This window comes from Agromyces sp. NPDC029043, from assembly GCF_055564615.1.
On the sequence record NZ_JBVHVX010000008.1, the window covers coordinates 121720 to 177378 of the forward strand.

Below are 55659 nucleotides of genomic sequence, written 5' to 3' on the forward strand. Positions count from 1 at the left end.
GGGAGACGGCCTGCCCGATACGCTCGGCGAGGCCGTCCGACTCGATCCGGTAGTCGACGAAGTCGTTGTCGCTCGCGTAGACGCCGATCGGGAGCGTGATCGCCTGGAAGAACGAGAACAGGGGCCGGAACTGGTGCTCGATGATCAGCGCATGACGATCGCTGCCGCCGGTGGCCGCAAGGAGCACGGGGGTGTCGATGAGCGAGTACTGGCCGACGAAGTCGAACACGTGCTTGAACAGGCCAGTGAACGAGGCGCGGTAGACGGGGCTCGCGACGATGAGGAGCGTCGCCGACTCGATGCGGCGTACGGCCGCCTCCGCCGCGGGGCTCAGCTCGTCGCGGCGGAGCGCACCGGCGAACTCGCGTCCGATGTCGGACAGTTCGATGAGATGGGTCTCGATCTCGAGGTTGTGCCCGCTCCCCGCACGGAGTTCCCTCGCGAATCCATCGAGGATCTCACGGGCGAGCACGGTGGTCTTCGAGGGCGAGTGCAGGCTTCCCGACACGGCGACGATGGAGATGACGTTCGACATGCGGCGACGCTAGACCGCATCCGCGCGAGCGGCCGCGGCGGCCGGTCGCGCGGGGTAAGGCGCGCAACCGTTCTTCACACAGGCGCCGGATCAGTGCCCCTGGATGACCGCGCATGACCTCGAGTTGCATCGCGTGGCGACGCGGAGCCCGCATGTGACGCGCTGCCTCGCGATGGCACTCGCCTCCGCCTAGCGTCGATCGCGGAGGTGGCCGCATGACCAGACTCATCATCGGCGCGATGGTCCGCACGATCGGAGCGCATCCGTCCGGATGGCGGTATCCGGGCGCGCATCGAGACCCGCGGGAGGAAGCCGTCGTCCTGCGGCGGACCGCGCAGCTCGCGGAGGCCGCGCGGCTCGACTACCTGTTCTTCGGCGATCGCCGCGCGGAGCTCCCGGGACTCGGCTACCTGGAGCCGCACCTCGTCGCGCGCGTCGACTCCCTCAGTGCCGTGAGCTACCTCGCGGGCACCACGCAGCGGCTCGGACTGGTCGCAACCGCGAACACCGACCACGCCGATCCCTACGCCATCGCACGCCACACGGCCGCCGCCGACCTGCTGACCGGCGGACGCGCCGGAATCAACCTCGTCGTCGAGTCCGAGGCGCACGTCGACTTCCGCGACCGCGCCACCGACTCCGTGATCGCCGCGCGCTACGCGCGCGCCGACGAGTTCGAGACCGTCCTCCGTCGGCTGTGGGACTCGCTCGACGACGACGCGATCACGGCGGATGCCGCGTCGGGCGAGTTCGTCGACCCGACGAGGGTCCACGGTCCCGACTTCCATGGCGCGCATCTCACCGCGACCCGGCCGCTCGACGTCATCCGGCCGGTGCAGGGCCACCTCCCGGTCTTCCACTCCGGGTCATCGCCGCGGTCACGCCTCTTCGCGGCGCTGAACGCCGACGTCGCGCTGGTCGCGGTCCGCGAGCGGCGGCAGGCGGCGGCGCTTCGCGAGGAGCTCCGCTCGCTCGCGTTCGTGTCCGGACGCGACGATCGCACGCTGCGCGTGGTCGCGCCCGTGCTCCCCATCGTGGGCGAGACGACGGAGCACGCCCAGCGCATCGCGGATGAGCTGAGCGCCCTGGTGCGGGTCGCCGAGGACTGGCCGGATGGTCCTCCTGCCGGATTCCCTGCGAACCGGTCCCTCGATGCGCTCGCCCGCCTCGTGGGCATGCCGCTCGACGGCCATGCCCCCGACGATGCGGTGACCCTGCAGCTGGCGTCGCGGTTCACCACCGCCGGCCAGGAACTGGTCGAGCTCGTCGCCCGCCGGACCGGGCGGGTCGCCGGGGGTGAGGAGCCGGCGACCTTGCGGCACCTGATTGCTGCCGCCTCGATCGACCTGCTGACGTTCGTCGGCACCGGAGACCAGATCGCGTCCGAGTTCGCCGCGTGGGCGGACGTGGGCGCAGTCGACGGCTTCAACGTGCTCTCGGCGACCAACCCGTCGCAGTTCGAGGCGTTCACGCGATCGGTCGTGCCCGAGCTGCAGCGGCTCGGCGTCTTCCCGACGGAGTACGAGGGCGAGACGCTCCGCGACCACCTCGGGCTCGCCCGCCCGGAGAACGTGCACCGGTCGATGGGAGACCCGCGCTTCCCGCCGGTCTATCAGCGTGGGGCGGTGTCGGTGCACGGTCGCTGACCGGCTCCGACATACTGAACCCCCCAGTCGCCCGGGATTGATGCTGCGGCGCCATCGCCCGCGGCACCATGGGGGCACGGTGCACCGCGGCTCCGGAATGCGCCGCTGCGCCAGGCGTTGGAGCACTGTATGAAGCGCATCGGTTTCCTCTCGTTCGGCCACTGGTCGAACTCGCCCGGCTCGCAGACGCGATCGGCGTCCGACGTGCTGCTGCAGTCGATCGACCTGGCGGTCGCGGCCGAGGAGGTCGGCGCCGACGGCGCCTACTTCCGCGTGCACCACTACGCGAACCAGCTCGCCAGCCCGTTCCCCCTCCTCGCGGCGGCGGGTGCGAAGACGAGTCGCATCGAACTCGGCACGGGCGTGATCGACATGCGCTACGAGAACCCGATGTACATGGCCGAGGATGCCGGCGCCGCCGACCTCATCGCCGGCGGCCGCCTGCAGTTGGGCGTCTCGCGCGGGTCGCCCGAGTCCGTCATCGACGGCTACCGCTACTTCGGCTACGAGGCGCCCGAGGGTTCGACCATGGCCGATGTCGCCCGCAACAACACCACGGTCTTCCTGAAGGTCATCGACGGCGCCCGGTTCGCCGAGCCGAATCCACGTCCGATGTTCCCGAACCCGCACCCGGGGCCGCTCGGCATCCAGCCGCAGTCGCCGGGCCTGCGCGACCGCATCTGGTGGGGCGCCGGCTCCGACGCGACCGCCGTCTGGGCTGCCGAGCAGGGCATGAACCTCATGAGCTCGACGCTCAAAGAGGACGAGTCGGGCGAGCCGTTCCACGTGCAGCAGCGCAAGCAGATCGAGGCGTTCCGCGCGGCCTGGGCCGAGGCAGGGCACGAGCGCGAGCCGCGGGTCTCGGTGAGCCGGTCGATCTTCGCCATCGTGAACGACATGGACCGCCGGTACTTCGTCGGCGGCGGCGACCGGTCCGACCAATTCGGCGTGATCGACGACTACCGCGCCGTCTTCGGCCGCAGTTACGCGGCCGAGCCCGACGCCCTGATCGAGCAGTTGCGCGAAGACGAGGCGATCGCGGCCGCCGATACCCTGCTGCTCACCGTGCCCAACCAGTTGGGCGTCGACTACAACGCGCACGTCCTCGAGTCGATCCTGACGCACGTCGCGCCGGCGCTCGGGTGGCGGTAGCGAGGGCCGAACCGCTCGACGCGGTGCGCGGCGCCCGCCCTGCCTAGTGGCGGATGTGCACCAGTTGCACTCCCCCGTCCGCGATCGCCGAGCGGATGGCGCTGCCGAGCTCCGCACGGTCGGTGATGGATCGGCCGGTCGCCCCGAAGGCGTCCGCGAGCGCCGCCCAGTCGGGCTGCACCAGCTCGACTCCGATGGGGCGGATGCCGCGGTCGACCTCGTTCTGCCGGATCTCGGCGTATCCGCCGTTGTCGACGCAGACGATGGTCAGGTCCAGTCGCTGCTCGACGGCCGTGACGAGCTCGTTGACGGCGAACATGAGTGCGCCGTCGCCGAGCACGGCCACCACGGGCCGCTCCGCCTGCGCGACGCGCGCGCCGATCGCGGCCGGGAGGCCGTAGCCGAGCGTGGCGTACGTCGGGGTGTAGAGGAGCGAGTGCGGGCGCGCGCATTCGAGCACGTTCGCCAACGCCAGGTAGATGATCTGCGACGAGTCTCCCGCGACGATCACGTCGTCGGGCAGTGCCTCCGCGATCCGCTCGGCGAGCGCGACGGTGTCGGGTGCGGTCGAGCGGAGCTCGTCGGCGATCGCCTGACGGGCCGTCGCGAGATCCGGCGAAGGTCGGTCCGAGGCCGGCAGCGCGGCGGCCAGCTCGGCGGCCACGGCACCGCAGTCGCCCACGATCCCGACGGTCGCCTCGAGGTTCTTGTCCAGCTGCCCCGACGAGCGGTCCACCCGGATGACGCGACCGCCGGCGCGGAGCGACGGCGCCCACAACTCGGCTTCACCGAGCTTCGAGCCGAGCACGAGGAGCACGTCGGCCGCTTCGGCGACGGCGCGAGCCGCCGCCAGCCGCAGGTTCGAGCCCAGCGCGAGCGGATGGCGCTCATCGACGGTTCCCTTGCCGTTGAGCGTGGTCAGGACCGGCGCGCCGAGCCGTTCCGCGAGTGCGGTGACCTCGGCGGTCGCACGCGTCGCGCCACCACCCGCGATGACGACCGGCGATGACGCGGAGGCGAGCAGGTCGACCGCCCGCCGGACGAGCCCGCCATCGCCACCATCGGGCGCGGGCGCCGGACGAGCCATCCGTGCTTCCGCCGGCACCTCGGCCGGCGACTCCAGCACATCGAGCGGGATCTCGATGTGCACGGGGCGCGGCCGGCCGGTGCGGAACAACTGGAACGCGTCGTGGACCGCATCCACGGCCTCGGCGGCCGTCGTCACCCGACGCGACCACTCCGCGATCGCCGCGACCATGGCGGAGGCGTCCTTCGTCTCGTGCAGCGTGCCGACGTCGCGGAACTCCGCGCCGAGCGCGACGCCCGGCGAGAGCACGATGAGCGGCCGCGATTCGCAGAAGGCGGTGCCGATGGCGCTCATCGCGTTCTGCAGCCCCGGCCCCGACGTCGTGATGACGACGCCCGGCAGGCCGGTCTGCTGGGCCCAGCCGTCGGCGCCGTAGCCGGCGCCCTGCTCGTGCCGGTTGGTCACCGCGCGGATGCCGAGATCGGCGAGCGGACGGTACAGCTCGAGGTTGTGCGTGCCCGGGATGCCGAAGATCGTCGTCACGCCGTAGGCGCGGATGGTCTCGAGCACGGCCCTGCCGGCGGTGTCGGCGTACGGAGCGGCGAGGTCGACCGGAGTCTCCGTCATCGTCATGGTCATCCTTTCGTCAGGCCGCGCGGTGGCGCGGTTCCCCGCCGACCCACGTCTCGAGCACGGTGATCTCGGCGATCCGTTCCGGCTCGGCGACGAGCGGGTCGTCGGCGAGCACCGCGAAGTCCGCGTACTTGCCGACCTCGAGCGAGCCGAGGTCGTCCTCGCGCCCGAGCGAGACCGCACCCTCGTAGGTGTGCGCGCGCAGCGCCGCCTCGGCCGGGATCCGCAGGTCGTCGGATCCGAGCCGGCGGCCGCGCCGCGTGACCCGGGTGACCGCGGTCTGGATCGCCTCGAGCGGGATCGGGTCGGCGACCGGAGCGTCCGACGAGATCGTGATCGGCACGCCGGCCGCGGCGAACTCGCCGAGTGGGTTGAACCGCTCGCCCGGGGTGCCGATGGCGTCCTCGACGCCCTCGCCCCAGTTGTAGTAGTGCTGCGGCTGGTTCACCGGGCGGATGCCGGCCGCCGCCATCCGCTGGATCTGCTCTGGTGTCGGCAGCCCGCAGTGCTCGATGCGGTGCCGCGCGTCGTCGTCGGGGCGCTCGGCGAGCGCCGCCTCGATCGCCGACACGACCATCTCGATCGCGGTCGGCGACTGGGCGTGCGTCGCGGTCTGCAGGCCGGCGATGTGCGCCTTTCGGATGAGCTCGGCGTACTCGGCGGGCTCGTGGTACAGCTGTCCTGTGCGGCACGGGTCGCCGACGTATCCGTCCGGGAAGTACGCGGTCCAGCCGCCCAGGGTGCCGTCGGCGTAGAGCTTGATGCCCGCGAAGCTCAGGTGCGCGTTCCCGAATTGGCCGACGAGCCCCATGTCGAGCGCGTCGTCGAGCAGGTGCGAGAGCAGGTACATCGAGACGCGCAGCTCGAGCCGTCCGGCCTCGGCCAGCCGCAGGTACATGTCGAACTCCCGGCGCGACACCTGGGCGTCGCCGATGGTCGTGACCCCGCCCGCGAGGAAGCGCTGGGTCGCGACATCCAGCTGCCGCAGGTGCTCGTCGGGCTCGTCGGCGAGGTGGAAGTTCGGCCCGTGGTGGCCGACCTTCACGCCGTGTACTCCGGTCAGGATGTTGCAGGCGGCATCCGACAACTCGCCCGTGAGCTCGCCGTCGGCGTCGCGGAAGAACTCGCCGCCGTCGGGGTTCGGGGTGTCGCGGTCGACGCCGTTGGTCTCGAGCGTGTACGAGTTCACCACGCCGCCGTGCCCCGACGCGTTCATGAGGTAGACCTGGCGATCCGTCGCCACCTCGTCGAGCTCGAAGCGGGTCGGATGGCGCTGCTCGGCGAGGTTGCGGTGCTCGTAGCCGTAGCCGCGCACCGGTCGTCCGTCGGGCAGCTCGGCGGCCGCGGCCTTCAGCAGCGCGATGATCTCAGGAATGCTCCCCGCCTTCGCCGGCCCGCAGTCGACCCACGTCATCATCTGCCCGTACATCAGCGGATGCGCGTGCGGGTCGATGAATCCGGGAACGACGACCGCGTCGCCGAGGTCGGTGCGCTCGGGCACCAGCCCGGCGGCCTGGGCCGCGGCCTCGCAGTCGGCCGTGGAGCCGATCGCGAGGATGCGTCCGCGGTCGAGGAGCATCGCGGTGGCCACGGTCGACGCCGGGTCGACGGTGTGGATGGCGCGGGCGGTCACGAGGCGCGGCGCGGCCTGGACCGGCCGGTCGAAGGCGGTGAGCTTCCTCATGCCGTGCGGTTCGCCGTCGTGTCGGTGCGGGCGTTGAACGAGGCCGTGACCGGCGCCTCATCCGAGTGCTGCGGCGCCAGCTTCGTGCAGATGCCGGCGAGGATGGCCATGCCGGTGAACATGGCGATGACCGACCAGATGCTGCCCGTCCAGGCGATGAGCTGCGTGGCGAACCACGGCGAGAAGCCGGCCCAGATCGCCGCGCCGACGCCGTACGAGAGCGCAATGGAGGTGTAGCGCGCCTGCGGCCGGAACATCTGGGCGAGGATCGCGGCGATCGGCGCGTAGGTCGCGCTCATCGCGATGCGCACCAGCGAGGCAAGCAGGAAGATCAGCGGCTCGATTCGGCCCGGCAGCACCAGCATGAATGGGATGAACGTGAGGACCGAGGTGATCAGCCCGATGTACATGACGTTCTTGCGGCCCCACTTGTCGCCGAGCCAGGCGACCGGCAGCGTCACCACGAACTCGACGAACGAGGCGATCGTCATCGCGTCGAGGATGACCTGCTCGCTGATGGAGATCGGCTCGCCGGTGGCGTAGGCGGTGGCGAACGTGGTCGCGAGGTAGTAGCCGCCGGTCGAGATCGGGAGCAGGCCGATGCCGAGGAGGATCGGCTTCCAGTTGTTGCGGAGCGCGAACGCGAGCGGCATCGACTGCTTGCGACCCTCGACCTTCTGCTCGAACACCGGCGTCTCCTCGACCCGGTAGCGGACCCAGAGGCCGACGCCGATCAGCACGATCGAGAGCAGGAACGGGATGCGCCATCCGCCGTTGATGATGAAATCGTCGCCGAAGCGGGTCATGATCGCGAACACGCCCGACGCGAGCAGCGCGCCTGCCGGGTTGCCCAGCTGGGTGAAGCCGCCGTAGAAGGTCTTCGACTTCTCGGGCGCGTGCTCGACGCTCATGAGCACCGCGCCGCCCCACTCCCCGCCGACCGCGAGGCCCTGGAGGGCGCGGAGCAGGATCAGGAGGATGGGTGCGGCGAGGCCGATCGTCTCGTACGTCGGGAGCAGGCCGACCAGGACCGTGGCGATGCCCATGAGCAGGAGGGTGATCACGAGCGAGACCCGGCGGCCGAGCTTGTCGCCGATGTGGCCGAAGAGGATGCCGCCGAAGGGGCGCACGACGAAGGCGACGGCGAACGTCGCGAACGCAGCCGCCGTCTCGGCGAGGGGGTCGCCGCTCGGGAAGAACAGGGGGCCGAAGACGAGTGCCGCCGCGGTGGCGTAGACGTAGAAGTCGTACCACTCGATGGTGGTGCCGACGAAGGCCGCGAACCCGGCACGCCTGGCCGATCTGTGCGATGTGGTCATGACCGCTCCTTTGCGGATGGATGCTCCTGGGTGGCCGCCGACGAGCCGACGACGCGTGAAGGCTATGGCTCCGATGGGGCGGCGGCAACTGCGGAACTCCAGCGGAGGGCGCCATCCGCTGGTGTTCTGTCTCGGCCGTGGCGCATTTCGGCGCTTGGTGCTGACTCGCAGCCCACCTAGGCTGGTGATATGTCACGGGGCTTGTGCGTTCGAAGGAATCTCGGCGAATCGGGCCGAGCGTGGTGAACTTCGACGCCGATCTCATTCGCGCGCTGCAGGATGACGGTCGCGCGAGCATCCACGATCTCGCGGTGCGGCTCGGGCACTCGCGAGCCGCCGTTTCGTCGCGCCTTCGGATGATGGTGAAGGATGGCACGGTTCGGGTCCTCGCGGCGGTCGATCCCGCGTTCCTGGGGCAGAACGTGCTCGCTCATGTGTCCATCCGCACGGATGGCACGACCGAGCCGGTCGCCGAGCACCTCCGCGGCGTCCCCGAGACCGTGCTCGTCTCCGCGGTCGGCGGCGTCCACGACCTCGTCACCGAGATCCGGCTCGGCACCATGCCGGCGCTCCACGCGCTGCTCGCCGAGATCCGCGCGCTGCCCGGCGTCGCCGACATCAATACCCTCATCTACTCCAAGGTGATCAAGGGCTTCTTCGTCTCCGAGTACCGCGGTGGCGTCAGGATCGACGGCATCGACGCCGAGCTCATCGAGCACCTGCAGCGCGACGGTCGCGCGAGCTTCCGGGCGTTGGGCGAAGCGGTGCGGCTCTCGCCGTCCGCGGTCGCGACGCGCGTCGAGCGGCTCATCTCGGGCGGCGTCATCAAGATCAGCGCCGTCGAGGCGCGCGGACTGGCGCAGCGGCAGCTCTCGCTCGGCGTCGGGCTGAACCTGTCCGGCAACGACGACGCGGTCATCGAGGCGATCCGCGGATGGCGCGGCATCGACTTCGCGGCCCGCACGCTGGGGCGGTTCGACCTCGTGATGACGCTCGTCGAGCCATCCCCCGGCGCCCTGTACGAGGCGCTCGAGCGGATCCGCGCCCTGCCTGGGGTGAGCCACACCGAGGCGTGGTTCCATCTCGCGGTGCTGAAGGAGGACTACACCCGGACGCTTCGCGCGGCCGAGGTGATCACCGCGGGGCAGGCGTGAGGTCGGCGGCTTAGGCTGTCGCCGTGACCCATCCTCTGGACGACGGGCCGTTCTACCACGGCACGAAAGCCGACCTGCAGGTCGGCGATCTGCTCACGGCGGGGTTCCGCTCGAACTACCGGCCCGAGATCGTGATGAACCACATCTACTTCACCGCGATGCGCGACGGCGCCGGCCTCGCCGCGGAACTCGCGGCCGGCGACGCGCCGCCGCGCGTCTACCTCGTCGAGCCGACCGGGCCCTTCGAAGACGACCCGAACGTGACCGACAAGAAGTTCCCGGGCAACCCCACTCGCTCGTACCGCAGCAGCGCTCCACTCAGGGTCCTGGGCGAGGTCGCCGATTGGACGCGGCTGACGTCCGAAGCGCTGCAGGAATGGCGGGACCGGATCGCCGCGATCAACGCCGAGCGGGGCGAGATCATCAACTGACGTGGCCCGACCCGGGATCGAGGCACGAGATCGCTCAGCAGTCCCCAGGGCCAGCTCGCTCCTGGTGGGCGAGCCGGCCCCGGAGGCAGCGACGACGTCAGGGCGTCGCGCTGCGCTCGGCTGCGGCGACGATGACGTCGGCGACCGCCTCGGCCTGGCTGATGAACAGCGCGTGGCTGCCCGGGACGTTGGTGATGTCGGCGCCGATGCGCGAGGCCATGTGCTGCAGCATGGCCTGGTCGAATGCCTTGTCCTCGGTCGCGATGACGGCCCAGCTCGGCTTGTCCCGCCAGGCGGCCACGCTCACCGGGGTTCCGAACACGCCCATGTCGATGGGCACCTGGCTGTCGGCGAGGAAGGCCGCGTCGGCGTCGTTGAGGTCTGCGGCGAATCCGGCGTGGAAGGCGTCGCGGTCGAGGTAGCCGTACCCGTCGTCGCCGACGTCGATGACGAACTCGGGCGTGGGCGCGAACCCCTCGTACTGCTGAGCGGTGGTCTCGCCGGCGTCGGGCGCCAGCGCGGACACGTACACCAGTCCGGCGACGTTGGGATGGACGCCCGCCTCGGTGATGACGGTGCCGCCCCACGAATGGGCGACGAGGATCGTCGGCCCGTCCTGGAGGTCGAGCACTCGCTTCGTGGCGGCCACGTCGGCCTCGAGCGAGGTGAGGGGATTCTGCACGATCGAGACCCGATAGCCGCGCGCGGTCAGCAGGTCGTACACGCGGCGCCATCCGGATCCATCCGCGAACGCCCCGTGCACGAGGACGATGTTGGTGATGTCGTGTGCGGTGTTCATGTCTCTTCCTTCCTTCGCGGCCGATCGGCCGGGTGGGTTGCGATCAGTTTGTGTAACACCGGCGATGTGCAATATATTGCATTTCGGTGGACGCGACAATGACATGCCGGTCGAGTTGCATCCGTGAGCTTGAGTGTGGGCAATATATTGCATGCCGATTCCCAGGACTGTCCCCGGTGTCGACCGGTCGCTGCTGCGCGACGACGTGTACCGGCGGCTCCGCGACGCGATCGTCGACGGCACGTTCCTGCCCGGGGAGCAACTGAAGGATGCCGACCTGGCGGAGTGGCTCGGCGTCAGCCGAACCCCGGTTCGCGAAGCACTCCTTCGTCTCGGCGCGAGCGGACTCGTGGTCGCCGTGCCCGGACGATCGACGACGGTGAGCACCATCGACCCGAAGGCCGTCAAGGACGCTCGCGACGTGGTCGCCGCCATGCACGTCCTGGTCGCCCGAGAGATGGCGGGCAACCTGTCCGACGCCGAGGTGGCGCGCATGCGCGAAGCGAACGACCGGTTCGCGCGGGCGCTGAGCGCCGGCGACACCGCCGCTGCGCTCGACGCCGACGAGGAGCTGCACGCGATCCCGGTCGCCATTCTCGGGAACCGCGCCATCGAGTCGGTGCTCGACCAGTTCGGCCCGGTCGTGCGTCGAGCGGAACGCGACCGCTTCGCAACGGACGGGCGGGCAGCGGTCGAACGGCATGAACGGCTGATCCAGCTCCTCGAGAGCGGCGACGCCGAGCGGGCATCGGAGCTCACCTTCGAGATCTGGCACAGCCTGCCGGCAGAGGGCACCACTCCCTCGGAGTGACGACCCGCGCAGCATCAGATCAGGTCGGCGGCGCCTTGCCCACATCTGACTACGCGGACCGCACCGCGCCCTCGATCAGCTCACGAATCTTGGGGACGAGCTCCTCGACCGGCCCCTCGACGGGCAGCCCCGGCGCGACGGCTTTGATCGGCAAGACGGCGACGGCGGATGGCGCGGCCTCGAGCGCTGAGCGCCATCCGCTGATCTGCTCGGCCGAGGCAACGTACACGATTCGCCCGAGCCCGACCCATGCGTGCGCCGCCGAGCACATCGGGCAGTGCTCCCCCGAGGTGTACACCGTCGCCGCCGCCCGTTCGTCGGCGGTCAGGTTCGCCGCCGCCCAGCGCGCGATCTCGAACTCCGGATGTCGCGTGGCATCCCCCGCCGTCGCCTCGCGGTTGCGGTCCTCGAACCGCACGGTGCCGGCCGCGTCGACGAGCACCGACCCGAACGGACCGTCGCCGGCGTCGAGCGCTTCACGCGCGAGCTCGACGGCCCGGCGCAGATGGACGAGGTCGGCCTCGGAGAGCGTCATGCGTCCAAGCTAGGCGCGTGCCCCCGCCGATGGCACCCGTCCATAGGATGTCCCGGTGCCTCTCTTCGACCACATCGGCATCACCTTCGATGATCTCCCCCGTTCGATCGCCCAGTTCGACCCGGTGATGCAGGCGCTCGGCTGCACCCGGCAGGACGCCGACAGCAGCGTGTCCTGGTCCCTCGGCGAGGAGGAACTGATCCTGTTCCCCGCCCGCGAACCGGGCAGCGGACCGCACCGCCACGGCCGGGTCGGATGGCAGCACCTCGCCTTCCCCGTCGCCTCGCGCGCCGAAGTCGACCGCCTCCACCAGATCGCGACGGATGCCGGACAGCGGTGAGCGGGCCGAAGCTGTTCCCGCGCTTCAACGACCGCTACTATGCCGCGTTCGTCGAGGACGCCAACGGCATCCGCCTCGAGTTCATGCACAACCCGCCTCGCGAGCCGGCCGCGACTGAATCGCGATAACGAACCACCCTGGACCCGGCGATGCCGTCGCAATCCGCTGCGAGGAGGTGCCGTCGGAGAGCGTCGCGCAGAGGGACGTCCGCTAGTCCTGCGAGTCTCGAGCCAAGAGGCTCCGCACCCGTTCTTCATGGTCGTCGAGGTCGTGCTGAGCGACCGCCAGACTCTGGTCGATCCACTCTTCCGACACGGTCGCGGTCTTCTCCTGGGAAGCCGTGAGGTCGGGCTCGTTGACGCTCGTCACACCCAGCCAGACCGGCAGCGCCTGTGTGTCGAGAATGATGCTGAGCAGCTTGAGCTCGATCTCGAGTGCCTTCCGGACGTCGGGGGAAATCGCGTCCCACTCGATCCGGCGGCTCGCGTCCTGCCCGGATGTCGGGGCGAACGGAGGTGCCTCTGTGTAGCGGGAATGGATGGTGCGCCCGAGCAGTTCGGCGCGCTGGATGATGGCTTGCTGGGCGTCGTTCCACCTCTCCGCGCGTGGCAGGGCGTCCTGCATGTCCTCCAGCGCCTGCTGGGCGGCATCGAGTTTCTCGGCTTCTGCTTCGGCTTCCTTGCGGAGCTTGCGGCCCTTCCAGACGAGAACTCCACCGATGGCCAGAAGCGCGGGCAAGGCGACGATGCCGGCCAGGACCGCCGCGCTACCCGCTACGCCCACGCGCCCCGCGGCAAGTGAACCGCCTCCGAGCCAGGCGAGGGTCGTGCTGGAGGCAGCCGCGCCGGAGAGCGAGGCGATCGCGGTGCCGGTCGACGCAGTCCCGGCGGCCGCGAGGGCGACGAACACACCGGCCGCGGTTCCTGAACCCGGCCCAGCCTCGGCGCCCGCGGCCGCACTCCTCTCGGTCACCGTCTTCACGATGCTGACCTCCGTTCGTGTCCTGAGCCCTCTGATCTCGCCCTCGAGGGATCCCGCCGTCCCGTCGGTCGGCTCGGCATCGAGGGTATCGAGCAGCAGTTGCCAGTCGACCCTCGCGGCGGTCTCGAGGAACGGCAGCGCGAATGCATTGCGCGCTCGCTCGAGCGTGCGCTCGGAGTTGCGGATCTGGAAGGTGACGCGTTCGGTGAGCAGGTTCGACGATGCGATGATCTGGGCTCGCCGGGCCTCGTTCTCGAGGTGGATCGGTCCAGCCATGGCTCGTGCGAAGGCGCCGGGGCGTGAGAGCAGTACGAGCGCTCGCTCCGTCTCCTCCTCGAGCTCTGCCTCGGTGTGTCCGAGCGCGTCCAGGAGACGTTGGCGGTACCGACCGGTCGGGTCGGTCTTGCCGGACTCGATGCGGGAGATCGCGACGGCTGCGCTCTTCGGGCTCTCGTCGCTTCCATATCCCGCGATCCGCCCCAGGTCCTGCTGGCCCTTGCCGTTGGCGCGTCGCCACTCGCGTCCCCACGCCTTGAGGACGGATGCCTGCGCCGTCAGGCGGGGCGTAAGAGCTGCGCGCTCGGTTGCCACTATTGACGCCCCCTAACTTGATGCCTATAGTCGGGCTAATACGGGGCTAACTTAGCTCCGCGTACGCCCACTATATAGGGAGATCATCATGACTATGAGCGCACTGCCGACGTGGTCGGAGCGGTCGGAGCAGGACACGCCTTCGTCCGGGACGGGCCCGAGCGAGCCTCGATACGACGCCCGCCCTCGCAACAGCAGCCCCTGGCTGATGCTGTTTCCCCTCGGAGCTGCGGCGGCGGTCTCGGCCGCTGTCCTGCTGCGGCGACCGGCCCTGCGCAAGGCCTGCGGCGAGGTCGTGCGGGATCCCGAGGTGCGTGATGTCTGCAAGGATGCCGGCGAGCGGGCCTACCGCGTGATCGCTGCATCGTGGCGTCGGCATGGCGGCCCGGAGGGACTGGCCGACACCTTCCTGCGCTGACTTCGCCGAGAACGGTGTCCGCCTCGAGTTCATCACAACCCGCCGCGCCGGCCGACGGCTGAAGACGACGGTCGCGTCATGCCGCGATCTTGCAGCTGATCAGAGGTGCACGATCTCCATGTCATCCCAGGCTGCCGCGAGGTACTCGGCAGCCAATCTGCGGTGGCAATGGTCGGGTGTCGCTTCAGAACAGAGCAATACGGCGTTGTCGAACTCCCGGGGCTGCAGTGACGTTTCGACGCTTCGCCCGCGGAGCAGTTCAAGGTATGCCTCCTGGTACCTTTCCCAGGACCACTTGCCCGTCTTGTACGCAGTCAAGAACTGGGCACTGGGGGCCAGCCGAAGCTCGTGGCGGTAGGACATGTCACAGAGCTCTCGCACGAAGAACTCCAGGTCGTTGCGCTTCGAGAACCCTGCGAGCTGCGAGACATTGTTCAGCCGCGTATCTACAAGTACCGTCGCGCCACTGCGACGAAGCAGGCCGAAGAACTGACTGGCGGGCTTCTTCGTGAACCCGATCGTGTACAGCCTCACGATGCGACGACACGTTCTTGCTGGGCGTAGATCGGTGACCAGTCTCTTCCGCCTAGAAGTCCCAGTCCTCGTCCTCCGTCACGACCGCCTTCCCGATCACGTACGACGAGCCCGACCCTGAGAAGAAGTCGTGGTTCTCGTCGGCGTTCGGCGAGAGGGCCGCGAGGATCGCAGGGTTCACGTCGGTGACGGTCTTCGGGAACATCGGTTCGTAGCCGAGGTTCATGAGGGCCTTGTTGGCGTTGTAGTGGAGGAACTTCTTGACGTCTTCGGTGAGGCCGACGCCGTCGTAGAGGTCCTGCGTGTACTGCACCTCGTTGTCGTAGAGCTCGTAGAGCAGCGAGAACGTGTAGTCCTTGATCTCGTCGCGGGTCGCGTCATCCACCCGCTCGAGGCCCTTCTGGAACTTGTAGCCGATGTAGTACCCGTGCACGGCCTCGTCGCGAATGATGAGGCGGATCAGGTCGGCCGTGTTCGTCAGCTTCGCCCGCGACGACCAGTGCATCGGGAGGTAGAAGCCCGAGTAGAACAGGAACGACTCGAGCAGCGTCGAAGCCACCTTGCGCTTCAGCGGGGAGTCGCCCTGGTAGTACTCCATGACGATCGCGGCCTTCTTCTGAAGGTTCTCGTTCTCGACCGACCAGCGGAACGCCTCGTCGATGTCCTTCGTGGAGCACAGCGTCGAGAAGATCGAGGAGTAGCTCTTCGCGTGCACCGACTCCATGAACGCGATGTTGGTGTACACCGCCTCTTCATGAGGGGTCAGCGAGTCGGGGATCAGCGACACCGCGCCGACCGTGCCCTGGATGGTGTCGAGCAGCGTCAGGCCCGTGAACACGCGCATCGTGAGCTGCTGCTCCTCGGCGGTGAGCGTGTTCCACGACTGGATGTCGTTCGACAGCGGCACCTTCTCGGGCAGCCAGAAGTTGTTCACGAGACGGTTCCAGACCTCGAGATCCTTGTCGTCCTGGATGCGGTTCCAGTTGATCGCGTTGACGTGGTCGACCAGCTTGACCTTGCCCTGGTGGGCGGGGTCGTTCGTGGCCGAGTTGACCGGGTCGGTGAGGGTCATGTCAGTTCCTTCTGAAACGGATGGCTCGAAGCGGATGTCGATACTGAGGATTACTCACTACAGCGTGCAGCTGACGCACATGTCGAGCTCCGTGCCCTCGAGCGCGAGCTGGCGGAGCCGGATGTAGTAGATGGTCTTGATGCCCTTCTTCCACGCATAGATCTGCGCCTTGTTGATGTCGCGCGTCGTCGCGGTGTCCTTGAAGAAGAGGGTGAGCGAGAGACCCTGGTCGACGTGCTGCGTCGCCGCGGCGTAGGTGTCGATGACCTTCTCGTAACCGATCTCGTACGCGTCCTGGTAGTACTCGAGGTTGTCGTTCGTCATGAACGCCGCCGGGTAGTAGACGCGACCGAGCTTGCCTTCCTTGCGGATCTCGATCTTCGACGCGATCGGGTGGATCGACGCGGTCGAGTTGTTGATGTACGAGATCGAGCCGGTCGGCGGCACCGCCTGCAGGTTCTGGTTGTAGATGCCGTGCTCCTGGATGGAGGCCTTCAGCTCCTGCCAGTCGTGTTGCGTCGGGATGTGCACCCCGGCGTCGGCGAAGAGCTCGATCACCTTCGGGGTCTGCGGCACCCACGCGACATCCGTGTACTTGTCGAAGAACTCACCCGACGCGTACTTCGAGTCCCAGAACCCGTCGAACACCTCGCCGCGCTCGATCGCGATCTTGTTCGACGCCTTCAGCGCGTGGAACAGCACCGTGTAGAAGTAGATGTTCGTGAAGTCGACGCCCTCGTCGCTGCCGTAGAAGATACGCTCGCGGGCGAGGTAGCCGTGCAGGTTCATCTGGCCGAGGCCGATGGCGTGCGACTTGTCGTTGCCGTCTTCGATCGAGCGCACCGACGCGATGTGCGACATGTTCGACACCGCGGTCAGGCCCCGGATGGCGGTCTCGACCGTCTTGCCGAAGTCGGGCGAGTCCATCGTCAGCGCGATGTTCAGCGAACCCAGGTTGCAGGAGATGTCCTTGCCGATCTGGTTGTAGCTGAGGTCTTCGTTGTAGGTCGTCGGCGTGTTGACCTGCAGGATCTCGGAGCACAGGTTCGACATGTTGATCCGGCCCTTGATCGGGTTGGCCTTGTTCACCGTGTCTTCGAACACGATGTACGGGTAGCCCGACTCGAACTGGATCTCGGCGATCGTCTGGAAGAACTCGCGCGCGTTGATCTTCGTCTTCTTGATACGCGGGTCGTCGACCATCGCACGGTAGTTCTCGGTGATCGGCACGTCGCCGAATGGCTTGCCGTAGACGCGCTCGACGTCATACGGCGAGAACAGGTACATGTCCTCGTTGTTCTTCGCGAGCTCGAACGTGATGTCGGGGATGACGACACCGAGCGAGAGCGTCTTGATGCGGATCTTCTCGTCGGCGTTCTCGCGCTTGGTGTCGAGGAACCGCATGATGTCGGGGTGGTGCGCCGACAGGTACACCGCGCCGGCGCCCTGGCGCGCGCCGAGCTGGTTCGCGTACGAGAACGAGTCCTCGAGCAGCTTCATGACGGGGATGATGCCGCTCGACTGGTTCTCGATCTGCTTGATGGGCGCACCCGACTCGCGGATGTTGCTGAGCAGCAGGGCCACGCCGCCGCCGCGCTTCGACAGCTGCAGCGACGAGTTGATACCGCGGGAGATCGACTCCATGTTGTCTTCGATGCGGAGCAGGAAGCACGAGACGAGCTCGCCGCGCTGCGCCTTGCCCGTGTTGAGGAACGTCGGCGTGGCCGGCTGGAAGCGGCCGCCGATGATCTCCTCGACCAGGTCGATCGCGAGCTGCTCGTCGCCCTGCGCGAGGCCGAGCGCGGTCATCACCACGCGGTCCTCGAAGCGCTCGAGGTACCGCTTGCCGTCGAACGTCTTCAGCGTGTAGCTCGTGTAGTACTTGAACGCGCCGAGGAACGTCTCGAAGCGGAACTTCTTCGAGTACGCCAGGTCGTTGAGCTTCTGGATGAACTCGAACGAGTACTGCTCGAGCACCTCGGGCTCGTAGTACTCCTTCTCGACGAGGTAGTCGAGCCGCTCCTTCAGCGAGTGGAAGAAGACCGTGTTCTGGTTGACGTGCTGGAGGAAGTACTCGCGCGCGGCTTCCTTGTCCTTCTCGAACTGGATCTCGCCGTTCGGCCCGTACAGGTTCAGCATCGCGTTGAGGGCGTGGTAGTCCATGCCCGCGTTGCTGGTGCGCGGCGCGTCGATGAGCGCTACGCCACTGTCGTTGCCGGATGCTGCTGCGTTGACCAAAATGCGTCCAATCCCTCGTCGACGGCGCGAACGTCGTCGGGTGTTCCGAATACCTCGAAGCGATACAGGTGCGGCACGTGGCACTTCGCGGCGACGATGTCGCCGGCGAGGCCGTAGGCCGTACCGAAGTTGGTGTTGCCGGCGGCGATGACGCCGCGGATGAGTGCGCGATTGCGCGGGTCGTTCAGGAACCTGATGACCTGCTTCGGCACGGCGCCCTTGCCGTCGCCGCCGCCGTAGGTCGGCACCACGAGCACGTACGGCTCGTCGGCGACGAGCGGCGCATCGCTCGCGTGGAGCGGGATGCGCGCCGCCGGTCGCCCGAGCTTCTCGATGAAGCGCGCGGTGTTGCCCGACACGCTCGAGAAGTAGATGAGGTTCGTCATTGCTGCTCCAGGTTCCGCATCACGACCCCCCGGTCGCTGCTCCCGGGAGCGTTACGCCAGCCGGCTCGCCAGCTCGTCGATCTTGTCGGGGCGGAAGCCCGACCAGTGGTCTTCGTCGGTGATGACGACGGGGGCCTGCAGGTACCCGAGCTCCTTCACGGCAGCGAGCGCCTGCTCATCCTGCGAGAGGTCGAGCACCTCGTACTCGATGCCCTTGCTGTCGAGGGCCCGGTACGTCGCGTTGCACTGCACGCAGGAAGGCTTGGTGTAGACCGTGACCGTCATCTCGAAAACCCCTCTTCTCTGGCTCCTGAGGAGCCGTTCCCCCGGTGGTGCCTGGTGTACTTCGATACTACATCTAGTGTCTGAGTAAATGCACGACCACAAGATGCTGTAGTTACATTCGTGTAGTTTTCCACCGCGTTCTCCACCGTCCATCCCCAGCCCGAGACGGGCCTGACCGGCGGATTTCCGCGGTTCGGGTCGCAGTTCTCCACAGGCCCGCTCGTCCGAGCGGATTCCGCCTGTGGGGAGATGCCGGGCGTGTCGCGGCGTGTCGCGCCATCCCGACATGTGGGCCTCACGGCCCACCCGACCCCCACATGTGGTGTTGTCCGTTCCTCATGCTTCCACCAGCCACCGACATCGGGCCGCCGGATGCCACGGCGCGTCGTGCCACGAAGCGCCCCGCGCCATCCGCTCGACGCCGCAACCCCTGTCGGACGCCGGCCCGCCCCGGTAGCGTGGCCCGCGGAGCCGAACCGACGCAGTACCCGAACCTGCGAGGAGGACCGCATGTCCCACACCGTGATCTCGCGCGACGGCACGTCGATCGCCTACGACCGGGAGGGCAGCGGCCCGCCCGTGATCCTCGTGGGCGGCGCGTTCCAGTTCCGCGCGTTCGACCCGACGACGAGGCAGCTCGCGAAGCTGCTCGCCGCCCGCGGCTACTCGGTGATCAACTACGACCGGCGCGGCCGCGGCGAGAGCTCGCACGACGCGACCATGACGCTCGCCGACAACATCGCCGACCTGTGGGCCATCGTCAGCGAGCTCGAGCGAGTCGGCGACGCCGACGCCGGGGTCGCGTTGTTCGGCAACTCGTCGGGCGGCGCGATCGCGCTCGCCGGCGCGGCCGCCGGGCTCCCGGTGAACGCGCTCGTCGTCTTCGAGGTGCCGCTCGATCGCGAAGGCGGCAACGAAGGCGAGGAGTTCCTCGCCGGCCTGCGCGATCGCATCGCCGGCGACGACCCCGACGCGGTCGTCGAGTACTTCATGAAGGACATGCCGCCCGAATGGCTCGCGCAGTCCAAGTCGAGCCCGTCCTGGTCGCTCATGGTGCGCATCGGCCCGAGCCTCGAAGCCGACGCCGAGTCCATGGCATGGTCGCAGTCCGCGCCGCACCGCGAGCTGTTCGGCCGCGTCACGGCGCCCGCGCTCGTGCTCGTCGGCGAGGAGACGCTCGACGTGATGGGCCCCGCGGCCGATGCGATCGCCGCCGCGCTCCCGAACGGCGAGCGCCGCGCCATCCCGGCCGCCCAGCACCAGTGGCAGCCCGAGCAGATGGCCGAGACGATCGCGGAGTTCCTCGACCAGCACGTCGAGCGCTGAGACCGCCGCCGCCGGCCCTCGGCCGAGTGTCACCGTTCGGGCCGAACGCGGCCGTTCCCGCAGCAACACTCGCCGCGAACGGAAGCACTCGAACACGAGTGGGAGGGGCGCCGGCCGTCGGGGCCCGCAGCGCCCTGCACGCGTTCCCGACGATCGCATGAGAATCCCCGCCAGAGATCCGCCTGGGGCGGTATGCCGGGGATTCTCATGCATCCGCACCAGCCGGGCGAGCCGGCGCCCGAGCCTGCACGAAGTGCCGGTCGGGGCGAGCCGGCTCAGGAGGTGACGGCGGCGCGGTCGCGCGTCGGCGCGGCCGTGCTCGTGCGCACGACGAGGTCGGGCACGCGCGGTGCGGGCATCCGGTCGTCGTCGTTGAGCACGGCGAGCACGCCCGCCATGGCGTCGCGCCCGAGCGCGTCGAAGTCCTGCCGCAGGGTCGTCAGCGGCGGCGCGAAGAACGCCGCCTCGGGGATGTCGTCGAACCCCACGATGCTCACGTCGCCCGGCACCGACAGGCCGGCCTCGGCGAACGCGTGCATCACGCCGAGCGCCATCTGGTCGTTCGCGACGAACACGGCGGTCATCTCGGGGTCGGTCGCGAGCGTGCGCCCGTGCACGTACCCACTGCCGGGCGACCAGTCGCCGAGCAGCGGTTCGCGCGCCGCGAGGCCGTGCTCGCCGAGGGCGGCGCTCCACCCGCGCACGCGCTCCGCGCCGTCCATCGCGTTGGCGGGCCCGGCGACGTGACGGATGCCGCGGTGCCCGAGCCCGATGAGGTGCTCGACGGCGAGCCGCGCACCCGCGTACTGGTCGAGCCAGACCCGGTGCATCGAGCCGCGGTCCTCCGAGGCCACGGCGACCACCGGCACGCCGAGCTCGATGCCGTCGAGGGCGTCGAGCGCGGCCCGGTTCGCCGCGATGAGCACGATCGCCTCGACGTTCTGCCGCACGAGCAGCTCGGCCGTGGAGCGCATGCTCGCGGCATCCGTCTCGAGCATGCTCGCCGTGATGACGGCGTACCGCGCATCGCGTGCGGCTTCGTTGAAGTGCAGCGCCGTCGACGACGGCCCGTAGTCGGGCGCGCCGGTGACGATGAGCCCCAGCGTGCGGGTGCGCCGCGTCACGAGCGCTCGCGCCGCCGGCGACGGCACGTACCTCAGCTGCTTGATGGCCTGCTCGACCCGCGCCCGGGTCGCCGGGCGCACGTTCGGCAGGTCGTTGAGCACGCGCGACACCGTCTGGTGCGACACGCCGGCGAGCCGGGCCACGTCGAAGATCGTCGCCGCCCGGGTCCTGTCGTCGTGATCGCTCACTCGCTGCCTGGCTCCCTGCCCCGCGCCCCCGGCGCGCTCGTCATGTCGATTATCCCGCCCGGACCTGCCGGAACGGGGAGGGGCAAGGCCCGGCTCGACGCCGGGCCCTGCGCCATCCGCTGCGCGTCAACGCCGTCTGGCGGTGAGCACCTTCTGGAGGATGATGAACACCAGCAGCAGCGCGCCGATGAAGATCTTCGTCCACCACGACGAGAGCGTGCCCTCGAACGTGATGATCGTCTGGATCACGCCGAGCACGAGCACGCCGAGCACCGAGCCGAGCACGAACCCGTACCCACCGGTGAGCAGCGTGCCGCCGATGACGACCGCGGCGATCGCGTCGAGCTCGGTGCCGATGGCCGTGAGCGGGTAGCCCGAGAGCGTGTAGAACGTGAACAGCACGCCCGCCAGGCCCGAGCAGAAGCCCGAGATCACGTACACGAGCACCTTGGTGCGCGCGACCGGCAGGCCCATGAGCAGACCGGATGTCTCGCTGCCGCCGATCGCGTACACCGTGCGGCCGAAGCGCGTGCCGTGCAGCACCCACACGGCGAGCGCGACCACCACCAGCGCGATGATCACGCTCGGCGTGATCGACATGCCGCCGCCGAGCGGGATGCGCGAGACCGCGAGCTGCACGAACGTCGGGTCGGTGATCGAGATCGACGACTGGCTGATCACGTAGCAGAGGCCCCGCGCGAGGAACATCGCCGCCAACGTCGCGATGAACGGCTGCACCTTGAACACGTGGATCATGAGGCCGACGAGCAGGCCGAGCACGCTGGTGAGCACCAGGATCAGCGGGATCACCGCCCCCGGCGACCATCCGGTCTGCAGCAGGCTCGCCGCGATCATGCCCGACAGCGCGACGACCGCGCCGACCGACAGGTCGATGCCGCCCGTCAGGATCACGAACGTCATGCCGACCGCGAGCACGATGAGGTACGCGTTGTCGACGAGCAGGTTGAGGAACACCTGCCCCGAGAAGAATCCGCGGTAGCGGATGCCGCCGACGACGAACACCGCGACGAACAGGATGGCGGTGACCGTCACAGGCCCGTACTTGGGGCTCGTCAGGAGCGCGGCGGCGGAGCGGCCCGCGCGGGCGATCGGGCTGCCGCCGGATGGCGCGGGGCCGGTGCCCCGGCCTCGTCCGGCGGCCCCGCGGCCGGTGCCGCGGGTGGGGCGCGCCACGCGCCGGGAGCCGCCGCGCGAGGGGCGGTCGGGGGCGTCGAGCAGCTTGGTCATGATGCGGCGAGCCCCTTCCCGGCTCGGACGGCGAGGCGTCTGCGGAACCCGCTGAGCGCCTCGGCCGTGGTCGGCGACTGGAGAAGGCAGACGACGGTGACGACGGCCGCCTTGAACACCATGGTCGCGATCGGCGGGATGCCGACCGTGTAGACCGTGGTCACGAGGGTCTGGATGACGAGCGCCCCGACCAGCGTGCCGAGCAGCGTGTACCGGCCGCCGGCGAGCGACGTGCCGCCGATGACGACCGCGAGGATCGCGTCGAGCTCGATGAACAGGCCCGTGTTGTTGGCATCCGCCGCCGCGGTGTTGGCGGTGAGGATGAGGCCCGCGATAGCCGCGCAGAACGCGCTGAACGTGTAGACGGCGAACAGCAGCCCGCGGGCGCGCACGCCGGCCTGGCGGCTCGCTTCGGGGTTGATGCCGACCGACTCGATGAACATGCCGAGCGCGGTGCGGCGGGTGATGAGCGCCGCGGCGCCGAACACGACGGCCGCGATGATGGCCGCGATCGGGAACCCGAGCCAGAAGCCCGAGCCGAGCGCCTTGAACGGCGGGCTGTTCACGGTGATGATCTGGCCCTCGGTGATGAGCATCGCGACGCCGCGGCCCGCGGTCATGAGGATCAGCGTCGCGATGATCGGCTGGATGCCGAGCACGGCGACCAGGAACCCGTTCCACACGCCGAGCACCAGGGAGATGAGCAGCGCCACGGCGACGGCGACCGCGACGGTCGCCGGGCTCGCAGGCTCGGGCGACCCGAGGATGATCGAGCACGCGACCGCGCCCGAGATCGCGGCGACCGCGCCGACCGAGAGGTCGATGCCGCGGGTGGCGATGACCAGGGTCATCCCGACCGCGATGATGAGCGTCGGCGCACCGTTGCGGAGGATGTCGATGAGGCTGCCGAACAGGTGCCCCTCGCGGACGGTGATCGTGAAGAAGCCGGGGAACGCGATCAGGTTGATCGCGAACAGGACGAGCAGCATCACGACCGGCCAGAACAGCCGGCTGGCGACGATGCGGGCGAGCAGGGCGCTCATCGGGTGCCTCCTGCGGCAGGATCGGTGGGTTCGGGGGTGACGGATGTCACGGGGGTGCCGGATGTCGCGGGGATGCCGGCCGCGACGGCCGCGGGCGCTGCCGCACCTGATGTCGCCGTCGGGCCATCGGCCAGCTCATCGAGCGCCTCGTCGTCGGACGCGACCCGGCCGTCGGCGATGAGCGCCAGCAGCGAGTCGACCGTGAGGCCGTCGTTCTCGAGGTCCGCGACGACGTGCCGGTCGCGGAGCACCACGACGCGGTGGCTGAGCCGCAGCACCTCCTCGAGCTCGGCCGAGATGAACAGCACGCTCATGCCGTTCTCGGCGAGGTTGAAGACGAGCTTCTGGATCTCGGCCTTCGCCCCGATGTCGATGCCGCGCGTTGGCTCGTCGAGGATCAGCAGGCGGGGTGCGATCGCGAGCCACCGCGCGAGCAGCACCTTCTGCTGGTTGCCGCCCGAGAGGTTGCGCACGAGCGCGTCGGGGTTGCCGGGTCGGATGTTGAGGGCCTGGATGTAGGACTGCGCGAGCTCGTCCTGCTTCTTCTTCGGGATGGGTCGGAACCAGCCGCGATCGGCCTGCAGCGCGAGCACGATGTTGTCGCGCACCGTGAGGTCGCCGACGATGCCCTCGTCGCGCCGGTTCTCGCTCGAGAACGCGATGCGCTTGGAGATCGCCTGGCGCGGCGTGCGCAGCTTCACGGTCTCGCCGCGGATGGTCAGCTCGCCCGTGTCGGCCCGGTCGATGCCGCCGAGCAGGCGCGCGAACTCCGTCCGGCCGGAGCCGAGCAGGCCCGCCAGGCCCACGACCTCGCCGGCCGCGATCGGGAGGTCGGCGGGATTGATCGCGCCGCGACGCCCGAGCCCCTCGGCCGAGACGAAGGTCGCGGCATCCGATTCGTCGACCACCGCCGTGTGGACGCGCTGCTCGAGCTCGTCGAGCGCGGTGAACTCCTTGCCGATCATCTTCTGCACGAGGTCGATGCGCAGCAGCTCGTCGACGAGGTACTCGCCCACCAGCTTGCCGTTGCGCAGCACCGTGAGGCGGTCGCAGATCTCGTACACCTGGTCGAGGAAATGCGAGACGAACAGGATGGCGACGCCCTGGTCCTTGAGCGAGCGGATGACGCGGAACAGCTCGGCGACCTCGTCGGTGTCGAGCGACGAGGTCGGCTCGTCGAGGATCAGGACCTTCGCGTTCACGTCGATCGCGCGCGCGATAGCCACGAGCTGCTGCACCGCGAGCGAATGGTCGCCGAGGAGCGAGCCCGGGTCGATCTCGAGGCCGAGCCCCGCGAGGATCGCGCGCGAGCGTGGGCGCATCTCGCGCCAGTCGACCGAGCCGAACCGCCGGGGCTCGCGCCCGAGCAGGATGTTCTCGGCGACCGACAGGTTCGGCAGGAGGTTCACCTCCTGGTACACGGTCGCGATGCCCGCGGCCTGGGCCTGGGCCGGGCCGCTGAACGAGACCTGCTCGCCCGCCAGCGTGATCGTGCCGGAGTCGATGCCATAGACGCCCGTGAGCGCCTTGATGAGCGTCGACTTCCCGGCGCCGTTCTCGCCCATGAGCGAGTGCACCTCGCCCGGGAACATGCGGAAGTCGACGCCGTCGAGCGCCTTGACGCCCGGGAAGGTGATCGAGATGTCGCGCATCTCGACGACCGGCGCCGGCGTGGCTGGTGCCTGGGTCACGTGTCTCTCCATCGAGGTGTGGTGGCGGCATCCGCTCGTGCGTTGCCGTGGGTCGAGAGGAGGGGAACGGCGGGTGCGCGCTTGGACGCCGCGCACCCGGCGGGTCCGAGGGGCGGATGCCGCGACATCCGCCCCTCGGGCTCAGTACTGCCGGTCGGGCAGAGCCTCGATGGCCTGCTCCTGGTTGAAGGTCGTCTCCTCGGTGATGATGCGCTTCTCGACCTCGCCACCGTCGTTGAGGGTCGTGATGATCTCGACCAGCTGCTTGCCGAGCAGCGGCGAGCACTCCACGATGAAGTTGATCTTGCCGTCGGCGAGCGCCTGCATGCCGTCCTTGACCGCGTCGACCGTGACGATCTTGATGTCCTCGCCGGGCTTCAGGCCCGCCGCCTCGATCGCCTCGATCGCGCCCAGGCCCATGTCGTCGTTGTGGGCGTAGACGAGGTCGATGTCGGGGTTCGACTTCAGCAGCGCCTCCATGACCTGCTTGCCGCCGGCGCGGGTGAAGTCGCCGGTCTGGCTCGCCACGACCTGCAGATTCGAGTTCTGGCGGATGACGTCGGCGAAGCCCTCGGCACGGTCGATCGCCGGTGCGGCGCCCGTCGTGCCCTCGAGCTGCACGATGTCGACCGGCTCGGTCGCGTCCTTGTACTCGTCGAGCACCCAGAGGCCGGCCTTCTTGCCCTCCTCGATGAAGTCGGAGCCGAGGAAGCTCACGTAGAGCGACTCGTCCTGCGAGTCGACGGCGCGGTCGGTGAGCACCACGGGGATGCCGGCGGCCTTGGCCTCGTTGAGCACCGCGTCCCATCCGGTCTCGACGACCGGCGAGAAGGCGATGTAGTCGACGTCCTGCTGGATGTACGAGCGGATCGCCTTGATCTGGTTCTCCTGCTTCTGCTGGGCGTCGGAGAACTTGAGCTCGATGCCGGCCTCCTCGAAGGCGGCCTGGATGTCCTTCGTGTTGGCCGTGCGCCAACCCGACTCGGCGCCGACCTGGGCGAACCCGACGACGAGTTCGTCGAGCGGCTTGGGGCCTTCCGCGGCAGCGTCGCCGCCGCCGCTTGCACAACCGGCCAGGGCTACGAGCATCGCGCCGGCGGCGGCGATGCCGATGAGCTTCTTCATCAGCTGGAACCTCCTTGTTCACGTGCCGGCGGCGGGCTGCTGCGGAGTCTCGGTGCGCCGGGCGGCCAGTCCGTTCGGGCCGCATCGTGATGTTAGCGCTCACAAGTGAGCGCTCACAAGAGTGAATTTCGCAAGAGATCGATCGCGCACCCGCGCGGCCCGGGAATCCGCCGCCGCCGCCCGTTCGACGGCCGATCAAGAGCGCAGGCGGATGCCGGTCCGCACTCGCCCGCCCAGGAATGTGAGCGCTCATGTTCGCCGACGCCGCCACTGGCGCTCGACCCACCCCCGAGCCGCGAGATGCCGGTTCCGCCGGGATCGCGGCGTGGGCTCCCGGCGGAAGCGGCAACTCGATCCAGGGCGGAGCGCGTCGGACGGTTCATCCGTGCGTCATGGGGATGCGGCAGGATGCTCGACATGACCGAGCCGTTCCACCTCGTCGTCGGTGCCGGACCCGTTGGCACCGCGCTCGCGCTGCGGCTGGCGCACGGCGGCACGCGCGTGCGCGTCGTCACGCGTTCGGGCGGCGGCCCGAGCCATCCGCTCGTCGAACGGGTCGCGCTCGACGCGAGCGACCCCGCGCGCCTGGCCGACGCCGCCGGCGGGGCCGTCGTCGTCTACAACTGCGCGAACCCCGGCGCGTACCCGCGGTGGGAACGCGTCTGGCCGCCGCTCGCCGCGTCGATCCTCCGGGCCGCCGAGGCATCGGGCGCCGTGCTCGTGACGATGAGCAACCTGTACGGCTACGGACCGGTCGACGGCCCGATGCGGCGCGACACCCCTCTTCGGCCGACCGATCACAAGGGAGCGCTGCGCGCTCGCATGTGGGAGGATGCGCTCGCCGCGCACGAGGCCGGACGCGTTCGCGCGACCGAGGCGCGCGCATCGGACTACCTCGGTCCGACCGTGCCGACCTCGAACGGCCTGCTTCCGATGTACGCCGCGAAGACGCTCGCGGGGCGCCGGGCGACGGTGTTCGGCGACGCCGACGCGCCCCACAGCTGGACCGCGGTCGACGACGTCGCCGCGACCCTCGAGGCGCTCGGGCGCGATCAGCGCGCCTGGGGCTCGGCGTGGCTCGTCCCGTCGAACCCGCCCGTGAGCGTGCGCGACGTGCTGCGCGCCCTCGGCGAGCGCGCCGGCACGGGCCGACCCCGGCTGCGACGGATGCCGCGCTGGGTGCTCGCCGCCGGAGGCACCGTCGTGCCGATCATGCGTGAGGTCACCGGCGTGCTGTACCAGTTCGAGCGGCCGTTCGTGGTCGACGCGACCGAGACGACGGACGCGTTCGGCGTGACGCCGACCGACTGGGGTGCGCTGCTCGACGCGACCGCGCCGGCGTGGCACGAGCGCGCGACACGGCCCGCAGCCGCGGAGCGGTCATGACTTCGCGGACTTCGCGGCGGCCTTCGCGGCCTGCTTGGTCGCGCGCACCTTGGCGAGCGACTCGGGGTCGGTGATGTCGGCGACGGAGGCGAAGCATCCGTCGTCGCCGTAGTGACCGGCGGCCTCGCGCCATCCGGCCGCCTGTAGGCCCATCTGCTTGCCGAGCAGGGCGAGGAAGATCTTCGCCTTCTGGTCGCCGAAGCCCGGCAGGGCCTTGAGGCGACGCAGCACCTCGGGGCCGTCGGGATCGCCCTGCGTCCAGATCGCGGCGGCGTCGCTGTTCCAGTCGTCGCGCACCGCATTGGCGAGCGCCTGGACACGCCCGGCCATCGACCCCGGGTAGCGGTGCACCGCCGGCGTTTCCTTGAAGACGTCGACGAGATGGTCGGGGTCGACCGCGGCGATGGTCTCGGGCTTGATCGAGCCGATGCGGTCGCGGATCTTCAGCGGCCCCGCGAACGCGGTCTCCATCGCGACCTGCTGGTCGAGCAGCATGCCGACGAGCAGGGCGAAGGCATCCTCGCTCAGGAGCTGGTCGGCGGCAGCATCCCCCGTGATGTTGAGCGTGGTCATGCGGTCCATCCTTCCACCGACGCGGATGTCGCGTCGGGCGTAGCGTGTCGCTGTGCGCGCAACGGGCATTCCGGACAGGAACTGACCGCAAGCCGCGCGACGCTGGTCGCAGAAGTCACCGATGCCGGGCACGACGCCCGGCCCGAACCGGAGGACCCACCATGGACTGGAAGATCGAGCTCATCCACGTGCCCGTCAGCGACGTCGACCGCGCGAAGGCGTTCTACGTCGACAAGCTCGGCTTCAACGCCGACCACGACCAGCGCGTGAGCGACGACCTGCGGTTCGTGCAGCTCACCCCGCCCGGGTCGGCCTGCTCGATCGCGATCGGCGAGGGCCTGGGCGCCACGCTCGAGCCGGGGTCGCTCGATGTCATCCAGGTCGTGATCCCCGACGCCGACGCCGCGCTCGCCGAGCTCCGCGCGAAGGGCGTCGAGTGCGACGGCGTCGACGAGCAGGCGTGGGGTCGATTCATCACGCTCCGCGATCCCGACGGCAACCGCTGGACGCTGCAGCAGCTGCCCGACTACTCGGCCGCCTGAGACGCGGGCGGCACTCGGACCGAATGCATGAGGATCCGGGAGATGCGGCCCTCCACCGGCCCATCCCCCGGATCCTCATGCATTCGGGCCGACCCCCGCGCACTCAGGCCGACCACGGCGCGGTGCTCGCGCGCACGACGAGCTCGGGCACGCGCGCCGTGCGGTCGGGCGCCGACGGCTCGTCGCGGAGCACGTCGAGCACGGTCGCCATGATGTCTCGGCCGAGCGTGTCGAAGTCCTGCCGCATGGTCGTGAGCGCGGGCGTGAAGAACGCCGCCTCGGGGATGTCGTCGAAGCCGACGACACTGAGATCGGATGGCACGTCGACGCCCGCCTCATGGCACGCCGCCAGCAGCCCGAGCGACATCTGGTCGTTGCCGACGAACACGGCGGTGGCCCATCCGTCGGCCAGCAGCAGCCGACCGGCGGCGTGACCGGATGCCGCGAGCCAGTCACCCTCGATGGGCGACCGCTGCTCGAGCCCGTGGGCGTCGAGCGCGGCCGCGGATCCGCGGCGGCGCTCGGCGGCATCCATCGAATCCGCCGGACCCGCGACGTGCGCGATGCGCCGGTGCCCCAGCCCGATGAGATGCTCGGTCGCGAGCCGGGCGCCTGCCGCCTGGTCGAACGAGACCCGGTGCGTGCCCGGCGAGTCCTCGGAGGCGACGGCGACGACGGGCACGCCCGCGTCGATGCCGCGGAGCACGTCGACGCCCTCGCGCTCGCCCGAGATGAGCACGATGGCCTCCACGCGCTGCAGCACGAGCCGGTGCACGGCCTGGGTGAGCGCGTCGGCGTCGAGGGCGCGCATGCTCGCCTGGCTCACGGCGTACCCGGCCTCGCGAGCCGCCTCGTTGAAGCCGAGGGCCGCGCTCGACGGCCCGTAGTCGGGCCGGCCGGCCTGGATCAGCCCGATCGAGCCCGACTTGCGCCGCGCCATGGCCCGCGCGGTGGGCGACGGCGCGTAGTTCAGGTCGGCCATCGCCCGCTGCACGCGCACGCGCGTCGCGGCGGCGACCCCGGGCAGGTCGTTGAGCACGCGCGAGACCGTCTGGTGCGACACCCCGGCGTGCTTGGCCACGTCGAACATGGTCGGCACGGAGGTGGGATCAGGCGCCGGGGCCGCGCCATCCGCCGCAGTGTCGCCCCCGCCCGCCGGAGCGGACGCGACGGGCGCGGGGGCCGGATCCACCTCCCGCCCCGCCGCGTTCGCTCCGCTCATGCGCGCCTCGCTCAGAGACCCTGCGCCAGTCGGTAGTAGGCCTGGTTCCAGCGCACCTCGCGCTGGAAACCGGGCAGGGTGGTGTCCTCGTCGATGACGAGCAGCTCGGCCTTGGCCATGTCGGCGAAGTCGCGGAACACCTCGACGCCCACCGCGGTCGACATGACCGTGTGGTGCGCGGCGCCGGCGGTCAGCCACGCGGCGGCCGAGGTCTGGAAGTCGGGAGCGGGCTTCCAGACCGCGCGGCCCACGGGCAGCTTGGGCAGCGGATGCCGCAGCTCGACGTTCTCGACGACGTTCGCCGTGAGGCGGAACCGGTCGCGCATGTCGCTCAGCGCGACCACCACCGCGGGGCCCGGGTCGGCGGTGAAGACGAGGCGGACCGGGTCCTCCTTGCCGCCGATGCCGAGCGGGTGGATCTCCAGCGTCGGCTTCGACGTCGTGAGCGACGGCGAGACCTCGAGCATGTGCGCGCCGAGGATGAGCTCGTCGCCGGGGGTGAGGTCGTAGGTGTAGTCCTCCATGAGCGAGGCGCCGCCGGGCAGGCCCGCGCCCATCACGTTCGCGACGCGCACGAGGATGGCGGTCTTCCAGTCGCCCTCGGCGCCGAAGCCGTAGCCCTCGGCCATGAGGCGCTGCACCGCGAGGCCCGGCAGCTGCTTCAGTGCGCCCAGGTCCTCGAACGACGTGGTGAACGCGCCGAAGCCGCCCTCTTCGAGGAACGAGCGCAGGCCCAGCTCGATCGCCGCGCCGTCGCGCAGCGACTGGTGGCGCTCGCCGCCCTTACGCAGCTCGGGCACGACCTCGTAGAGCTCCTCGTACTCGGCGACGAGCGCATCGACGTCGGCGTCGGATGCCGCGGCCACCGCCTCGGCGAGCTCGTTGACGCCCCAGGTGTTGACCTGCACGCCGAAGCGCAGCTCGGCCTCGGTCTTGTCGCCCTCGGTGACCGCGACGAAGCGCATGTTGTCACCGAAGCGCGCGAGCTTCAGCGTGCGCGAGGCCGCGAGGCCGGCCGCCGCGCGCTGCCACGTGCCGAGCTCGGCCTGCACGCGCGGGTCGCTCGCATGCCCGACGATCGTCTTGCGCGGCACGCCGAGGCGCGTCTGGATGTACCCGAACTCGCGGTCGCCGTGCGCGGCCTGGTTGAGGTTCATGAAGTCGAAGTCGATCTCTCCCCACGGCAGCTCGACGTTCGCCTGCGTGTGCAGGTGCGCGAGCGGCTTCTGCAGCGCGTCGAGGCCGGCGATCCACATCTTCGCGGGGCTGAAGGTGTGCATCCACGCGACGAGCCCGATGACGTTGTCGGCTGCGTTGGCCTCGAGCGCGGTGCGGCGGATGGCGTCGGAGTCGGTGAGCACCGGCTTCCAGACGATCTTCACGGGCACCGCGGACGCCGCGTCGAGCGTCTCGGCGACCTGGCGCGACTGCTCGGCGACCTGCTTGAGGGTCTCGGGGCCGTACAGGTGCTGGCTGCCGGTGAGGAACCAGACCTCGTAGCCGTCGAGCGAGGTGGTGAGCGGAGTGCGGGTCATGTGCGTGTCCTTCTGGTGGAGTTCGAGTTCGAGTTCTGTTCGAGTTCTGTTCGAGTCGAGGTCGACTCAGAGCGCCTCGACGGCGGCCGCCTCCGCGGCCAGGCCGGCGCGGTACCGGTCGAGGTAGGCGGAGAATCCGGCGACGTCGGTCGGGTCGGGGTCGACGGTGTCGAAGCGGGCGGACGCGAAGACGCGCTGGTCGAGGTAGCCGCCGAGGTCGAGCTCGGCGGAGGAGCCGAGGTACGACGCGAGCACCGCCATCCCCCAGGCGCCGCCCTCAGACGCCGTCTCGCCGACCGCAACCGGTGCGTCGAGGGCGCCGGCGAGGAGCCGCTGCGCCACGCCGGCGGTGCGGAAGATGCCGCCGTGCGCGTACATGCGGTCGATCTCGACGCCCTCGCCCGCGAGCACGCGCATGCCGAGCGCGAGCGTGCCGTACACGCCGTAAAGCTGGGCGCGCATGAGGTTCGCAAGGGTGAGGCGGCTGTCGGGCGTTCGGACGATCATCGGCCGGCCCTCGGCGAGCCCGGCGATCGGCTCGCCCGAGAGGTGGTTGTAGGCGAGCAGTCCCCCGGCGTCGGCCTCGCCCTCGAGCGCCTCGCGGAACAGCACCTCGAACACCGCGTCGGAGTCGACGGCGGCACCGGCGGCCGTGGCGAACCGGGCGAACACCCCGGCCCACGCGGCGAGCTCGCTCGCGCCGTTGTTGCAGTGCACCATCGCGACGGGGTCGCCGGCCGGCGTCGTGACGAGGTCGAGCTCGTGATGCGCGTGCGCGAGCGGGCGCTCGAGCACGACCATCGCGAAGATGCTCGTGCCCGCGCTGACGTTGCCGGTGCGCGGCGCGACCGCGTTCGTCGCGACCATGCCGGTGCCCGCGTCGCCCTCAGGGGGGCACAGCGGGACGCCCGGCTGCACCGCGCCGGAGGGGTCGAGGTAGGCGGCGCCCTCGGCGCTGAGCCGTCCGGCCTCCTTGCCGGCGGGCAGCACCTCGGGCAGCAGCTCGGCGACCTTCAGGCCGGGCGCCCGGTCGGCCACGAGCCCGTCGTAGATGCCGAGCAGGCGCGTGTCGTAGTCGTGCGTGGCCGCGTCGATCGGGAACATGCCCGACGCGTCGCCCACGCCGAGCACGCTGCGCCCGGTGAGCCGCCAGTGCACGTACCCGGCCAGGGTCGTGACGAAGCGGATATCGGGCACGTGCGGTTCCACGTCGAGCACGGCCTGGTGCAGGTGCGCGATTGACCACCGAAGCGGGATGTTGAGCCCGAACCGCTCGCTGAGCTCCGCGGCCGCCGGGCCCGTGGACGTGTTGCGCCACGTGCGGAACGGCACGAGCAGGTCGCCGTCGGCGCCGAAGGCGAGGTAGCCGTGCATCATCGCCGAGACGCCGATCGCGCCGAACGTCGTGGGCTGCACGTCGAAGCGCCGCCGCACGTCCGCGACGAGGTCGGCGTACGCGGCCTGCAGCCCCGCCTCGACCGCCTCGAGCGAGTACGTCCAGCGCCGGTCGACGAACTCGTTCTCCCACTCGTGGCTGCCGACCGCGAGCACGACGGTCGGGTCCTCGGCGACGAGGCACGCCTTGATGCGGGTCGAGCCGAACTCGATGCCGAGCGACGTGCGCCCCTCGAGGATCGCGGCGCGCGCGGCATCCTGCCTGTTCACGTTCTCGCTCATCGTCGTGCGTCTCCACTCTGGCGGGCTGCGGGTGATCGACGGGCGTCCCCGGTCTGCCCGTAGACGTTCTGGTAGCGGTCGAAGAGGCGGTCGATCGCCTCCTGCGGGATCTCGATGAGCTCACCGGCCTCGCGGGCGAAGTGCACGGTGCGCGCGACGTCCTCGACCATGACGGCGGCCTTGACCGCGTCCTTCGCGTTCGCGCCGATCGTGAACGGTCCGTGGTTCTGCATGAGCACGGCGCGCGAGCGGTGTCCGGTCAGCGTCTCGACGATGCCGCGGCCGATGGAGTCGTCGCCGATGATCGCGAACGGCCCGATCGGGATCGGCCCGCCGAACTCGTCGGCCATCGCCGTGATGACGCAGGGGATCTCCTCGCCGCGCGCGGCCCACGCGACGGCGAACGCCGAGTGCGTGTGCACGACCCCGCCGACCTCGGGCATGTGCCGGTACACGTAGGCGTGCGCCGCGGTGTCGGAGGACGGGCTCCGTTCTGAGCCGGGTATGCCCGGGACCACGTTGCCGTCGAGGTCGCAGAGGATCATGTTCTCGGGTGCGAGGTCGTCGTAGCCCACGCCCGACGGCTTGATCACGAAGAGGTCGGCGCCGGGCACGCGGCCCGAGACGTTGCCGCCCGTCCAGACGACCAGCCCGTAGCGGGTGAGCTCGCCGTGCAGCCGCGCGACTTCCTCACGCACGGCGGCGATCGCCGCTTCGATCTGGGGTGCGAACGCCATGCGGCGACTCCTTCGTCTGGTTTCGTTAGCGCTAACGAAGGTCGATGTTAGCGCTAACGACGCTGCGCCTCAACCCGCCGATTCCGCGAGGGGTCTCAACTCGCCGTCAGCCCCGAGGGGCGCACGGCGTGTCGCGACCCCTCGAGAAGCGCTCGAAACCGAACGAGGGGCGGATGGCACGCGCCATCCGCCCCTCGTCGTCTGGAGGTCGTCGCGACTAGCTCCCGCCCGACCGACGCTTGTTGTACACGTCGAACGCGACCGCGAGCAGCAGCACCAGGCCCTTCACGGCCTGCTGCCACTCGATGCCGATGCCGAGGATCGACATGCCGTTGTTCAGGACACCGATGATCAGACCACCGATGATCGCGCCGCCGATCGTGCCGACGCCGCCCTGCACGGCTGCGCCGCCGATGAAGGCGGCCGAGATCGCCTCGAGCTCGAAGCCGTCACCGGCCTTCGGGCCGGCCAGGTTCAGCCGGGCCGTGAAGATCAGTCCGGCCAGGGCCGCGAGGAAGCCCATGTTCACGAACAGCCAGAAGTCCACGCGGCGCGTCTTGATGCCCGAGAGCTCGGCCGCGTGGCGGTTGCCGCCGATCGCGTAGATGTGGCGGCCGAACACCGTGCGGTTCATGACGACGCTGTACACGAGCACCAGCACGCCGAGGATGATCAGCGTGATCGGGATGCCCTTGTACGACGCCAGCGCGTACGCGAAGAACCCGATGGCCGCCGAGATCAGCACGAGCTTCGTCACGAACCAGGGCAGCGGCTCGACGTCCTGGCCGTACTTCTGGCGACCGCGGCGCGTGCGCACCTGCTGCACGACGAGAATGACGATCGCGAGCGCGCCGACGCCGAGCGTCAGCGGGTCGAGCTCGAACTCGCCGAACACGTTCGAGAGGAAGCCGTTCCCGAGCGCGCGGTACTCGGTGGGGAACGAGCCGATGTTCGCGTTGCCGAGCACGACGAGCGCGAGGCCGCGGAAGATGAGCATGCCCGCCAGCGTCACGATGAACGCCGGAATGCCGACGTAGGCGATCCACCACCCCTGCCAGACACCGACGAGGGCGCCGATGCCGAGCGAGAGGACTACCGCCAGCCACCACGGCAGGCCCCATTGCACCGCGAACACGCCGGAGCACGCGCCGACGAACGCGGCGACCGAACCGACCGACAGGTCGATGTGACCGGCGATGATGACCATCACCATGCCGATCGCGAGGACGAGGATGTACCCGTTCTGCACGACCAGGTTCGAGATGTTCTGCGGGCGCAGCAGGATGCCGTCGGTGAGGATCGCGAACAGGATCACGACGGCGAGCAGCGCGATGAAGATGCCGTTGCGACCGAGGTCGCTGAGCACGTGCGTCAGCCGGTCGGTGAACTTGTTCTGGACGGGATTGACGTTGCTGCCCGCCGCATGGGTTTCCTCGATGGTGGGGGGATTCGGATTCGACATGATGTCTCCTGATGTGATCCGTCAGCCGCGGGCTAGCGGGGCTTTTCCATGGTCATGAGCTTGAGCATCGACTCGGGCGTGGCCTCCTCGACGGGCAGCTCGCCCGTGATCCGGCCCTCGGAGAGGGCGTAGACGCGGTCGCAGATGCCGAGCAGCTCGGGCAGCTCGGAGGAGATGACGATGATCCCCTTCCCCTGGGCTGCGAGCTTGTTGATGATCGTGTAGATCTCGTACTTCGCGCCGACGTCGATGCCGCGCGTGGGCTCGTCGAGGATCAGCACGTCGGGGTCGGAGTAGATCCACTTCGACAGCACGACCTTCTGCTGGTTGCCGCCCGAGAGCTTGCCCGTCTTCACGAGCACGTTCGGCGCCTTGATGTTCATCGACTTGCGGTACTCGTTCGCGACCGCGTACTCCTCGTTGTCGTGCACGAGGCCGTACTTCTCGAGCTTGCGCAGCGACGCCATCGAGATGTTGCGCTTGATGTCCTCGATGAGGTTGAGCCCGAAGGTCTTGCGGTCCTCGGTCGCGTACGCGATGCCGTTCTCGATGGCCTCGGCGACGGTGCGGGTCTTGATCTCCTTGCCGCGGAGGAACACCTTGCCGGAGATCCTCGACCCGTAGGACTGGCCGAACAGGCTCATCGCGAACTCGGTGCGGCCGGCGCCCATGAGCCCCGCGATGCCGACGATCTCGCCCGCCCGCACGTGGAGGTTGACGTTGTCGACGATCACGCGCGACGTGTCCTGCGGGTGGTGCGCGGTCCAGTCCTCGACGCGGAGCAGCTCCTCGCCGATGTTCGGCGTGTGGTCGGGGTACCGGTGCTCGAGGTCGCGACCCACCATGTCCTTGATGATGCGGTCCTCGGTGACATCCTGCTTCGCGATCGTCTCGATCGTCTTGCCGTCGCGGATGACCGTGACGGTGTCGGCGACCTTCTTGATCTCGTTCAGCTTGTGGCTGATGATGATCGACGTGATGCCCTGCCCCTTCAGGTGCAGGATCAGGTCGAGCAGGTGGTCGGAGTCCTCGTCGTTCAGTGCGGCGGTCGGCTCGTCGAGGATGAGGAGCTTGACCTCCTTCGACAGCGCCTTCGCGATCTCGACGAGCTGCTGCTTGCCGACGCCGATCTCACGGATCTTCGTGGTCGGGTTCTCCCTCAGGCCGACCCGGGCGAGCAGCTTCGCGGCCTCGAAGTTCGTCTTGTTCCAGTCGATGAGACCGCCGGCGCCCTTCTGCTCGTTGTTGAGGAAGATGTTCTCCGCGATCGACAGGTACGGGCTGAGCGCGAGCTCCTGGTGGATGATCACGATGCCCTTGGCCTCGGAGTCGGTGAGGTCGCGGAAGGCGACCGTCTCACCCTCGAAGACGATCTCGCCGTCGTAGGTGCCGTGCGGGTACACGCCCGACAGCACCTTCATGAGCGTCGACTTGCCGGCGCCGTTCTCGCCGCAGATCGCGTGCACCTCGCCGCGCTCCACCTCGAAGTTGACGTTCGAGAGGGCCTTGACGCCGGGGAACGTCTTGGTGATGCCGCGCATCTCGAGAATGTGGTTGGTCATCCTTGCTCCTGCTCCATTGCCGGTGCGCCGTCCGGTGCGACCGATGCCGCGGCCGGGACCTGAGGCGAGGGTACTCCCGCCGCAGGTCCCGACACGCGGGGTTGCGTCATCCGTTTCGGCTCAGCGGCGAATCAGCCGTTGATTTCCTCTTCGGTCCAGTAGCCGCTGTCGACAAGCACCTCGGTGATGTTGTCCTTGACGACGATCACCGGGTCGAGGAGGTACGACGGCACGACCTTCACGCCGTTGTCGTAGTCCTCGGTGTTGTTGACCTCGGGCTCCTCGCCCTCGAGCAGCGCGGTCGCCATGTCGACGGCCACGACGGCGAGCTCACGCGTGTCCTTGAAGATGGTCGCGTACTGCTCACCGGAGTTGATCGCCTTGACCGAGTCGAGCTCGGCGTCCTGGCCCGAGATGATCGGCCACTCCTCGCCGACCGAGTAGCCGGCGTCGGTGAGGGCCGAGATGATGCCTCGCGAGATGCCGTCGTACGGGGAGAGCACGGCGTCGACCTGCGAGCCGTCGGAGTAGTCGGCCGTGAGGATGTCCTCCATGCGGCTCTGCGCCGTCTCGCCGTCCCAGCGGAGCGTCGCGACCTGCTCGATGTCGGTCTGGCCCGACTTCACCACGAGGGTGCCGTCATCGATGAGCGGCTGGAGCTCGTTCATCGCGCCGTCGAAGAAGAAGAAGGCGTTGTTGTCGTCGAGCGAGCCGGCGAACAGCTCGATGTTGAACGGGCCGGTGGGCGCGCCGTCGATGGGCGTGCCGTCGAGCTCGGTGAGGCCGAGGCCGTTCAGCACCGACCAGGCCTGCTGCTGGCCGACGACGAAGTTGTCGAACGAGGCGTAGTAGTCGACGTTCTCGGAGTCGCGGATGAGGCGGTCGTACGCGATGACCGGGATGTCGGCGTCGGCGGCGGTCTGGAGGACCTCCGACAGCGTGGTGCCGTCGATCGCGGCGATGATCAGGGCCTCCGCGCCCTTGGTGATCATGTTCTCGACCTGCGAGACCTGCGTGGGGATGTCGTCCTCGGCGTACTGGAGGTCGACGCTGAAGCCCTGCTCCTCGAGCTGCTCCTTGACGGAGTCGCCGTCCTGGATCCAGCGCTCGGAGCTCTTGGTGGGCATCGCGACGCCGATGAGGCCGCCGTCGCCGCCTCCTTCGCCGCCGCCCCCGCCGCCCGAGCACGCGGCGAGCGCGAGCATCGAACCGGCCGCCAGCGTGGCGAGGAGCACCTTCTTCGTGCTGTTCACGGTGTGTCCTTTCACTGTGTGGTCATGGACGTCGTCGTCTTGGTGACGTTGCGAAAAGCCGGCCTCGTCCATGACGACCGACCTCCCTGCGGCATCCGTCCCGAACCGCGGGTGCCGCAAGCTCTTCAGTTGTGGGCGGTACGTCGGGCGTCGGTCGCCTGTCCGTACACGTTCTGGTACCGGTCGTATAACCGGTCGATGTCCTCCTGGGGGATCGGGATCACCTCGCCCTGCTCGCGTGCGAGGTGCACGGTGCGGGCCACGTCCTCGACCATCACGGCCGCCTTGACCGCGTCCTTCGCGTTCGCGCCGATCGTGAACGGTCCGTGGTTCTGCATGAGCACGGCGCGCGAACGGTGCCCGGTCAGCGTCTCGACGACACCGCGGCCGATCGAGTCGTCGCCGATGATCGCGAACGGCCCGACCGGGATCGGCCCGCCGAACTCGTCGGCCATCGCCGTGATCGCGCAGGGGATCTGCTCGCCACGCGCGGCCCAGGCGGTCGCGTACGTCGAGTGGGTGTGCACGACACCGCCGACCTCGGGCATGTGGCGGTACACGTAGGCGTGCGCGGCGGTGTCGCTCGACGGGCTCCGTTCTGAGCCGGGGGTGCCGGGGATCACGTTGCCGTCGAGGTCGCAGAGGATCATGTTCTCGGGCGCGAGGTCGTCGTAGCCCACGCCCGACGGCTTGATCACGAACAGGTCGGCGCCGGGCACGCGGCCCGAGACGTTGCCGCCCGTCCAGACGACCAGCCCGTACCGGGTCAGCTCGGCGTGCAGGCGAGCCACGTCGGCGCGTACCCGCGCGATCGCGACCTCGATCTGCGGGCCGAAGCTGGTCACGCGGGACTCCCTCGTCGTCGGTGCGGGCCGTCATCGGACGGCGGGGTGGATCTCGTGTCCGTGTGACGGTCGATGTGACCGTTCACATGGCGAGTCACATGTTAGCCACACCCGAACCGCGGCTGTCAACTCGTCGAAGGTCACGGAACGGTAACGCGCTGCCGTCGCCCGGTGGGAACCGGGAGAGCCTCAGAACGCCGGCGGCCCGACGGAGCCTCGCACGACGAGCTCGGGCACGATCGTTCCGCGGTACTCGGGCGCCGACGCGTCGAGGTCGCCGAGCAGGAGCGCCACGCACCGCCGGCCGAGCTCGGCGAAGTCCTGCCGGACGGTGGTCAGCGGCGGCCAGAAGTGCGCCGCCTCGGGGATGTCGTCGAAGCCGATGACCGAGACATCGCGCGGGATCTCGAGCCCGGCGTCGCGCACCGCGTGCATGACCCCGAGCGCCATCTGGTCGTTGGAGGCGAAGATCGCGGTGAAGTCCCGCACCGTCAGGAGCTCCCGCCCGGCGTGATACCCGAAGTCGGCCGTCCAGTCGCCGAGGATCGGCGCGGTCGTGGGCACCTCCTGGGCGCCCATCTCGTCGAGGAACCCGCGCATCCGCGCCTCCGCCTCGATCCAGTCGCGCGGCCCCGTCAGGTGGTAGATCTGCCGATGGCCCTGCTCGATGAGGTGCCTCGTCGCCATCCGCGCGCCCGCGATCTGGTCGACCGACAGTGCGTGAGCGGGGTCGCGACCCGTGGACTGCAGCGACACGTACGGGACGTCGATCGACAGCTGGGCGAGCGTGTCGAACACGCGCACCTGCGGCGCGATCACGACGAGGCCCTCGATGCCCTGCGCGGCGAGGTGCGCGAGCCCGTCGGAGATCGAGCCGGCGTCGGACGACTCGATGTTCGCGGTGCTGACCCAGTACCCCGACTCGCGAGCGGCCGCCTCGATCGCGGCGATGCTCGACGCGGGCCCGTAGTGGGTGCTCGACGCCGAGAGGATGCCGATGGTGCGCGACCGGCTGGTCACGAGCGCCCGCGCGGCGCGGTTGGGCTTGTACTGGAGCTCGGCCATCACGTCGAGCACGCGCTGCTTGGTCTCCGGGCGGATGCTCGGGTGCTGGTTGAGCACGCGCGACACGGTCTGGTGCGACACCCCGGCCAGGCGCGCGACGTCGCGGATGCTGGGCGCGCGTCCTCGCGCGGATTCCTGCGTCGGCTCTGGCACGGTGACCTCGATCGATCTCGGCATGTTCACGGTCACACATGCCGCCGCGACCATTATGCACGCCGCAGGCCCGAATGTGACCGTCACATTGTGACGGTCACATGGACCGAGCGGGAGGCCGGACCCGCGATGCGAGCACGACGCCGACGAGCGCGATCACCACGCCCACGAGGAACTCGGCCGTGAACGCACCCGGCCCGAGCACGCTCGCGACCAGCGCAGTGACCGCGAGCGCCACGGCGGCGCCGAGCGACTCCCCGATCGTCAGGGCGGCGCTGTTGAACCCCTGCGCCTCCTGCGGCGACTGCTCGAGCACCGACACCGAGAACCGCGGGTACATGAAGCCCATCGCCGCTCCGCAGAGCGTCCACGCGACGAACGCGACCGCGGGGGCGAGCCCGAAGGCCGCGACGGCGAGCACCACCACGAGCGACGCGGCGAGCACGGCGGCACCGACCCGCACGACGTCGGTGTTCGAGATGCGGTCGCCGAGCCGTCCCTGCACCCACGAGGCGGCCGCCCACGATATGCCCGCGCCCGTGAGCACGGCGCCCGCGAGCGACGGCGGGAAGTCGTAGCGGTCGATCAGCAGGTAGGGCAGGTAGATCTCACTGCTGAAGAACGCGCCGGCGACGATCGCCCGCATCAGCACGGTCGCCGGCATGCCGCGTGCCGCACGGAGCGTGCCCGGCGGGAACAGCGGCCGCACGGCGATCACGGCGACCGCGATGGCGAGGACGGCGAGGATCCACCGCCACGGCTCGGGCAGCTCCTTCGCGAGGCTGACGCCCAGCGCCGCGACCGCGGCGAGCACCGACCATGCCAGCCGCGACGCGCTCCACGGTATGGTCGGGTCGCCCTGCACGCGGTCGAGCACGCGCAGCAGCGGCACGAGCATCATCGCCCCCGCCGGCAGCACCAGGGCGATGACGCCGAGGAACACCCAGCGCCAGTCGAGCCGTTCGGCCACGAACCCGGCGACCGCGGGGCCCACGATCGACGGGATGACCCAGGCCGCCGCGAAGCCCGCGAACACGCGCGAGCGCACCGACTCGGGGTAGACGCGCGCCACGATCACGTAGAGCGGCACGATCACCGCGGCGCCGCCGATGCCGTGCACGAGGCGGCCGAGCACCAGCACGGGCATGTTCGGGGCCAGGCCCGCGATCACGAGTCCGACGATGAACAGCACGCCGGCCGCGAGCAGCGGCGGCAGCGGCCCCGAGCGGTCGCTCCAGTTGCCGGCGACGACCATGCCGACCACGCCCGCGGCGAGCGGAACCGAGAACGCGAGCGCGTAGAGGCTCTCGCCGTCGAGGTCGGCGGCGACGAGCGGCATGACCGTGGTCACGGCCAGCACCTCGAACGCCGCGAGGAAGATCAGGGCGAACATGCCGAGCGACAGCCACCGCCACGGCCGGGAGAGCGGCCCTCCGACCGGGACCTCGACGGCCTCGGATGGTGCGGGGGTGGTGCGGTCGCTCACCCGATCGAGCCTACGACGGCCCAGCGACATCCGCCGCCGTCGATCCGGTCGACGACGCGCGAGAATCGGACAGGACGCGACGGACGCGACGCGACGCCGGGAGGCCTCGGGCGGCGCTACAACTCCTCGTGCGCGTCGGGGTCGGCGCCCCAGAGCCGCCCGCGCGCGAGCCCGGAGATCGCCTCTACCTCGGCGGGATCGAGGTCGATGTCGAACACGTCGAGGTTCTGCCGGCGCCGCTCGGCATCGGCCGACTTCGGGATCGGCACGGCCCCCAGGGCGAGGTGCCACGCGAGCACGACCTGCGCGGGGGATGCGCTGTGCCGCGCCGCGACCTCGGCGATCACGGGCTCGACGAGCAGCTCGCTCCGCTTCGCGAGCGGGCTCCAGCTCTCGGTGCGGATCGCATGCTCGGCGTGGTACGCGCGCAGCTCGGCCTGCGGGAAGTAGGGGTGCAGCTCGACCTGGTTGACCACGGGCATCAGCCCCGTCTCGGCCGCGAGCCGGTCGAGCATCGCCGGGGTGAAGTTCGAGACGCCGATGGAGCGCACGACGCCGCGCTCCTTGAGCTTGATCATCGAGCGCCAGCTGTCGACGTACCGGTCGCGCTTCGGGTTGGGCCAGTGGATGAGGTACAGGTCGACCCAGTCGAGGTCGAGCCGCCGGCGCGACTGCTCGAAGCTCGCGAGCGTCTCCTCGGTGCCGTGGTGGCGGCCTGGCAGCTTCGTGGTGATGAACAGGTCGCTGCGGTCGACGTCGGATCGGCGGATGGCCTCGGCCACGACCTCCTCGTTGCCGTAGTTGTAGGCGGTGTCGATGAGGCGGTAACCGTCGCGGATGGCGGAGACGATGGCTTCCACGCCGCTCTGGTCGTTCAGCCCGTACGTGCCCAGTCCGATCGCGGGGATCGTGTTGCCGTCGGCGAGCGCATACGCGTGGGCGGTCATGGGACCATCCTCACCCGGAATCGCCCGCGCAGGCCAGCAGCGACGCGCGATCCCCAGCGGTTCGGCAGTGAAGCGGATGGCTCGGATGCCGCGCGGCCGCCGCGCGACGGGCGGCTACTCGCCGGAGTACACGACCGGGAGCTCGGCGAACGCTCGCACCGGGAAGGTGCCGAACCCCTCCACCCGCGGCGGCACGGCGGTGAACCGGGCCCCCCGCACGGGCACGCGCTCGAGCGCCGTCAGGTGCTCGACGACGTGCACGCCCGCCGCGAGGAGGATCGAATGCGCGGGACGCTCGCCGCCCGACTCGGTGTCGTCGATGTTGAGCGAGTCGATGCCCACCAGGACGACCCCGGCGTCGACGAGGTGCCGGGCGCCGGCCTCGGTGAGGAAGGGCGCGCCGTCGACGTACCGCGGCGTGCCGAAGTGCCGGCTCCAGCCGGTGTGCAGCAGGACGGCGGTACCGGCGAGGTCGCGATCGAGGAACACCTCGGCGGGGATGCCACGGCTCGCGGCATCGGTGAGGCGGAACACCTCGGCGGGCAGGCCCGCGAGCGTCGCCAGGTCGAGGCTCGCGAGGTCGCCGCCCTCGGCGTAGCGGTGGTACGGGCTGTCGAGGTACGTTCCGGTGTTCCCCGCCATGGTGATGACGTCGATCGCGAACTCGGTTCCCGGCGCATAGTGCTCGCGCGACGCGTGAGGTGCGGGGTGATCGTCGGCGCGGGGATGCCCGGATACGTGACGAGCCCGGCGCGGATCGGATGGCTCAGGTCGACGAGCGCGCCGCGATTCGCGGCCGAGCCCGCGGACGCCGCGGCCTCCGCCGCAGCGGTACCGACGCCGCGCGAGCCCGTGTGCGCCTCCTCGACGATCTCGAGCTCCGCGAGCCGGACCCGACCCACCAGTGCGAGCCCGAGGTGCCGCACCAGGAGTTCGCCGATCTGCGACTCGGTGAGGTCGGCCGAGGGCAGGTCGAGGCGGAAGCCCCGGGCCCGCAGCCCGCCCCCGTTCACGAAGTCGATCTCGGCGTCGAAGACGGCGCGGTACTCGGTCACGTGTGCTCCGGTCGTGTCGGGGTGGCGGGAGATCGGGGATGCAGGCGCCGGATCACCGTCACGAGCAGCGCGGCGAGGGCGAGCACCAGCGGCACGACGAGGTTGGACCACGCGAGCACGAGCAGGCCGGCGGTCAGGATGGTCGCCACGACGGCGAGCCACCAGCCCAGGCTCCACCGCCGGAGCAGCAGCGTGGCGGCGAGCATGCCCGCCGCGTAGATCGCGACCATGTTGCTCGTGTGGATGAGGATGAACCCGGTCAGGTCGAGGTCGTTCAGCAGCATGAGGGCGAAGTACACGGTGATCAGCACGCCGGTGAGCGCGAGCGCCCGCCGGGGCACCTCGCCGTCGGCCGCGCCCTTGGCGAGGAACCGCGGCAGGTCGCCGTCGCGCCCGAGCGCGGCGCCGAGCTTGCCGAACGCCGGCAGGTAGGCGTTGACGACGCCGACCGTGACGATCGCGGCGACGATCGCGACGAGCACCGAGCCGATGCCCGGCGCGGTGCTCTCGACGAGGTCGAGCAGTGGCACCTGGCTCGCGCCGGCCCGCTCGCCGAGCACCGCCACGGTGACGAACTGCAGCGCGAGGTAGCCGACGCCCACGATGACGATCGCGATCGCGGTCGCGAGCGGGATGGTGCGCCGCGGGTCGCGGAACTCGCCCGCGATGTGCGTGCCGACCTCCCAGCCTGCGAAGGCCCAGACGAAGAGGCTCACCGCGACCCCGACGCCGGCCCAGCCGTTCGGCAGGAACGGCGTGAAGTTCGCGGGATCGGCCGCCGGGAAGGTCACCGCGACGACGCCCACGACGACCGTGAGCAGCAGGCCCGTCAGCACGAACTGCACCCAGCCCGCGACGCGCACGCCGAACCAGTTCGCGATGAAGGGCGGCAGGAAGACGGCGAAGCCGATGATGGGCACGGCCGCACGGTCGACGCCGAGGACCGCGACGACGTACTCGCCGCCGAGCACGGCGACGACCGGCGCGCCGACGCAGACGCCGAAGAAGAACCAGTACCCCGTCATGCGCGCGGCCGTCGGCCCCAGGGCGCGGCGCACGTAGCTCGCCACGCCGCCCGCGTCGGGGAAGCGGGAGGCGAGCGCGGCGAACGTGCCCGCGAGCGGGATCGACAGCACCAGCACGGCCGCCACTGCGACGATCGACGCCGGGCCGGCGGCCTCGGCGGCGAACCCGGGCAGCACGAGGATGCCGGTGCCGAGCACGCTCGCGATGTACAGCGCGGTGCCCTGCACGAGCCCGAGGCGGCCGTGGTTCCCGGTGGCGACGTCGACGGATGCGGCGGCATCCAGGGTTCGCGAACTCACCCGTTCATCGTGCCGCACGCCACCGACGTCGCGCGCTGGCAGTCCGGACGCCGTTGCGCGATATCCTGCCAGAGCGGCGCCGGCGCGCTACAGCCGCGCCAGGGCCTGGTCGATGTCGGCGAGCAGGTCGTCGGCATCCTCGATGCCCACCGAGAGCCGCACGATCGACTCGGGCACCTCGGCCTCCGTGCCCTTCACCGACGCGTGCGTCATCTCCGAGGGGTAGTTCACGAGCGACTCGACGCCGCCGAGCGACTCGGCGAGCGTGAACAGCTCGGTCGACTCCGCGAACCGCCGCGCCGCCTCTCCCCCTCCCGCGAGGTCGATCGAGACCATGCCGCCGAACCCCGACATCTGCCGTGCCGCGAGGGCGTGGGCGGGATGCGACTCGAGCCCCGGGTACAGCACACGCGCGATCGCGGGGTGCTCGTCGAGGCGCCGCGCGATGGCAAGCGCGTTCTGGCTGTGCCGCTGCATCCGAATACCGAGGGTCTTGATGCCGCGGGTCGTCAGGAACGCGTCGAACGGGCTCGAGACCGCACCGGCGGCGAACTGCGTGAAGCCGACCCGCTCGGCCAGCTCCTCCTGGCCCTCGCCGAACACGAGCGCCCCGCCGACCACGTCGGAGTGCCCGCCGAGGTACTTCGTGGTCGAGTGCACGACCACGTGCCCGCCGAGGGCGAGCGGCTGCTGCAGCGCCGGCGACGCGAAGGTGTTGTCGACGACGACGAGCACGCCGGCCTCGTCGCCGAGCTCGGCGAGCGCCGCGACATCCGAGATCTTCATCAACGGGTTGGACGGCGTCTCGACCCAGAGCACCCTGGTGGTGCCGAGCTCGATCGCGTCGCGGACGGCGTCGAGGTCGCTGGTGTCGACCGTCGTGTGGCGCACGCCCCAGTCGCCGAGGACGCGGCGGATGAGCCGATGCGTGCCGCCGTAGACGTCGTTGCCGATCACCACGTGGTCGCCGGGCGTCAGCACGGTGCGCAGCAGCGCATCCTCCGCGGCGAGGCCCGACGCGAACGACAGGCCGCGGATGCCGCCCTCGAGCGCCGCGAGCTGGGTCTCGAGCGCGGTGCGCGTCGGGTTACCGCCGCGCGAGTACTCGTACCCGCCGCGGAGGTGGCCGATGCCGTCCTGCGCGTACGTGGAGGTGACGTGGATCGGCGGGATGACGTCGCCCGTCGTCGGGTCGGGGTCCTGCCCGGCGTGGACCGCGCGGGTGTCGAAGCGGGCGTCGTGGTGCATCGGTCGGCCTTTCAGGAGGAGAGGTAGGTCAGCAGGTCGGTGCGGGTGACCACGCCGAGCGCCTTGCCGCCGTCGGTGACGAGCATCGCGGGCCGGTCGCCGAACGCGTGCCGCGCGGTCGCGACGGGTTCGTTCACGCCGATGAGCGGCAGCGGCTCGCCGACCACTGTCGAGACCTCGTCGGTGAGCTTCACGCGCCCCGAGAACACCTGGTCGAGCAGCTCGCCCTCGTGCAGTGCGCCGAGCACCTCGCCGAGCACGACGGGCGGCTCGGCCGACAGGACGACCAGCTGCGAGACGCCCGTCTCGGTCATGCGGTCGATCGCCTCGCGCACCGTGTCGTTCGGATGCACGTACACGAGCGGGGCCGTGCGATCGGCCTTGGCGTCGAGGAGGTTGCGAACCGTGTGCCCCGCGGGCGCGTTCCCGAACCCGTACGCGCGCAGCCACTTGTCGTTGAAGATCTTGCCGAGATACCCGCGGCCCGAGTCGGGCAACAGCACCACGAAGACGTCGTCGGGCCCGGCGGATGCCGCGGCCTTCAGCGCCGCGACGACCGCCATGCCGCTCGACCCGCCGACGAGGATGCCCTCCTCGCGCGCGAGCCTGCGGGTCATCGCGAACGACTCGGCGTCGGAGACGGCGATGATCTCGTGCGGCACGCTCGGGTCGTACGCACTCGGCCAGAAGTCCTCGCCGACGCCCTCGACGAAGTACGGCCGACCGGTGCCGCCGGAGTAGACCGAGCCCTCGGGGTCGGCGCCGATGATGCGCACGCGATCGCCCGACACCTCGCGGAGGTACCGGCCGGTGCCCGTGATCGTGCCGCCCGTGCCGACGCCGGCCACGAAGTGCGTGATCCGCCCGTCGGTGTCGCGCCAGATCTCGGGACCCGTGGTCTCGTAGTGCGACAGCGGCCCGTTGGGGTTGGAGTACTGGTCGGGCTTGAACGCGCCGGGGATCTCGCGCGCGAGCCGGTCGGAGACGCCGTAGTACGACTCGGGGCTGTCGGGCGCGACCGCGGTGGGCGTCACGACCACCTCGGCGCCGTACGCCTTCAGCACGTTGCGCTTGTCCTCCGACACCTTGTCGGGGCAGACGAAGACGCACTTGTAGCCGCGCTGCTGCGCGACGAGCGCGAGGCCGACGCCGGTGTTGCCTGAAGTGGGCTCGACGATCGTGCCACCCGGCTTCAGCTTGCCCTCGCGTTCGGCGGCGTCGATGATGCGCGCCGCGATGCGGTCCTTCGCAGAGCCGCCGGGGTTGAAGTACTCGAGCTTGACCAGCACCGTGGCATCCGTCACTCCCTCGGTCACGCGGTGGAGCCTGACGAGCGGGGTGTCGCCCACGAGTTCGGTGATGTTCTCTGCGTACTTCATGCCGGTGTGTTCATCCTCTGGTGGAGTGCGTCTGAGCGGCGCCCGGAATCGGCGCGCGACGCATGGGTAGGTGTCGCCTGCCTAGTAGCGACGACAACACCGAGGCGAGAAGCTCACCCGGCCAGCCTAGCGGGTGGCGGATGACGCATGGCAGGCTCTTCCGAGCATGCGTTCGTATACTCGGGGCAATCCCCCGCACGAGGAAGGCCCTGGCGTGAGCGCGACCCAGCCCGGCAAGAAGCCCACCGTCAAGCAGCAACGCGCCATCGAGCGCGAGCGCAAGCTCGAGGAGTTCAAGAAGCGCGAGGCGCGCATGAAGCGCAACCGCCGCATCGCGATCTGGAGCTCGGTCGCCGTCGGCGTCGTCATCGTCGCACTCATCGTGACGTCGGTCGTGCTGACGCCGCGGCCCGCGAGCTACAGCGCCGGCGGCACGGGCGCCGAGATCGAGGGCGTCGAGACCTTCGAGAACACGTCCGAGCACGTCGAGACCGCGGTCGACTACCCGCAGACGCCCCCCGCGGGCGGCCAGCACAACCCGGCATGGCTGAACTGCGGCATCTACGAGGAGCCCGTGCCGAACGAGAACGCCGTGCACTCGATGGAGCACGGGGCCATCTGGGTGACCTACGACGCCGAGACGCTCTCCGACGACGAGCTCGCCACGCTCAAGGAGAAGCTGCCGAGCACCTACGTGATCCTCTCGCCGTTCGACGGCCTGCCCTCGCCGATCGTCCTGAGCGGCTGGAACTCGCAGCTCCAGGTCGACGAGGCCGACGACCCCCGAATCGCCGAGTTCTTCGAGGAGTACTGGCAGAGCCAGGACGTTCCCGAGCCCGGTGCGCTCTGCACCGGCGCCGTCGACGGCCCCGGAAAGGTGTCGTGACCGACGAAGCGGACCGCACTGCGGGCACGCCCCGGACGGAGCGCCCGCGGGGCGGGTTCGGCCGTTGGGCCGTCGTGCTCGCGGCATTCGTCGCCCTGGTCGTCGTCGCCGCCGTCGCCTTCTCGATCGGGCGCCTCTCGACCCTCGGCGACCCGACGCCGTCGAACACGAGCGCCGAGGCCGGGTTCGCCCGCGACATGCAGGTGCACCACCAGCAGGGCGTCGAGCTCGCGATGATCGTGCGCGATGCGACCGAGGACGACGCGACGCGACTGCTCGGGTACGACATCGCGACCACGCAGGCGCAGCAGGCGGGCCAGATGTACGGATGGCTCGCCGAATGGGGCCTGCCGCAGGCCGGGCCCGAGCCCTCGATGACGTGGATGACGCGACCGGCCGACGACGGCGCGACGCACGACGGGCACGGCGACGGCGACTCGGCGCACGAGCCCGGCGAGCCGATGCCCGGTCTCGCCAGCTCCGAGCAGATCGCCGAGCTGCGGTCGCTCGAGGGCGTCGAGGCCGAGCGGATGTTCCTCGAGCTGATGATCGCGCACCACCACGGGGCCGTCGAGATGGCCGAGGCGGTGCTCGCGCGCTCCGACTACCCGGTGGTCGTCTCGCTCGCCGAGTCGATCGTGGCCAGCCAGGCATCGGAGATCGCGCTCATGGAGGACATGCTCGCCGAGCGCTCCTGAGCGGCGTGCGCAGGGCGGGCGCTACGAGCGGCTCGCCGGCACCTCGGGCCGTTCGGCCTGCTGCCGGTAGAGCGACGCGTACACGCCGCCCGACTCGATGAGCTCGGCGTGCGTGCCGCGCTCGGCGATCCGGCCCGCGACGATCACGAAGATGACGTCGGCTGCGACCACCGTCGACAGCCGGTGCGCGATCGCGATCGTGGTGCGCCCCCGCGAGGCGTCGTCGAGCGCGGCCTGCACGACGCGCTCGCTGATCGTGTCGAGGGCGCTCGTGGCCTCGTCGAGCACGAGCACCGCCGGATCCTTCAGCAGCACGCGCGCGATCGCGATGCGCTGCTTCTCGCCGCCGGACAGGCGATAGCCGCGCTCGCCCACGACGGTCTCGTAGCCCTCGGGGAACGACGCGATGGTCTCGTGGATGTTGGCGGCGCGCGCGGCCGCCTCGAGCTCGGTGTCGGTGGCATCGGGCCGCGCGTACCTGAGGTTCTCGGCGATGGTCGCGTGGAACAGGTAGGTCTCCTGGCTCACGATGCCGATGTTCGACATGAGCGACTCCTGCGCGAGGTCGCGCACGTCGACGCCCGCGAACCGCACGGCACCGCTCGACGCCTCGTACAGTCGGGGCACGAGATACGACACCGTCGTCTTGCCGGCGCCGCTCGGCCCCACGAATGCGGCGAACTGGCCCGGCTCGATCGTGAACGACACGTCGTCGAGCGTCGGAGGCTGGTCGCCGTCGGCGTCGGGGTACCGGAACGACACGTGGTCGAACTCGACCCGCCCGAGGAGCGGCTCGCCGGCGGCATCGGTGCCCGAGGGCACCTCGCGCGCGCCCGGCCGGTCGCTGATCGACGGCGTGAGGTCGAGGTACTCGAAGATGCGCGCGAACAGCGCGCTCGAGGTCTGCAGGTCGAGCGCCACGCGCATGAGGCCCATGAGGGGGAACAGCAGGCGCGCCTGCACCGTCGTGAACGCCACGATCGTGCCCGCGGTGATGTCGGTCGCGCCGCCGGTCATCAGCCAGCCCGACACGAGGTAGACGATCGCCGGGATCGACGACATGAAGATCGACACCATCGCGAAGAACCACTGGCCGGTCATCTGCTGCTTGACCTGCAGCGCGATCTGGTTGCCGTTCTCGTCGGCGTAGCGGTCGATCTCGCTGCGCTGCCGCGTGAAGCTCTTCGAGAGCAGGATGCCGCTGACCGAGAGCGTCTCCTGCGTGATCGCGGTCATCTCCGACAGCGACTCCTGCGTCTTCGCGGCGACCCGAGCACGCACCTGCCCGACCCGGCGCTGCGCGATCACCATGAACGGCATGAGCACGAGCGCGATCAGCGTGAGCTGCCAGTTGAGCAGGAGCATCGCCACGAACGCCGAGATCACCGTGACCGTGTTGCCGAGGACGCTCGAGACCGTGTTGGTGAGCACGGATGCCACGCCGCCGACGTCGTTCTGCAGTCGCGACTGGATGATGCCCGTCTTCGTGCGGGTGAAGAAGCTGAGCTCCATCGACTGCAGGTGGCTGAAGAGGCGCACTCGCAGGGCGCCCATGACCTTGTTGCCGATCGTCGCGGTGAGGAAGGTCTGCCAGACGCCGAGCAGCGCCGAGACCACGAACACCGCGATCATCGCCGTGACGATCCAGCCGAGGGCGGTGAGGTTCGGCTCGCCGATGCCGCCGTCGCCGTCGGTCGGGAACAGCGCGTCGTCGAACGCCCGCTGCGTGAGCAGCGGCGGGATGACGCTGAGCGCCGCCCCCACGAGGACGAGGATCACGACGACGACGAGCGCCGTCCGATGCGGGCGGAACAGCTCGGCGATGCGGCGGAGCAGGTGCGGGATCTTCGGGGCTTCGGCGTTCTCGGCGCGCTGGGCCGCCTCGTCGGCGCTCGAGATGCGACGGCTCACCCCGCCGCCGCGACCGCCGCCCGGCCTGGCGCCGGGAGGCATCCCGCTGCCGTGCATGCTCATGCATTCACCCTAAGCGGCACCTCCGGCACGCCCGCCCGGCGGGACGCCCCGGGGCCCGGATGTTCGCCGACGGCGTGGCGGACGACGATGGGGCGGATGCCCCGCGACATCCGCCCCATGGTCGACGCGGATGCCGCGGCATCCGCCCGCCGTCAGCCCTTCGTGGCACCCGCCAGGAGGCCGCGGACGAAGTACCGCTGCAGGCTGAAGAACACGATCAGCGGGATCACGATCGAGATGAACGCCGACGCCGTCAGCAGCTGCCAGTCCTGGCCTCTCGTGCCGACCAGCTCGGCCAATCGCTGGGTCAGCGGCGCGACATCCTGTGTGCCGCCCGAGAAGATCAGGGCGACGAGCAGGTCGTTCCACACCCAGATGAACTGGAAGATGGCGAACGATGCCAGCGCCGGGGTGGCGAGCGGGAGCACGATCCGGCCGAAGATCTGGCCGTGCGTCGCGCCGTCGACCCGCGCCGCCTCGATCACGTCGTTCGGGATCTCCGAGATGAAGTTGTGCAGCAGGAAGATCGCGAGCGGCAGGCCGAACATCGCGTGCGCGAGCCACACCGGCGCGTAGTTCTGCTCGGGGATGATCGGGACCACGTCGTGCAACCACGCCTGCATCGGCCGCAGCCACGTCGAGAAGATCTGCAGCAGCGGCACGAGCGCCATCTGGAGCGGCACGATCTGCAGCGCGAACACGAAGATGAACAGCCAGTTCACCCACTTGAACTTGATCCACGCGAACGCGTACGCCGCCATCGACGCGAACACGAGCGTGATGAGCGTGCCGAGCAGGGCGATGGCGATCGAGTTCACGATGTACGCACCGAGCTGGGGCGACGACGACGAGGTCGAGAAGAGCACGGACGAGTAGTTCTCGAGCGTGAGCCCGGGGTTCTGGAAGTAGGTCCACCAGCCGGTCGTGCGGATGAGCTCGGCCGGGCGGAAGGACGAGAGGAAGAGGCCGAACGTCGGGATCGTCCAGAGGATCGCGATGATGAGCGACACGATCGTCGCGGTCCGCGACGTCAGCCGCTTCTTGACGCGTGCGGCCTTGGGCTGGGCGTACTCGGCCTGCTCGGCGGCTTCGAGGGACCCCTGGTCCTTGCCGACCGGGAGGTCGGCCGGGGCGACGCTGCTCATCGGATCTCCCTCTGCTTCCGGAGGACGTTGACGTTGTAGATGACGATCGGGAGCACGAGCAGGAACAGGATGAGCGCGAGCGCCGACCCCCGCCCGATCTCGCTGGCCCGGAACGCCTGCGTGTACATCTCGTTCGCGATGACGCTCGTGTTGAAGTTTCCGGCCGTCATCGTCCGCACGATGTCGAAGACCTTGAGCGTGGCGATCGAGATCGTCGTGAGCACGACCACGAGCGAACCGCGGATGCCCGGGACCGTCACGTTGAGGAACCGCTGCCAGGCGTTGGTGCCGTCGAGCTGGGCCGCCTCGATCTGCTCGGTCGGGACGCCCTTGATCGCCGCGCTCAGCAGGACCATGGCGAACCCGGTCTGGATCCAGATCATCACGACGATGAGGAGGAACGTGTTGAGCGGATCGGTCTGCAGCCACTGCACGGGTTCGCCGCCGAACGCCACCACGATCGCGTTCAGGAGGCCGATCTGCTCGCGGTCGCCCGATCGGTACTCGTAGACGAAGCGCCAGATCACGCCGGCGCCGACGAACGAGATCGCGATCGGCATGAACAGCACGACCTTGTAGTACTTCTCGCCGCGGGACCGGTCGATGAAGACCGCGTAGGCCAATCCGACTGCCGTGGCGAACGTCGGCACGATCGCCACCCAGATGATGGTGTTGATGAGCGTGCGGATGGCGGCCGGCTGCGTGAACGTCCAGATGAAGTTGTCCATCGTCCAGTCGCCGTTCGAATCCTGGAACGCGAGGACGCTGGTGCGGATCGCGGGGTACACGAGTCCGATGATCACGAGGAGCATCGCGGGGGCGAGGAAGCCCGCCAGCTGCCAGTAGTCGCGGCCCTTCTTCGGGGCCTTGTCGATGAAGAAGATGAGGAGGCCGACGACCGCAGCGAGGATCGCGAGCCCCATCACCACCTGCAGGATCTTGCCGATGAGATCGGCCGTGGTCATCGTGCCTCCCGGGTTCGTCGTTGAAGCTGGGGTGCCGAGGGGCGGGGTTCGAACCCCGCCCCTCGATCATGCCGCGTCGCCCCCGCTCAGCGCGAGCGACGCGCGGACGGTCAGTTGGCCGGCCAGGACGCCTCGATCGCGTCGACGGTCTCCTGCGTGCTCTGACCGCCGACCCAGGCCACGATGCCCTTCCAGAAGGAGTCGGCGCCGACGGCACCGGGCATCAGGTCGGATCCGTCGAAGCGGAAGGTCGTCTCGGGATCCTGGAGGATCTCGATCGACTGCACGAGCAGCTCGCTCGACGCGTTCTCGGGGTCGACGCCCGTGTTCGCGCTGATGACGCCGCCCAGGCTCACCCGGTTGTTGGCCCAGGTGTCGCTCGACAGGTAGGTGCGGAACGCCTCGACCTCCTCCGCCTCGCGGAAGGCCACGACGATCTCGCCGCCGCCGGTCACCGACAGCGGGTCGTCGGCGTTGGCCGGCGGGAGCAGGAAGCCGAACACGGTTCCGTCGGAGGCCACGGTGTTCTCCTCGCCGCCCTCGGGGTTCCAGAAGGTCTCGTAGAACGAGGCCTGGTGGTGCAGCGAGCACTCGCCGTCGAGGATCGGCAGGCCGGCGGTCTGGAACGCCTCGGTCACGAGCGTCGACACGTCGCCGATGCCGCCGTTGACCATGTCCTCGCTCTTGAGGTACTCGCCGACGGCGTCGAACGCCTCGGCGATGCGCGGGTCGTTGAACGGGATCTCGTGGGTGACCCACTGGTCGTAGACCTCGGCACCGTGCAGGCGCAGCACGTAGTCCTCGATCCAGTCGGTGCCCGGCCAGCCCGTGGCGTCGCCCGACTCCAGGCCCACGCACCACGGCTTGTGGTCGCCCTCGGCCGCGATCGTGTCGGAGAGCTCCTTGAGCTCGTCGAGAGTCTGCGGGATCTCGTAGCCGTTCTCCTCGAACTCGGCGGGCGAGTACCAGACGTAGCCCTTGATGCTCGCCATGAGCGGAGCGCCGTAGAAGGTGTCCTCGTAGGAGCCGTACTGCTTCCAGTCCTCGGACCAGAACTCGTCGGCGTTCGCCTCGACGGACTCGGACGCCGGGATGAGCCAGCCGCCCGCCGCGAGGCGGTTCATCAGGCCGGGCTGCGGCACGAAGGCGACGTCGGTGGCGTTGCCGCCCTCGGCGAGCACCGCGATCTGGGCCTCGAACTCGCTCGAACCCTGGTACTCGACCGAGATGCCGGTGCAGGTCTCGAAGTCGGCCCACGACTCGTTGAGCCGGTCGGCCTCGAGGTCGAGGATCGTGCCGGACACCGTGACCTCGGCGCCGTCGAATGTGCCGTACTCCTCGTAGTCGCTGCAGTCGACGTCGGCCGCATCCTCGGCAGCGATGTCGCCGGTGCACGCCGTGAGCGTCAAGCCGATCGCAGCGGCCGCGACGACGGGGGCCGCCCACCGGCGATGCCGTGAGAGTCTCATGTCTTCTCCTCATTGAGTGCGGTGCAGGGCGGAGCCGGGAACCGGTTCCAGCGCCCACGCTAGGCGACGAGCGGTCTTGCGGGCAAGAGTGAGGGTGGTCACGATCGGGTGACGGCGCGTCGATCCGGAACCGGTTCCACATCGGCCCGTTCGGGCGTACACTCCGTGTCGCGGGGCCCGATGGAGGGAGGCGAGCATGTCCGCCATCTCCGATGTGGCCCGTCTCGCCGGGGTCTCGAAGTCGACCGCGTCGCGGGCCCTCACGGGCCGGGGCTACGTCTCCGATGCGACGAGACGGCGCGTGGCCGACGCCGCCGCCGAGATCGGCTACATCGCCTCGCCGAACGCGGCGAGCCTCGTCACGGGCCGCACGAAGAACGTCGGCATCGTCATCCCGTTCGTGAACCGGTGGTTCTTCGGCGAGGTGCTCGAGGGCGCCGAGCGCGCGCTCCTCTCGGCGGGCTACGACCTCACGCTCTACAACCTGGCGCTCGAGGGTCCCGAGCGCGACCGGGTGTTCGACTTCTTCCTGTCCCGGAAGCGGGTCGATGCCGTCATCGCGGTCGGCGTCGACCTGACCGACCGCGAGGTCGCAGTGATCGAGCGGCGCGGCAAGCCCATCTTCGCCCTGGGCGGCACCGCCCCCGGCGCGACGCGTCTCGCGATCGACGATCGCGGCGCCGCGGCGCTGGCGGTCGAGCACCTCATCGGGCTCGGGCATGTCAGGATCGCGCACCTGGCCGGCGCCGCGAC

Annotated in this window: 51 protein-coding genes (2 of these 51 cut by a window edge); 14 read left to right on the forward strand and 37 right to left on the reverse strand. The window is 69.8% G+C overall.

All coding sequences use genetic code 11. The features are described from left to right. A protein-coding gene (gene msuE, locus ACZ4TW_RS12135) for an FMN reductase (protein WP_465542977.1) crosses the window boundary here: on the reverse strand, window positions 1–535 show its 5' portion. The gene continues 62 nt to the left of window position 1, outside the view; 535 of the gene's 597 nt are visible here — the first part of the coding sequence; it begins with the start codon at window positions 533–535; the stop codon falls past the left edge of the window. Window positions 536–750: 215 nt separating this feature from the next. Here msuE and ACZ4TW_RS12140 point away from each other — a divergent pair, with 215 nt between their 5' ends. Both ACZ4TW_RS12140 and ACZ4TW_RS12145 read left to right on the forward strand, forming a co-directional pair. After that, window positions 751–2181, forward strand: a complete 1431-nt coding sequence (locus tag ACZ4TW_RS12140; protein ID WP_465542978.1) for an NtaA/DmoA family FMN-dependent monooxygenase — start codon at window positions 751–753, stop codon at window positions 2179–2181. Window positions 2182–2310: 129 nt separating this feature from the next. After that, window positions 2311–3333 carry an LLM class flavin-dependent oxidoreductase gene (locus ACZ4TW_RS12145; protein WP_465542979.1) on the forward strand — a complete coding sequence of 341 codons (1023 nt, stop codon included), beginning with the start codon at window positions 2311–2313 and terminating at the stop codon, window positions 3331–3333. Window positions 3334–3376: 43 nt separating this feature from the next. Here the strand turns inward: ACZ4TW_RS12145 and ACZ4TW_RS12150 are convergent, their stop codons facing one another. Genes ACZ4TW_RS12150 through ACZ4TW_RS12160 form a run of 3 tightly spaced genes read right to left on the reverse strand, consistent with a single transcriptional unit; the run spans window position 3377 to window position 7996 of the window. Next, window positions 3377–4987, reverse strand: a complete 1611-nt coding sequence (locus ACZ4TW_RS12150) for a thiamine pyrophosphate-binding protein (protein WP_465542980.1) — start codon at window positions 4985–4987, stop codon at window positions 3377–3379. Between the two features lie 19 nt (window positions 4988–5006). Beyond that, complete coding sequence (locus tag ACZ4TW_RS12155; RefSeq protein WP_465542981.1) at window positions 5007–6677, reverse strand: amidohydrolase; 1671 nt, start codon at window positions 6675–6677, stop codon at window positions 5007–5009. Then, the gene (locus tag ACZ4TW_RS12160) at window positions 6674–7996 is read right to left on the reverse strand and encodes an MFS transporter (RefSeq protein WP_465542982.1); all 1323 of its coding nucleotides are present in this window, start codon (window positions 7994–7996) and stop codon (window positions 6674–6676) included. The genes ACZ4TW_RS12155 and ACZ4TW_RS12160 overlap by 4 nt, the downstream gene beginning before the upstream one ends. A gap of 239 nt (window positions 7997–8235) precedes the next feature. On the opposite strand from ACZ4TW_RS12160, the gene ACZ4TW_RS12165 reads away from it, so the two are divergent. Together ACZ4TW_RS12165 and arr are read left to right on the forward strand one after the other, a co-directional pair. Continuing rightward, window positions 8236–9150 (forward strand): Lrp/AsnC family transcriptional regulator, encoded by a 915-nt coding sequence (locus tag ACZ4TW_RS12165; protein ID WP_465542983.1) that lies wholly within the window; start codon window positions 8236–8238, stop codon window positions 9148–9150. A gap of 23 nt (window positions 9151–9173) precedes the next feature. Further along, window positions 9174–9581, forward strand: a complete 408-nt coding sequence (arr, locus tag ACZ4TW_RS12170; RefSeq protein ID WP_465542984.1) for an NAD(+)--rifampin ADP-ribosyltransferase — start codon at window positions 9174–9176, stop codon at window positions 9579–9581. A 97-nt stretch (window positions 9582–9678) separates the two neighbouring features. Here the strand turns inward: arr and ACZ4TW_RS12175 are convergent, their stop codons facing one another. Beyond that, a complete protein-coding gene (locus tag ACZ4TW_RS12175; RefSeq protein ID WP_465542985.1) occupies window positions 9679–10380 on the reverse strand; it encodes an alpha/beta fold hydrolase in 702 nt (233 codons plus the stop codon). Between the two features lie 151 nt (window positions 10381–10531). Between ACZ4TW_RS12175 and ACZ4TW_RS12180 the strand changes: the two genes are divergently transcribed. After that, complete coding sequence (locus tag ACZ4TW_RS12180; RefSeq protein ID WP_465542986.1) at window positions 10532–11191, forward strand: GntR family transcriptional regulator; 660 nt, start codon at window positions 10532–10534, stop codon at window positions 11189–11191. A 49-nt stretch (window positions 11192–11240) separates the two neighbouring features. On the opposite strand, the gene ACZ4TW_RS12185 is transcribed toward ACZ4TW_RS12180, so the two are convergent. Continuing rightward, on the reverse strand, window positions 11241–11726 hold the full coding sequence (locus ACZ4TW_RS12185; RefSeq protein WP_465542987.1) for a nucleoside deaminase: 486 nt from the start codon (window positions 11724–11726) through the stop codon (window positions 11241–11243). 55 nt (window positions 11727–11781) lie between these two features. On the opposite strand from ACZ4TW_RS12185, the gene ACZ4TW_RS12190 reads away from it, so the two are divergent. Beyond that, window positions 11782–12066, forward strand: coding sequence for a VOC family protein (locus tag ACZ4TW_RS12190; RefSeq protein WP_465542988.1), 285 nt, complete (start codon window positions 11782–11784; stop codon window positions 12064–12066). Further along, the gene (locus ACZ4TW_RS12195) at window positions 12063–12194 is read left to right on the forward strand and encodes a hypothetical protein (protein ID WP_465542989.1); all 132 of its coding nucleotides are present in this window, start codon (window positions 12063–12065) and stop codon (window positions 12192–12194) included. Before ACZ4TW_RS12190 ends, ACZ4TW_RS12195 begins: the two co-directional genes overlap by 4 nt. Window positions 12195–12276: 82 nt before the next feature. Here the strand turns inward: ACZ4TW_RS12195 and ACZ4TW_RS12200 are convergent, their stop codons facing one another. Next, complete coding sequence (locus tag ACZ4TW_RS12200; RefSeq protein WP_465542990.1) at window positions 12277–13638, reverse strand: helix-turn-helix domain-containing protein; 1362 nt, start codon at window positions 13636–13638, stop codon at window positions 12277–12279. Window positions 13639–13732: 94 nt separating this feature from the next. On the opposite strand from ACZ4TW_RS12200, the gene ACZ4TW_RS12205 reads away from it, so the two are divergent. Further along, window positions 13733–14056 carry a hypothetical protein gene (locus ACZ4TW_RS12205; RefSeq protein ID WP_465542991.1) on the forward strand — a complete coding sequence of 108 codons (324 nt, stop codon included), beginning with the start codon at window positions 13733–13735 and terminating at the stop codon, window positions 14054–14056. 99 nt (window positions 14057–14155) lie between these two features. On the opposite strand, the gene ACZ4TW_RS12210 is transcribed toward ACZ4TW_RS12205, so the two are convergent. Genes ACZ4TW_RS12210 through nrdH form a run of 5 tightly spaced genes read right to left on the reverse strand, consistent with a single transcriptional unit; the run spans window position 14156 to window position 18571 of the window. Further along, on the reverse strand, window positions 14156–14590 hold the full coding sequence (locus ACZ4TW_RS12210) for a DUF488 domain-containing protein (RefSeq protein WP_465542992.1): 435 nt from the start codon (window positions 14588–14590) through the stop codon (window positions 14156–14158). A gap of 52 nt (window positions 14591–14642) precedes the next feature. Then, window positions 14643–15662, reverse strand: coding sequence for a class 1b ribonucleoside-diphosphate reductase subunit beta (nrdF, locus tag ACZ4TW_RS12215; RefSeq protein ID WP_465542993.1), 1020 nt, complete (start codon window positions 15660–15662; stop codon window positions 14643–14645). A gap of 57 nt (window positions 15663–15719) precedes the next feature. Next, complete coding sequence (gene nrdE / locus ACZ4TW_RS12220; RefSeq protein ID WP_465542994.1) at window positions 15720–17825, reverse strand: class 1b ribonucleoside-diphosphate reductase subunit alpha; 2106 nt, start codon at window positions 17823–17825, stop codon at window positions 15720–15722. 35 nt (window positions 17826–17860) lie between these two features. Next, on the reverse strand, window positions 17861–18286 hold the full coding sequence (nrdI, locus tag ACZ4TW_RS12225) for a class Ib ribonucleoside-diphosphate reductase assembly flavoprotein NrdI (RefSeq protein ID WP_465542995.1): 426 nt from the start codon (window positions 18284–18286) through the stop codon (window positions 17861–17863). A 51-nt stretch (window positions 18287–18337) separates the two neighbouring features. Next, window positions 18338–18571: a glutaredoxin-like protein NrdH gene (nrdH, locus tag ACZ4TW_RS12230; protein WP_204392042.1), complete on the reverse strand. Its 234-nt coding sequence runs from the start codon at window positions 18569–18571 to the stop codon at window positions 18338–18340. Window positions 18572–18943: 372 nt separating this feature from the next. Here nrdH and ACZ4TW_RS12235 point away from each other — a divergent pair, with 372 nt between their 5' ends. Next, window positions 18944–19897 (forward strand): alpha/beta fold hydrolase, encoded by a 954-nt coding sequence (locus ACZ4TW_RS12235; RefSeq protein ID WP_465542996.1) that lies wholly within the window; start codon window positions 18944–18946, stop codon window positions 19895–19897. Window positions 19898–20172: 275 nt separating this feature from the next. Here the strand turns inward: ACZ4TW_RS12235 and ACZ4TW_RS12240 are convergent, their stop codons facing one another. The 5 genes from ACZ4TW_RS12240 to ACZ4TW_RS12260 all read right to left on the reverse strand — a co-directional run bounded on the left by ACZ4TW_RS12240 (window position 20173) and on the right by ACZ4TW_RS12260 (window position 26317). Next, entirely contained in the window at window positions 20173–21210 is a 1038-nt protein-coding gene (locus ACZ4TW_RS12240; protein ID WP_465542997.1) for a LacI family DNA-binding transcriptional regulator, read from the reverse strand. A gap of 126 nt (window positions 21211–21336) precedes the next feature. Beyond that, window positions 21337–22458: a galactofuranose ABC transporter, permease protein YjfF gene (gene yjfF, locus ACZ4TW_RS12245; RefSeq protein WP_465542998.1), complete on the reverse strand. Its 1122-nt coding sequence runs from the start codon at window positions 22456–22458 to the stop codon at window positions 21337–21339. Further along, window positions 22455–23501, reverse strand: a complete 1047-nt coding sequence (locus ACZ4TW_RS12250; RefSeq protein WP_465542999.1) for an ABC transporter permease — start codon at window positions 23499–23501, stop codon at window positions 22455–22457. The genes yjfF and ACZ4TW_RS12250 overlap by 4 nt, the downstream gene beginning before the upstream one ends. Then, window positions 23498–25153, reverse strand: coding sequence for a sugar ABC transporter ATP-binding protein (locus tag ACZ4TW_RS12255; RefSeq protein WP_465543058.1), 1656 nt, complete (start codon window positions 25151–25153; stop codon window positions 23498–23500). The genes ACZ4TW_RS12250 and ACZ4TW_RS12255 overlap by 4 nt, the downstream gene beginning before the upstream one ends. A 180-nt stretch (window positions 25154–25333) precedes the next feature. After that, window positions 25334–26317, reverse strand: a complete 984-nt coding sequence (locus ACZ4TW_RS12260) for an ABC transporter substrate-binding protein (RefSeq protein WP_465543000.1) — start codon at window positions 26315–26317, stop codon at window positions 25334–25336. Between the two features lie 417 nt (window positions 26318–26734). Between ACZ4TW_RS12260 and ACZ4TW_RS12265 the strand changes: the two genes are divergently transcribed. Then, window positions 26735–27703 (forward strand): NAD-dependent epimerase/dehydratase family protein, encoded by a 969-nt coding sequence (locus ACZ4TW_RS12265; RefSeq protein WP_465543001.1) that lies wholly within the window; start codon window positions 26735–26737, stop codon window positions 27701–27703. Here ACZ4TW_RS12265 and ACZ4TW_RS12270 read toward each other — a convergent pair. Continuing rightward, window positions 27698–28285, reverse strand: a complete 588-nt coding sequence (locus tag ACZ4TW_RS12270) for an HhH-GPD-type base excision DNA repair protein (protein ID WP_465543002.1) — start codon at window positions 28283–28285, stop codon at window positions 27698–27700. The two genes, ACZ4TW_RS12265 and ACZ4TW_RS12270, sit on opposite strands and share 6 nt — an antisense overlap. Before the next feature lie 152 nt (window positions 28286–28437). Between ACZ4TW_RS12270 and ACZ4TW_RS12275 the strand changes: the two genes are divergently transcribed. Beyond that, window positions 28438–28818 carry a glyoxalase superfamily protein gene (locus ACZ4TW_RS12275; RefSeq protein WP_465543003.1) on the forward strand — a complete coding sequence of 127 codons (381 nt, stop codon included), beginning with the start codon at window positions 28438–28440 and terminating at the stop codon, window positions 28816–28818. 103 nt (window positions 28819–28921) lie between these two features. Here the strand turns inward: ACZ4TW_RS12275 and ACZ4TW_RS12280 are convergent, their stop codons facing one another. The 15 genes from ACZ4TW_RS12280 to ACZ4TW_RS12350 form a co-directional block, all read right to left on the reverse strand. Then, window positions 28922–30040, reverse strand: a complete 1119-nt coding sequence (locus tag ACZ4TW_RS12280; RefSeq protein WP_465543004.1) for a LacI family DNA-binding transcriptional regulator — start codon at window positions 30038–30040, stop codon at window positions 28922–28924. A gap of 11 nt (window positions 30041–30051) precedes the next feature. Continuing rightward, entirely contained in the window at window positions 30052–31575 is a 1524-nt protein-coding gene (gene araA, locus ACZ4TW_RS12285; protein WP_465543005.1) for an L-arabinose isomerase, read from the reverse strand. 66 nt (window positions 31576–31641) lie between these two features. Beyond that, window positions 31642–33252, reverse strand: coding sequence for a xylulokinase (locus ACZ4TW_RS12290; RefSeq protein WP_465543006.1), 1611 nt, complete (start codon window positions 33250–33252; stop codon window positions 31642–31644). Then, entirely contained in the window at window positions 33249–33989 is a 741-nt protein-coding gene (locus ACZ4TW_RS12295; protein ID WP_465543007.1) for an L-ribulose-5-phosphate 4-epimerase, read from the reverse strand. The genes ACZ4TW_RS12290 and ACZ4TW_RS12295 overlap by 4 nt, the downstream gene beginning before the upstream one ends. Window positions 33990–34206: 217 nt before the next feature. Continuing rightward, window positions 34207–35451, reverse strand: coding sequence for a multiple monosaccharide ABC transporter permease (mmsB, locus tag ACZ4TW_RS12300; RefSeq protein WP_465543008.1), 1245 nt, complete (start codon window positions 35449–35451; stop codon window positions 34207–34209). Between the two features lie 32 nt (window positions 35452–35483). Continuing rightward, window positions 35484–37013 carry a multiple monosaccharide ABC transporter ATP-binding protein gene (gene mmsA / locus ACZ4TW_RS12305; RefSeq protein ID WP_465543009.1) on the reverse strand — a complete coding sequence of 510 codons (1530 nt, stop codon included), beginning with the start codon at window positions 37011–37013 and terminating at the stop codon, window positions 35484–35486. Between the two features lie 131 nt (window positions 37014–37144). Further along, on the reverse strand, window positions 37145–38218 hold the full coding sequence (gene chvE, locus ACZ4TW_RS12310) for a multiple monosaccharide ABC transporter substrate-binding protein (protein ID WP_465543059.1): 1074 nt from the start codon (window positions 38216–38218) through the stop codon (window positions 37145–37147). 173 nt (window positions 38219–38391) lie between these two features. Beyond that, window positions 38392–39111 (reverse strand): L-ribulose-5-phosphate 4-epimerase, encoded by a 720-nt coding sequence (locus ACZ4TW_RS12315; protein ID WP_465543010.1) that lies wholly within the window; start codon window positions 39109–39111, stop codon window positions 38392–38394. 189 nt (window positions 39112–39300) lie between these two features. Beyond that, window positions 39301–40353, reverse strand: coding sequence for a LacI family DNA-binding transcriptional regulator (locus tag ACZ4TW_RS12320; protein ID WP_465543011.1), 1053 nt, complete (start codon window positions 40351–40353; stop codon window positions 39301–39303). Between the two features lie 73 nt (window positions 40354–40426). Continuing rightward, complete coding sequence (locus tag ACZ4TW_RS12325; RefSeq protein WP_465543012.1) at window positions 40427–41815, reverse strand: MFS transporter; 1389 nt, start codon at window positions 41813–41815, stop codon at window positions 40427–40429. Window positions 41816–41931: 116 nt separating this feature from the next. Next, on the reverse strand, window positions 41932–42762 hold the full coding sequence (locus tag ACZ4TW_RS12330) for an aldo/keto reductase (protein WP_465543013.1): 831 nt from the start codon (window positions 42760–42762) through the stop codon (window positions 41932–41934). A 114-nt stretch (window positions 42763–42876) separates the two neighbouring features. After that, window positions 42877–43404, reverse strand: coding sequence for a cyclase family protein (locus ACZ4TW_RS12335; protein ID WP_465543014.1), 528 nt, complete (start codon window positions 43402–43404; stop codon window positions 42877–42879). Between the two features lie 409 nt (window positions 43405–43813). Then, window positions 43814–45142, reverse strand: a complete 1329-nt coding sequence (locus ACZ4TW_RS12340) for an APC family permease (RefSeq protein ID WP_465543015.1) — start codon at window positions 45140–45142, stop codon at window positions 43814–43816. An 87-nt stretch (window positions 45143–45229) separates the two neighbouring features. Continuing rightward, window positions 45230–46390, reverse strand: coding sequence for a cystathionine gamma-synthase (locus tag ACZ4TW_RS12345; RefSeq protein WP_465543016.1), 1161 nt, complete (start codon window positions 46388–46390; stop codon window positions 45230–45232). Window positions 46391–46401: 11 nt separating this feature from the next. After that, window positions 46402–47769: a cystathionine beta-synthase gene (locus tag ACZ4TW_RS12350; protein ID WP_465543017.1), complete on the reverse strand. Its 1368-nt coding sequence runs from the start codon at window positions 47767–47769 to the stop codon at window positions 46402–46404. Window positions 47770–47983: 214 nt separating this feature from the next. On the opposite strand from ACZ4TW_RS12350, the gene ACZ4TW_RS12355 reads away from it, so the two are divergent. Both ACZ4TW_RS12355 and ACZ4TW_RS12360 read left to right on the forward strand, forming a co-directional pair. Then, complete coding sequence (locus tag ACZ4TW_RS12355) at window positions 47984–48655, forward strand: DUF3105 domain-containing protein (protein WP_465543018.1); 672 nt, start codon at window positions 47984–47986, stop codon at window positions 48653–48655. After that, entirely contained in the window at window positions 48652–49353 is a 702-nt protein-coding gene (locus ACZ4TW_RS12360) for a DUF305 domain-containing protein (RefSeq protein ID WP_465543019.1), read from the forward strand. Before ACZ4TW_RS12355 ends, ACZ4TW_RS12360 begins: the two co-directional genes overlap by 4 nt. 21 nt (window positions 49354–49374) lie before the next feature. On the opposite strand, the gene ACZ4TW_RS12365 is transcribed toward ACZ4TW_RS12360, so the two are convergent. The 4 genes from ACZ4TW_RS12365 to ACZ4TW_RS12380 all read right to left on the reverse strand — a co-directional run bounded on the left by ACZ4TW_RS12365 (window position 49375) and on the right by ACZ4TW_RS12380 (window position 54906). Then, a complete protein-coding gene (locus ACZ4TW_RS12365) occupies window positions 49375–51327 on the reverse strand; it encodes an ABC transporter ATP-binding protein (protein WP_465543020.1) in 1953 nt (650 codons plus the stop codon). A 152-nt stretch (window positions 51328–51479) separates the two neighbouring features. Next, window positions 51480–52472: a carbohydrate ABC transporter permease gene (locus tag ACZ4TW_RS12370; RefSeq protein WP_465543021.1), complete on the reverse strand. Its 993-nt coding sequence runs from the start codon at window positions 52470–52472 to the stop codon at window positions 51480–51482. Next, a complete protein-coding gene (locus tag ACZ4TW_RS12375; protein ID WP_465543022.1) occupies window positions 52469–53437 on the reverse strand; it encodes a carbohydrate ABC transporter permease in 969 nt (322 codons plus the stop codon). The genes ACZ4TW_RS12370 and ACZ4TW_RS12375 overlap by 4 nt, the downstream gene beginning before the upstream one ends. 110 nt (window positions 53438–53547) lie before the next feature. After that, window positions 53548–54906, reverse strand: coding sequence for an ABC transporter substrate-binding protein (locus ACZ4TW_RS12380; protein ID WP_465543023.1), 1359 nt, complete (start codon window positions 54904–54906; stop codon window positions 53548–53550). 196 nt (window positions 54907–55102) lie between these two features. Between ACZ4TW_RS12380 and ACZ4TW_RS12385 the strand changes: the two genes are divergently transcribed. After that, window positions 55103–55659, forward strand: partial view of a LacI family DNA-binding transcriptional regulator gene (locus ACZ4TW_RS12385; RefSeq protein ID WP_465543024.1) — the 5' portion only. It continues 487 nt past the right edge of the window; the window shows 557 of its 1044 coding nt (coding positions 1–557); the start codon lies at window positions 55103–55105; its stop codon lies beyond the right edge, outside the window.

What these genes read in the sequence shown, in the direction of transcription:
- ACZ4TW_RS12140 (WP_465542978.1), top strand. Translation starts at nt 751, where the DNA reads ATGACCAGACTCATCATCGGCGCGATGGTCCGCACGATCGGAGCGCAT.
- ACZ4TW_RS12145 (WP_465542979.1), top strand. Translation starts at nt 2,311, where the DNA reads ATGAAGCGCATCGGTTTCCTCTCGTTCGGCCACTGGTCGAACTCGCCC.
- ACZ4TW_RS12150 (WP_465542980.1), bottom strand. Translation starts at nt 4,987, where the DNA reads ATGACGGAGACTCCGGTCGACCTCGCCGCTCCGTACGCCGACACCGCC.
- ACZ4TW_RS12155 (WP_465542981.1), bottom strand. Translation starts at nt 6,677, where the DNA reads ATGAGGAAGCTCACCGCCTTCGACCGGCCGGTCCAGGCCGCGCCGCGC.
- ACZ4TW_RS12160 (WP_465542982.1), bottom strand. Translation starts at nt 7,996, where the DNA reads ATGACCACATCGCACAGATCGGCCAGGCGTGCCGGGTTCGCGGCCTTC.
- ACZ4TW_RS12175 (WP_465542985.1), bottom strand. Translation starts at nt 10,380, where the DNA reads ATGAACACCGCACACGACATCACCAACATCGTCCTCGTGCACGGGGCG.
- ACZ4TW_RS12180 (WP_465542986.1), top strand. Translation starts at nt 10,532, where the DNA reads ATGCCGATTCCCAGGACTGTCCCCGGTGTCGACCGGTCGCTGCTGCGC.
- ACZ4TW_RS12185 (WP_465542987.1), bottom strand. Translation starts at nt 11,726, where the DNA reads ATGACGCTCTCCGAGGCCGACCTCGTCCATCTGCGCCGGGCCGTCGAG.
- ACZ4TW_RS12205 (WP_465542991.1), top strand. Translation starts at nt 13,733, where the DNA reads ATGAGCGCACTGCCGACGTGGTCGGAGCGGTCGGAGCAGGACACGCCT.
- nrdF (WP_465542993.1), bottom strand. Translation starts at nt 15,662, where the DNA reads ATGACCCTCACCGACCCGGTCAACTCGGCCACGAACGACCCCGCCCAC.
- nrdE (WP_465542994.1), bottom strand. Translation starts at nt 17,825, where the DNA reads ATGGACTACCACGCCCTCAACGCGATGCTGAACCTGTACGGGCCGAAC.
- nrdI (WP_465542995.1), bottom strand. Translation starts at nt 18,286, where the DNA reads ATGACGAACCTCATCTACTTCTCGAGCGTGTCGGGCAACACCGCGCGC.
- nrdH (WP_204392042.1), bottom strand. Translation starts at nt 18,571, where the DNA reads ATGACGGTCACGGTCTACACCAAGCCTTCCTGCGTGCAGTGCAACGCG.
- ACZ4TW_RS12235 (WP_465542996.1), top strand. Translation starts at nt 18,944, where the DNA reads ATGCCACGGCGCGTCGTGCCACGAAGCGCCCCGCGCCATCCGCTCGAC.
- yjfF (WP_465542998.1), bottom strand. Translation starts at nt 22,458, where the DNA reads ATGACCAAGCTGCTCGACGCCCCCGACCGCCCCTCGCGCGGCGGCTCC.
- ACZ4TW_RS12250 (WP_465542999.1), bottom strand. Translation starts at nt 23,501, where the DNA reads ATGAGCGCCCTGCTCGCCCGCATCGTCGCCAGCCGGCTGTTCTGGCCG.
- ACZ4TW_RS12255 (WP_465543058.1), bottom strand. Translation starts at nt 25,153, where the DNA reads ATGCGCGACATCTCGATCACCTTCCCGGGCGTCAAGGCGCTCGACGGC.
- ACZ4TW_RS12260 (WP_465543000.1), bottom strand. Translation starts at nt 26,317, where the DNA reads ATGAAGAAGCTCATCGGCATCGCCGCCGCCGGCGCGATGCTCGTAGCC.
- ACZ4TW_RS12265 (WP_465543001.1), top strand. Translation starts at nt 26,735, where the DNA reads ATGACCGAGCCGTTCCACCTCGTCGTCGGTGCCGGACCCGTTGGCACC.
- ACZ4TW_RS12270 (WP_465543002.1), bottom strand. Translation starts at nt 28,285, where the DNA reads ATGGACCGCATGACCACGCTCAACATCACGGGGGATGCTGCCGCCGAC.
- ACZ4TW_RS12275 (WP_465543003.1), top strand. Translation starts at nt 28,438, where the DNA reads ATGGACTGGAAGATCGAGCTCATCCACGTGCCCGTCAGCGACGTCGAC.
- ACZ4TW_RS12280 (WP_465543004.1), bottom strand. Translation starts at nt 30,040, where the DNA reads ATGAGCGGAGCGAACGCGGCGGGGCGGGAGGTGGATCCGGCCCCCGCG.
- araA (WP_465543005.1), bottom strand. Translation starts at nt 31,575, where the DNA reads ATGACCCGCACTCCGCTCACCACCTCGCTCGACGGCTACGAGGTCTGG.
- ACZ4TW_RS12290 (WP_465543006.1), bottom strand. Translation starts at nt 33,252, where the DNA reads ATGAGCGAGAACGTGAACAGGCAGGATGCCGCGCGCGCCGCGATCCTC.
- ACZ4TW_RS12295 (WP_465543007.1), bottom strand. Translation starts at nt 33,989, where the DNA reads ATGGCGTTCGCACCCCAGATCGAAGCGGCGATCGCCGCCGTGCGTGAG.
- mmsB (WP_465543008.1), bottom strand. Translation starts at nt 35,451, where the DNA reads ATGTCGAATCCGAATCCCCCCACCATCGAGGAAACCCATGCGGCGGGC.
- mmsA (WP_465543009.1), bottom strand. Translation starts at nt 37,013, where the DNA reads ATGACCAACCACATTCTCGAGATGCGCGGCATCACCAAGACGTTCCCC.
- chvE (WP_465543059.1), bottom strand. Translation starts at nt 38,218, where the DNA reads ATGCTCGCGCTCGCCGCGTGCTCGGGCGGCGGGGGCGGCGGCGAAGGA.
- ACZ4TW_RS12320 (WP_465543011.1), bottom strand. Translation starts at nt 40,353, where the DNA reads ATGCCGAGATCGATCGAGGTCACCGTGCCAGAGCCGACGCAGGAATCC.
- ACZ4TW_RS12330 (WP_465543013.1), bottom strand. Translation starts at nt 42,762, where the DNA reads ATGACCGCCCACGCGTATGCGCTCGCCGACGGCAACACGATCCCCGCG.
- ACZ4TW_RS12335 (WP_465543014.1), bottom strand. Translation starts at nt 43,404, where the DNA reads ATGGCGGGGAACACCGGAACGTACCTCGACAGCCCGTACCACCGCTAC.
- ACZ4TW_RS12345 (WP_465543016.1), bottom strand. Translation starts at nt 46,390, where the DNA reads ATGCACCACGACGCCCGCTTCGACACCCGCGCGGTCCACGCCGGGCAG.
- ACZ4TW_RS12350 (WP_465543017.1), bottom strand. Translation starts at nt 47,769, where the DNA reads ATGAAGTACGCAGAGAACATCACCGAACTCGTGGGCGACACCCCGCTC.
- ACZ4TW_RS12365 (WP_465543020.1), bottom strand. Translation starts at nt 51,327, where the DNA reads ATGAGCATGCACGGCAGCGGGATGCCTCCCGGCGCCAGGCCGGGCGGC.
- ACZ4TW_RS12370 (WP_465543021.1), bottom strand. Translation starts at nt 52,472, where the DNA reads ATGAGCAGCGTCGCCCCGGCCGACCTCCCGGTCGGCAAGGACCAGGGG.
- ACZ4TW_RS12375 (WP_465543022.1), bottom strand. Translation starts at nt 53,437, where the DNA reads ATGACCACGGCCGATCTCATCGGCAAGATCCTGCAGGTGGTGATGGGG.
- ACZ4TW_RS12380 (WP_465543023.1), bottom strand. Translation starts at nt 54,906, where the DNA reads ATGAGACTCTCACGGCATCGCCGGTGGGCGGCCCCCGTCGTCGCGGCC.